This window comes from Paenibacillus sp. YIM B09110, from assembly GCF_037167145.1.
Classification (GTDB): Bacteria; Bacillota; Bacilli; order Paenibacillales; family Paenibacillaceae; genus Pristimantibacillus.
The window spans coordinates 1-57,671 of record NZ_JBANSP010000007.1 but is presented as its reverse complement, the minus strand read 5'-3'; the positions used below and the strand labels follow the sequence as shown (position 1 = coordinate 57,671).

Below are 57,671 nucleotides of genomic sequence, written 5' to 3'. Positions count from 1 at the left end.
TTACGATCAGCAAGACGTACCATACGATCATGAACCGCAATCGCAAGCTTATCGAGATCAGCACGAAGGATGAGTCCAGATTGCCCGGATTCAAGGAACGGACGCAGCAGCACCCGCTACAGCTGCTTGAGTTTCTAACGACTTATTTTGTCACGATGGGCGAGCGAGGCAAGATGATTCGAACCAATCCGAGAATGCAGGCCTTTACGTTCATGATGTCTCAATATGGCGCCTTCATGAATGATCTAAATGCCGGCAAGAATTATCCGAACATCGAGCTAGAGCCTTTCATGCTTGAAAGTGTGAGCCTATTTGCTAGGGGTTTGACCCCCTAGCTATTTTTGCAAGATAGATGTCAGTAAGCACTGACAGACAATTTCCTAATTTAACTAGAAAAACGGCGAAAAGACGCATGGAATTGATTCTTAGAAGAGGGATGAGTGAGATGAAGAAGTTGGAACTAACAAAAAAACGTTCACAGGAGGTGCTGAGTCATGAGTAACGGCGCTTCGTCCAAAAGCTCCAAAGGAGTAAAGCTTGCCTATATGCTGGCCGTTATCAACGCCATTGTTATCGGGGCATCGTTCCTGTTCGTCAAACTGTCGCTCAACTACGCCAGCCCGTTCGATACGCTTACCTTCCGCTTTGCCGCGGCGTTCATTATTTTGTCCATTCCGACAGCGTTCGGCCTGCTTAAGCTGAATTACCGAGGCAAGCCCATATATAAGCTGCTTCTGCTCGCAACGATGTACCCGATTGGATTTTTCACCTTGCAGACGTTTGGGCTGCAGCATGCCACTTCCGTAGAAGGCGGAATCATCAGTGCGTTTTCGCCGGTAGTTACGTTGGTACTCGCCAGCGCTTTTTTGAAAGAAGCAACGTCCTTGCTGCAAAAGCTGTCTACGCTGCTATCGGTTTTCGGCATTGTATTTATTTTCATGATGAAGGGGAGCAGCTTCGATTTTTCCAACCTGAAAGGCATCGTCCTATTGCTTCTGTCATGTACGGTTTTTGCCGGATACAGCGTGTTGGCACGTTCCGTCACCAAACATTTTACCCCCGTGGAAATTAGCTATTTCATGGTAAGCGTCGGATTTGCCGCTGCGCTCGTGATTTCATTCACCGTGCATGGTACAAACGGGACGCTTGGCAGCCTGTTCGCACCGCTAACAAGCCTAACTTTTATCGGGCTGATTCTCTTTCTAGGCTCAGTCCAGCTAGCCACCGCGCTGATGGGAAGCTATATTTTATCCCGCATCGAAGCCTCGAAGATGGGCGTTTTCCTCAATCTGTCCACCATTGTGTCTATCGCTGCCGGCGCCCTGGTTCTCGGGGAAACGATCGCTTGGTATCACCTTGTCGGTTCGTTGCTTATTATCGTCGGTGTAATTGGTACAAATCTCCCGGCTCGGCAGCGCGGCACCACAAAGATAAAGACTACGGCTGCATAACAGTAATCTAAAATGTGCTGTCTAAGTAGTCTATATGAAGTTTTCTAAACTCTACTTATAATCACATCCTTTCGAGAAAAAGACCTCAACTTTCGCTTTGCAGCGGAATTCGAGGTCTTCGATCATTATCTCTATTTTGAGTGTAAATCGTCCAACCTAATAACCTTTGTTGCGTAATCAAGTAACTTTGGATGGAAAACATACAATCCATCAATCCCGCTCAAACCAAATATTCTGCCATAATGAGCTCGATATCGTATGGTGTAACCCCTTTTTCCAACGAAAATACCGTATCCGCCTGTTCTGCCACATCTACGGACTCCCCTCTTGCAACTGCATGGAGCTTAAATAAATCGTATAGATCAGGCTTCCGTAAAGCTGTCATCGCTTTGCCCATCAAAACCATTCCGCCTTGGTTTCCTTCTACATTGTTGTAATAGTCAGGGGACCTCGTCAGAGATAGATCGGTCCATATAATCGTCCGCTCCACCAGATCGAGGATAACGGGAATAGCAATCTGTGTATCGGCGGTGACATCGATTTTGTTGGCGACAGTCGAAGGCTCGAATATTTCGCCAGAGCCGGGTTTCTTACGCATCATCCAGCCCACGAAGCATTCCGGCAAATTGCAATATGGCTGGCTCGTGAAGGAATGGAGAGTCGCCACGATATAACGTCCGCCATAACCAACGATGGAAGGAAGATGCAGATCAATAAACTCGCATGCTCCGTTAGGAGCCGATACGATATCTCCGCTGTGGACGGCTTGATATTTGGCCGATCGCAGGTTCGTATAGGAAATATGCTCGAGGTACTCCCAGTTATGATCGTACATGACAGCCGACAAGTCGATATCAACGCGTCCCGTAGGCACGCTATCCACGACCCCTTCTTTCCACCAGTTAAAGAAACGGATGGTGTCGCCTTCCGTCATCGGCACACGGCTTCCCCGTACAATCGTATGCAGCGCTTTGCTTGCAGACCGCTGGGAGAACGGCACATGATAGCTTTTCAACCGCTCATCCACAAAGACCTTTCCAAGAGGAGGAAGAGCGGAAAATCGCCCGATAAGCGCCTGCTCGCATACTTGCACAATGTCTTGGCATACCGATGCATCGATCCTCGGGAGTGTATCGGGAGCAGCAAACGCCTTGGCTACATTTCCTTTCGGGAAGAAAACACGCAGCTCCTGAGACACATGACGACGGGAAAAGTGATTTTTCACTTGCAGCAGAACAGGCGTGGATACTTGATTCACAACCTCGCCAAATGCCAGTACGACATACTCTGCATGTTCGGTTGACCGCAGCAAATGATCCAACCTTCTGGCAAACTCGCCGGGGCGCTGCACTAATAGATCGATTAATGTCCACACATTCCGATATTGGAACGCCAGTTCAACGCTCCCATTGAAAGTCATAAACGGTTTGTTATTGCGCAATATATCAAAAGCTTCCTCACAACGCGCAAAACGATGCTTATATTCCGACGGATGCAAAATTTCGCCTAAACGAATCCAACGCTCCTTATACCTCAGCATATCCTCGGTAATAGGATGGCACTGTTCCAGCAATCCAAGAAGCAGCCGTCTCTCAGACCGCTTGAATTTGCGAAAACGCGTTGCTCCAGCCAAGCTAGTATCGCCATCCGACCACGCCACGGCCAGACGAAGGACATCGGTTGCGGTTTTAAAGTAACGGCTAATCAGCTTCACATTGGCTTTGTCATGCTTCAATAATGAAGAAACCACGAACCCTACATTCTCCTTGAAAGGAATCTCCGATGGAAGAATCGTATCGAGATCATCTGGATCCGCGAGTTCAATAGCTGCGTCTATATCCTCTTGATCCGTTTTGGAGATCGATACTTTGGCTAGAATCAGCTGGCGGATTAAGGCGTAGAATTCCTCTTGGCTTCCCCGTTCAATAGCCTTCAGGTTGACCTGATCGAGCAGCGGAGGTCTTTCCTCGGGGTCATACTGCGGCAAATCCAAAGTCAAATAATGATAAATCGCGTTCAAATAAAGCTCGGCATCCGTCTCCTCCATCACCTGCAACGGGAATGCGGGATACATCGGATCGTATTGTACATGTGCGCCTATCAGCATTCTCAAATCGGCGACTAACCGCTCATAAAATGCTGCGAATTGCTCAATAGATAACGAACGTAAGGCAAGAATCAGTTGGTGGGAGAACGTGAATCCTAACTGCTCCACATTTTTCATGGCGGTTGCCAAAAAAGCCTGTGAAAGCTTACTCGTTCCATTCCCATGATCGATAATTACTTTGTTCGCTCTTCGTAAATAAATGGCATTCATCATCATAAAAAAGTGTCCAGGAAAGCCGCATCCCTAATTTTCTTACAAAAGAACATTCAGTAGAAGGAAGGAATGCGATAGCCTGGACGCCTCCTCTCGTGTTAAGACTGCTTCAGGAGAGCTGCGACCCTAGATCGGTTAAAGGGACTAGAAGGAAGGATCGCAATAGCCTGAAGATCAAAGGCCCAAGGTCCGTGACGTCGAACCTTTGATGTCCTCATCTTCCCACACATGACGACGTGCAAACAGGGCGAAAGTATTACGACATTGGGAATAATGAACAAAAAAGACCATCCGATAGCGGATGGTCTTTACTACGAGCTATATGGATACTTCGCCAATTATTGAGCGGTATAACCGCCGTCAACGATTAAGCTATTGCCCGTCATGAACGAGGAATCGTCACAAGCCATAAATAATACGGCTTTCGCCATTTCATCCGCTTGTCCGAGACGTTTCATCGGAGTCATAGCAGACAAAGCCTGCTTGCTTTCTTCCGGAATAATCGGAGTGTCAATGAATCCTGGACACAATGCGTTAACGCGAATATTGCGTTCCGCATATTCAAGCCCCAGTGAACGAGTCAAGTTTACTACGCCGCCTTTGGCTGCATTGTATGCCGCTGAACCGGGTGAGCCTACCCATCCGTACATGGATGCGGTATTTACGATTGCGCCTCCGCCTGTTTTCAGCATTTCGCGGATCGACTCTCGCGCCACCAAGAAGACGCCATCCAAGTCGACATTAACCGTGTTGCGCCACTCGGAGAATTCCAGCTCATGCGAAGGATGAACGCGGCCGATTCCCGCATTGTTGAATACAACATCGACTTTGCCGAAAGCTTCAACGGTTTGTTTGAAGATGCCCGCAACCTCTTCTTCGCTCGTAATATTCGCTTTAACGAATAGCGCTTCGGCATTCAGTGCTCTAAGCTCGCTCTCGACAGCCTTGCCCTTTTCTTCATTTAAATCGACAAGAACCACTTTGGCTCCTTCCGATACGAATAAACGCGCAGTAGCTGCGCCGATCCCCGATGCTCCACCAGTAATAACAGCTACTTTGTTTTGCAGTTTGCCCATCGTTGATTCCTCCAGTACAATATTTTTAATAGCGCTAATGGATACGTTCACTTAGCGATATTTTGTTTACAACTTAATTGTACTATTCTGTTCACAATTAACAATCAGCAACAAATGATGAAATGTCCACCTAGTGGACACTTCATGCGAGAATGTCTTTTTTTGCGAAGGAGGGCTATACATGAATAACGAACAAACGGTGACAACACAGCGGCGGATTAGAACCCAAGAGCATTTCAAATCGGCTCTCATTAAACTGATCAAGGAAAAAGGCTACCATTCTATATCCGTAAAGGACATCGTAGATGCCGCCTCTTATAATCGCAGCACCTTCTATGTTCATTACCAAGATAAAGTTGAACTCGCTGAGCAATTGCTCACTTCCATGCTTCAAGGATTGGAAGAGGCCGTTGGCAAACCCTACGTTCACGGCCAGAAGGTATATACATCCAAGCTAAACCTACCGTCTTTTAATATCGTTACTTATATTTTCGAGCATCGGGATTTTTTCGAGCTTGTCCAAATGGTCGATACGTTGCCAAGACTGCATACGGCTTTCCCGCAAACGATACTCAAGATTTACAAGGAGCAGTTTGTATTCGAGACGATCAACAATATGCCCGTTAACATGGACTATTTCAAACATTACACGGCTTACGGCTTCTATGGACTTATTCTGAATTGGATCAATTCCGATTTCAGATCCTCCCAAGAGGAGTTTATCCATGAAGTGATTGAATTAACCAAAACCCATATGCACTCGATTAAATATGTCGGGCAATAGGTTGCTCATATACTATTTGATTGGATGAAATCCACTCAAATCTTCTCAAGCACAAACCGCATCTGTTCATTCTCAGAAGCCGGACGGTACGTATAAATGATTTCCAGCCGCTCCCCGGCAGCGGCGACAATAGGCGGCGGAGCCTCGGCTGCGACGTGGAAAGTCAGTCCCGGAAGCCGCCAACGGCCCTCCGTAATCTCCGCTGCGATTGGTGCCGTTCCGCTAATTTCAAACACCATTTCAATCGGTTTATCTGTTGCAAATTCGACTTGAATGGACAATTTGTCCTTCTCCGCCTCCGCATTCGTTACAATCCCCCGCATATGCTTGCTCCAGTGGCCCCCATGCTCCCTGCGGACCATACGCAAGGAATACCGCTCACCGTCTTCCGATTGCCAATGCATCGTGGCAGGATGAAGCTGTCCGCTCGTATTCCGGCTTCCCGACATCGCTCCGATCATGAGATGCTCCCCAAGCCAAGCGGTTGCGGTGCATAAATGACTGTTCGCTTGCGGATTATCCCGTTCGCACAGCTCGCGGTATTGCTTGCGCACCAGCCTCTCTCCGCTAAAGCTCCGCAGAGCCGGCACAATATGTGAAGGAACGTTAACGCCGGCCAGCGCAATTAACGGATCATGGCTTGTCTCGCAATTCACCCCGGTTAAGTGCTTGCAGCTCTCTCCTAAAGCCAGATAGAGAAATACGCCGAGCGAGCTATGTGCCGTCATCTCCATTTCGTAGCCCCTTGAGAAAGGTCCGCAAAGGTTCTCAAGCCCGGCATGGTAGAACAATCCGATATTATCCCATAATCCGCTCTCCGCTTCGCTGCCCATTCGGCGCACTTCGCTGGATCGGCCATAATTGCGTAGTAAACCAAGCACGGTAAGGTCGACCCCGTAATACGTACTGGAGTTAAATTCGGCGAACGTGCCGAACTCGGAGAAGGACTGGCGGAATTGCTCAGCGAAGTTATCCGCATGGGCGATCCACTCTGCACGGTTAAGACGGTGTCCGAAATAATCGCATATAAACAGATGCATCAGCTCAATATTCGTATTCATCGGAATAGCATCGGACAGCCGTCTCTCAACCGAGCCAATTACCGCACGCTCCATAGCCCGGTCCATTCGGGACACGAGATCTTCCGGAAGCTGACTCTCGAAATGTTCTAAAATGATGGCGAAGGCGCAAGCAATAAACTCTCTCCAGTTCGGATCGTAGCTTGCCCACACAGGTGGTAGGACGCTGTCCATTGCCGACTCGAAAGCCGATTGCACCTGATCCCGTCCCGCAACCGCAGCCAGTTCGCCTGATAACTTGTCGGCGATACGCTCCAGGGTGTTGGTCAAATAATACGAGAAACCTGGACCAAACGATTTCCATGGAAAATGCCCTTTGGGCGGCACGATCGCCTCTGGCGATGTACGGAATGTACCGTAATAAATCTCTTCCGGATCGTCGAATTGCATATCCATGACTCTATGCAGAACCGCGCAAGCCCGCTCCCTATAGCCGAGACCGCCTCGCATCAGCAACCCGACAGCATAATGGGCGCTTGCACGGGTGGAGTGGCTTTCGCTATCGCCATCCTCCTCGTTCCAAAGCATTGCAGCCTGATCATCATAGATGGCATCCATCATCGACATAGACTGCGCCAACAAAAACCGTTGCTCCTCCGACATCGGCTTCATTAGGCTAGCCCTTTCTTCAGCCGCATCATCTCCACACCTGCAAGCATCATAATGCCGATGCCATGATTATCATTCAATACCGTTCGCAAATCCTCCATGTAATATATAGGCGAGAAGGCGTAACGCGAGCCGCTGCATACGCCGTGTACATTGCCCTTGCGATCGATCGCATGCTCCGTCAGTCCCTGCCATCCCTTCAGAGCCGCCTCGGCATAAGGACCATTCGCGTCAAGCCAACCGAACCGAAGACCGCGGGCGAAGGCGTAAACGAACATCGCCGTGCATGACGCCTCCTCATATGCATCGGGCTGATTAAGAACCTGACGCCATAATCCTGATACAGCTTGCAGCTTAGCTACGCCAGCGCAATGCTCGCGGAACATGGCAAGCAGCGCTTCCCGATCCGGATGATCGCCCGGCAGCCGCTCCAGCAGCTCGGTTAGAGAGAACAATACCCAGCCGTTGCCCCGGCCCCACGGCACGCGGGTAGGCTTGCCGTATTTAAAATCGAATACATGCGACATGACGCCTGCATCCTCCATAAACAAGTATCGTTTATATAGCAAAAACTGTTTGGCCGATTCGTTCAGCGCCGTAGCATCGCCCGAGGCCAAAGCATACCTCGTCAGAAACGGTCCGCTCATATAGAGATCGTCTGCCCACATCGTATCGGCGGAGTATTCGCCCTCGCACAGCCGATAGAAGGCGCCGTCCTCGCGGCGTTCCAGCTTCGCCAACATGAAATCTGCAATCCGATCGGCGATTTTGCGAACGGGAGCGCGGCCTTGGTACAGATCAGCCTCCAGCATAGCAGAGCCGAACGAGCCGCAATTGTCTAACATTTTCATAAGCACAAGCTGATGGTTGATTGCCGGAAAACCGTACTCTGCAAAATCCCACATGGAATAGTCATACATTTCGGTGCAAGCTTCAATATGACGAATGGCATACGACGATATATCGGCGCGCTGCAATTCGCTGGCGGTCTGAAGCAGACCGTACATCGTCACGCCAAGCGGATAATCCCATCTTCCGAAGTTAGTCGCCGTGCCGGTTGTCCATTTGTTGCTGAGCATCGCATTCTCATAATAAGGTCGAACGCGCGCATCCGGAGCGTCAATCGACCAGTACACTTGTCCATCGATGCCCTCCAACGTTGTTGCTAACGACCGCACCTGCGCCGGTTCTAGGTTGGGCTCAGCTGGCACCGGTCCTGCAAGCAGCCAAGGTCCTGGATTTCCGTGGACTTGAACGGGCTGCTGGAGCGTAAGACTTGTACCGTTAGCCGATGCATGCAGTTCGAAACTCCATCCTGCACTGGAATTAACGGTCTTAACGACGATTTGCTTCGTGCCGGGCGTGACCGATACATGGAATTGATAGGAGCCTGCATCATCGAGCACGCCGGCAACCACGTCATCCACCCAAATTTGCGTCGGACCAGAGGCTCTGCCAGACAGCTCAAGCAGACGTGCGGATAACGGTACGGATACAGAACTCCATCCATAACCCGCCGCTTGCCGCTTCGGCTTCCCGAACAGCCTCTCCAGCGGCGAAAGCCGAAGCTCTTCTTCATTCCACTGTGTCCGCGGAAACCACTCCAGTCCGCTCGCCGTCTCATCCTTCCGCCATTCTGGAAATTGACCTGTGCGATCGCCGAATAGAGGCGTAGACGCAGGCTCTGAATATACCCATCCCGCACTGCCTTCCCGGCTTGTAAACGGTGTCAAAACTTGCAAAATGCGGACCTTCGCTTCGTCTGCGCCGAAACGGCAGCCAAAGCCTGAAGCGGTCTTCCTTGCCTCGATCAACAAGCTGTTCCAGCCTTTCTCGAAGCTAAGCGGAATGATAGCGCGCGAATTAGGGTTCAACTCGTCCACGACGGTCGAGCGATATTGCAGCGTTTCATTCACATATAACTTCACCGGGCCAAGCGCCTGCATCACACTGTCAATGGAACGCTCATCATCACTCCATACCAGAGCATAGGCATAAGCATAATCGCCTTCCTCGGCACTCGTTAATCTATTGGAAAAATCAAGCTCATATAATCCTTCGGCATTTTGCAATATACCTGCTTTGGAGAATGCACGCCATGCAAATGGCAACGGCGGGTTCGCCCCTATATATCGTCCTGCAAGCAATTCCAATATACGATGATCGTCATTGCCGAACCAATAACGCGAGCTATCGCGTTGCTCTACATAGATACCCATTCTGACTCCCCCTAATAAGTTAAGCGCTTTACCCATATTCTATTCGATTGCTGACATGTTTTCAATATCCGTATTGACGGTTCACAAAAATAGGGATTGATTTTAATCCTCGATGTAGGTAATATCGGATTAAGCGCTTTACCTTTTTAAACACATTTTTATTTTATATAGCTAATACCAATTGAAAGTAGCTGAAGGAAAAGCGCTTAACTTTCACGCGAGGGGGATAACGATTAACGATGGGTACAATTCGTTTAACGATGGCTCAAGCCTTACTGAAGTTTCTTGATCAGCAGTATGTCTCTTTTGATGGCGAGGAAACGAAGTTCGTTACCGGCGTGATGGGGATATTCGGACATGGGAACGTAACCGGCATTGGCGAGGCGCTGGAGAGAAGCGCAGGAAGCCTTTCCTTCATCCAAGGAAAGAACGAGCAAGGCATGGCTCATGCTGCAACCGCTTACGCCAAGCAAAATAATCGCCGCCAAATCTATGCCTGCACGACCTCAATCGGCCCCGGTGCTCTGAACATGGTAACGGCCGCCGGGACGGCAACCGTCAATCGTATCCCGCTTCTGCTGCTGCCGGGCGACAACTTCGCTTCCCGTCAGCCGGATCCGGTTCTTCAGCAACTGGAAGCCGAACATGATTACACCATATCGGCAACCGATTGCTTCAAGCCGGTCAGCAAGTTCTGGGACCGCATCGTAAGGCCTGAGCAGCTCATGAGTTCAGTCACAAATGCGATGCGCGTGCTGACTGACCCTGCGGAGACAGGGACTGTCACGCTGGCGCTGCCGCAGGATGTGCAAGCGGAAGCTTACGACTATCCGGCCGCTTTCTTCGAGAAGCAAGTCCATTACATCGAACGGAAGCAGCCTTCCGTATCCGCTCTTCAGCGGGCTATAGACTTAATCGCCTCCAAACGGCGACCGCTTATTATCGCCGGGGGAGGCGTCAAATATGCAGAAGCTACGGCTATTCTGACCAACTTTGCCGAGAAATTCGGCATTCCGGTAGCCGAGACGCAAGCCGGCAAAGGCTCGCTCCATTGGCAGCATCCGCTTTATGTCGGCGCCATAGGGGTTACCGGAGCATTAGCCGCGAACAGACTGGCCAAAGAAGCCGATCTCATTATCGGTATCGGCACACGCTACTCCGACTTTACGACCTCGTCCAAATGGGCCTTCCATCCGGATGCAGCCTTTTTGAACCTGAATGTGAACCGCATGGACAGCTCCAAGCTCGGAGGCGCAGCCCTTGACGGTGATGCGAGAGCTACACTCGAGCTGCTGTCCAGCGGCTTAGCGAATCTAGAGTACGCAGCCTCATATGGAGCTTCCGAGATTACGGACCTCACTAGAGAATGGAATGCGGAAGTCGATCGCTTATACAGCCTTGAGCGCGAAGACGGCTTCGCGCAGACGAGAGCGTTAGGCATTATTAATGAATCCCTCCCTGCAGAAGCGGTCATCGTATGTGCCGCAGGAAGCCTGCCGGGCGATCTTCATCGCCTTTGGAGGACGGAACAGCCGCATGGCTATCACATGGAATACGGCTTCTCCTGTATGGGATATGAGGTAAGCGGAGCTTTCGGAGTCGCTTTAGCAGAACCTGACCGTCCCGTCTACGCCGTAACGGGCGACGGCAGCTATCTCATGCTCCATTCGGAGCTGATTACCAGCCTCCAAGAAGGTCGCAAAATAACCGTTCTGTTGTTCGATAACCATGGATACCAATGTATTCATAACTTACAGCGCAGCAACGGCAGCGACGGGTTCGGCAACGAATTCCGCTATCGGGACGCCGCGACCGGCCATTATTCCGGCGATACGCTGCCGATCGATTTCGCCGCGCATGCTCGAAGCCTCGGGGCTGCTTCCTATAGAGCTTCTAACAGTGAAGAGCTGCGGCTAGCCCTGAAGGCAGCCGCGAACGAAACACGCACAACGGTCGTCGTCATAGATGTTCTCGCGGGAACGAACACGGACGGCTACGATTCCTGGTGGAACGTAGGCGTGCCGGAAGTATCGGCGAGCGCGAAAGTAACCTCCGCGCATCAAGCGATGAGCAAGAAACTGACGGAAGCAAGACCTTACTGATTTCTATGTTAGGAGGAGGAGCAATCGGATGAAACAATTTCCGTTTCGACTAGGCGTCCACCCGATCAACTGGGTCGGCGAAGATGTGAAGGAGCATGGGGAGCATACGACCTATGAGCAAATTTTGGACGACATCCAATCACTAGGGCTGCACGGCACGGAGATGGGCAGAAAATTCCCGACCGACACCCTGCAGTTAAAAGAAGAATTAAGCAAGCGTGATATTCAGCTCGTCTCGCAATGGAAGTCCGTGTTGTTCTCGGATCCGGCCTACCGCGAGCAAGAGCTGGAAGCATTCCGAAACCATGCCGCTTTCTTGCAGCAGATGGGCAGCAAGGTCATCAGCACATGCGAGGTCGGCGGCTCGCTGCACTTCGATCCGCGTCGAACTCCCCATGAACGCGAAGTCATTCCTCTTGATGAGGAAGGCTGGGCCAGCTTGGCAGAGGGGCTTAACGCGGCAGGGCGCATAGCGCTCGAATATGGGCTGAAGCTGACGTACCACCATCATGGCGGAACGGCCATCGAAAGTCCCGAGGAAATTGATCGACTGATGGCGATTACCGATCCGGACGCCGTGTTCCTTCTGTTCGACTCCGGCCATGCGCTGTACGGGGGAGCCAATCCGCTCTCGCTGCTGCAGAAGCACTATGACCGTGTCGCTTATGTGCATCTGAAGGATGTCCGTCCCGATCGTCTGGATCAAGCAAGAGCCAGCGGATCCGACTTCGTAACCTGTATCCGGGGCGGCGTATTTACCGTCCCTGGGGATGGCTGCATCGACTTTGCTCCCATTATCGGCGAGCTGATTGATAGAAACTATGAGGGCTGGGCGCTTCTTGAAGGCGAGCAAGACCCGGCGGCGCATCCCGCCCGTGAATATGCGGAGAAGGCTCTCCGCTATTTATACCGTATCGCAGAGGCGAAGGAGGAAGCTTAGCATGGCGAATATTACTTTTCCATCCGGCAGAAGGTTTGACTTCACCGCTATCGGCCGGCTCTGTATCGACTTGAATGCGAATGAAATTAACCGGCCGATGGAGCAAACGATGACTTTTACGAAATACGTCGGCGGCTCTCCAGCCAACATTGCGATCGGCATGAACCGCCTAGGCAGCAAAACAGCCTTTATCGGCAAAGTAGCCGACGATCAAATGGGCCGATTCATCCGCGGTTATCTGGAGAAGGAAGGCATCCATACCGAAAACGTCATAACGGACGTTACGGGAGCGGTGACCGGACTTGCTTTTACGGAAATCAAAAGCCCAAGCGAATGCAGCATTCTTATGTATCGCGACAACGCAGCCGATCTGCTTCTATCCCCGCTCGAGGTAGACGAGTCGCTGATCGCAGACAGCAAAGCGCTGCTTGTATCGGGAACGGCGCTTTCCTCAAGCCCTTCCCGCGAGGCCGTCATGCTCGCCATCGATTATGCACGGAAGCACGGCACTACCGTAATCTTCGATATCGACTTCCGTCCTTATACATGGAAATCCGAGGAGGAAACGGCCGTCTATTACAATATGGCAGCCGAGAAATGCGACATCATCATCGGAACGCGCGAGGAATTCGACAGCATGGAACGGTTCGAGGCCAATCCCGAACATAATGATCGTTATACCGCCTCGAAATGGTTTGGCTATCAAGCCAAAATCGTTATTATCAAGCACGGCAAAGACGGCTCGATCGCCTACACGGCGGACGGAGCGGAGCATCGCGCGGAATCGTTCCCGGCGAAGGTCATTAAGACGTTCGGGGCGGGAGATTCTTACGCCGCCGGCTTCATCAGCAGCCTAATGGCCGGACAAACGGTCAAACAAAGCATGACATTCGGCAGTGCCGCGGCCTGCATCGTCATCTCCAGCCATAGCTGCTCGGATGCGATGCCGACGAAGGAGCAGGTCGAAGACTATATCGAACGTTGCAATCGCGGGGAAATCGTAGCAGGTTAGTCTGCAATCCATGAGAAAAACTGTTATCGGAGTACTTCAATGATGAGCGACCGCGTTTAAGCGGAAGTTTTTATCGCCAATCTGAATGATCTCCTTTAAGCTATATCGCTATAAAGCACTTAAACATTCTAATGTGGTAAGAAAAGAGGGAGCTATATGACAACGCAATTAAAAAACTGGATCGGCGGGCAATGGGTGCAAGCAAGCTCGGACCGCTACGACAATGTATACAATCCGGCAACCGAAGAGGTGCTGGCCGAGGTTCCGCTATCCACCGCTGATGATATCGAATCCGCTGTCCAAGCTGCCGGTACTGCCTTCGAAAGCTGGAGCAAAACGCCTGTTCCGCGTCGTGCCCGGATTTTGTTCAAATACCAGCAGCTGCTGGTCGACCACTGGGAGGAGCTTGCCCGCCTCATTACGAAGGAGAACGGCAAAAGCTTCGCCGAAGCGCATGGCGAGGTGCTGCGCGGCATCGAATGCGTAGAGTTCGCCGCTGGAGCGCCATCGCTCATGATGGGCAAGCAGCTGCCGGATATCGCATCGAACCTGGAATCGGGTATGTATCGTTACCCAATCGGAATCATTGGCGGAATTACGCCGTTCAACTTCCCAATGATGGTGCCGTGCTGGATGTTCCCGCTTGCCATCGCTTGCGGCAATACGTTCGTGCTCAAACCGTCAGAGCGGACGCCGCTGCTTGCGAACCGCTTAGCTGAGCTCTTCCACGAAGCCGGGCTGCCTGCAGGCGTCCTTAATCTCGTTCATGGCGCACATGACGTCGTTAATGGACTGCTTGAGCATCCGCGCATTAAAGCGATATCCTTCGTGGGCTCCCAGCCTGTGGCGGAGTATGTGTACACCAAAGGAACAAGCCATGGCAAACGCGTGCAAGCGCTGGCCGGCGCCAAAAACCATTCCATCGTCATGCCTGACGCCGATCTTGACTTAACGGTCAAAGAGATCGTCAATGCGGCCTTCGGCTCAGCCGGCGAGAGATGTATGGCTTGCGCGGTCGTCGTAGCGGTCGGCAGCGTTGGCGACGAGCTTGTCGCTAGACTTGCTGACGCCGCTGACCGGATTACGATCGGCAACGGATTGAATGAAGGCATCTTCCTCGGGCCGGTCATTCGAGGAGCTCATAAAGACAGAACGCTCGGCTACATTGAATCGGGCGAAACCGAAGGCGGCTTGCTGATCCGCGACGGCAGGAAGGATGAGGCCGTGAGCGGCTCTGGCTATTTCGTCGGACCAACCATCTTCGATCAGGTGAGCAGCGAGATGAAAATATGGAAAGATGAAATATTCGCTCCTGTCCTATCGGTTATGAGAGCTGATACGCTCGATGAAGCGATTGCGATTGCCAATCGTTCCGAATTCGCGAACGGCGCCTGCCTATTCACCAGCAACGGCTCGAGCGTGCGGCAATTCCGCGAAACCATCGACGCCGGCATGCTCGGCATTAACCTTGGCGTGCCCGCTCCAATGGCCTTCTTCCCGTTCTCGGGCTGGAAAAAATCGTTTTATGGCGATCTTCATGCCAACGGCGGAGACGGCGTAGAGTTCTACACGCGCAAAAAAATGGTCACCGCACGTTGGTAGCTCCGTTTTTAGCATAAACAGAGGAGGTCGGACAATTAAATGAAGCAGCTTAACATAGGAATTATCGGTGCCGGACGGATTGGCAAAATCCATGCGGAGAACCTGATCCGGCACCCGCAGGCACGAGTCGTCGCAATCAGCGACCTATTCGCGGGTCCAGAGCTGAACGAATGGGCAGCCAAACGCGGGATTCCGGCTGTCACGAACGACAGCTTGGACATCCTCGACAATCCGGACATTGATGCCGTATTTATATGCTCCTCGACGGATACGCATGTTCCGCTCATTAAGAGTGCCGCAGAGCGCGGCAAACATATTTTTTGCGAGAAGCCGGTCAGCATGGATTTGCAGCAAACCGAGGAAGCGATCGAGGCCGTTCGCCGGGCAGGCGTTCAACTGCAAGTGGGCTTCAACCGTCGATTCGACCATAACTTCAAGCGGGTGCGCGAGCATGTCCGTTCAGGCGCGATCGGCGATACGCACTTGATCAAGATTACTTCCCGCGATCCAGAGCCTCCGCCCGAGGCTTACATCAAAGTGTCAGGCGGCATCTTCATGGATATGATGATCCACGATTTCGATATGGCTCGCTTCCTGTCGGGCAGCGAGGTCGAAGAGGTGTACGCGCAAGGCAGCGTCCTTATTGATCCGGTATTCGCGGCTTACGAGGATGTCGACACGGCTATCGTCACGCTGCGGTTCGTCAGCGGAGCGCTCGGCGTTATCGATTGCAGCCGCAAGGCGGCCTACGGTTACGACCAACGCGTCGAAGCCTTCGGTTCGCTCGGCTCATCGAAGGCCGAAAATGATTATCCGAATACGGCTGTCCTCACTACGGCTGGCGGCGTGCAATCCGACAAGCCGCTTCATTTCTTCTTAGAGCGCTACAGCGCCGCTTATATAGAAGAAACCGAGCAGTTTATTAACTGCCTGCTGCACGGAGAGAAAGTGCCGGTCAATGGACAGGATGGCTGGCAAGCCGAGCGAATTGCCCGCGCAGCCAAGCTGTCGCTGCGCGAAGGCCGGCCGATCAAGCTGTCCGAGCTCGAGACTTCAATAGAGGGGCTGTGAGAATAGAGCATGAGCGAATTAATCGTCAAACCGCATTACAGCGGACAATCAAGCGATATTCCCTTGTTGTCGATCACGCCGCAATCCGCCGGTTGGCATCATGTCGGTTTTGAAGTGTACCGCCTAAATGCAGGAGATTCATTCAGCAGACCGACCGGGAATGACGAAGTATGTCTAGTCCTGCTTAGCGGCAAGGCAGATGTATCAACCGCAAACGAATCATGGACCGCTATTGGACAACGGATGAGCGTCTTCGAACACATTCCGCCTTATTCCGTCTACGTGCCGAACGATGACCGCTTTGTGGTTACAGCTCTTACGGAGCTCGAATTGGCGGTTTGCAAGGCTCCCGGCCACGGCAATCACCGCGCTAGACTGATTGCGCCTAACGACGTCGGCGTAGAGCTTCGCGGACAAGGAACGACGCTGCGGCATATTCATAACATATTGCCACAGCAGCAGCCGGCTGACAGCCTGCTTGTTGTAGAGGTTCTTACGCCGCAAGGACATTGGTCCAGCTATCCGCCCCACAAGCACGACGAGGATTCGCTGCCGAATGAGTCTCTTCTCGAGGAAACCTATTATTATCATGTGCAGCCGGAACAAGGCTTTGCGATTCAGCGCGTCTATACAGACGACCGTTCCCTGGACGAAACGTTGGCTGTCAAGGACGGCGAGGCCGTGCTCGTGCCAAAGGGCTATCATCCCGTCTCGGCTCCTCCGGGCTATGAGGTATATTACCTGAACGTTATGGCAGGGCCCTCGAGAGTATGGAAGTTCCGCAACGATCCTGATCATGATTGGATTGTGAATCCGCGTTAATGTTGCAATATGATCCGAATACACGGATAATTACTGAATAAGGCAAGCGTAAACGGCTGACGCCGTCCTCTGGCGGTAAAAGCAAACGTTTCGCGGTGAAATATAGGCGTGAGTATAAGAGTGAATCTTATACTTTCCTATATTTGAAACTCAAGTTTCTCCCTAATTCGATAGTAATGAGGTTGGCCATGAAAGCGACCACCATATATGATGTCGCGAAGGAGGCAGGCGTCTCCATCGCGACCATTTCCAATGCGATTAACGGCAAAGGAAAAGTGAGCAAGAAGAAACAAGAAGAAATCTTTAAGGTGATGGAGCGGCTTAACTATAAGCCAAGCATCATTGCTTCTGCTCTAATGGGCAAAAAAACGTATACGATCGGACTGCTTATACCGGATGTCTCTAACCCGTTCTTCTCCGATATTGCAAGATCGGTTGAAGACTTGGCGCATAGCGAAGGCTACAGCGTTATCGTCTGCAGCACGGACAATCGGGACGAACGCGTAGAGAAGTATATACGGTTGCTGGAGCAAAAAAACGCAGACGGCATCTTAATTGGTACGGGCGCGGAGAACAGTGAAATATTAGAGCATCTATCCGAGAAATCATTCCCGATCGTCATGATCGCGAGGGAAGCGGCTGCTATGACGGCTCATAGCGTCGTGACCGACGATTTCAAGGGCGGCGTGCTCGCTGCCGAGCATTTAACCAGCCTCGGCCACAGCCTCATGGCGGTGCTGGCGGAGAACTTCAAAGTAACGAGCAGCCTGGAGAGGGTGCGGGGCTTTCGGTTCGGATTATTCGAAGCCGGCCTTTCGGTTAGCGACGACGACATCGTCATGTGCGAGTCCAGCATCAAGGACGGCAAACGTGCAGCAGCCGCGTTGCTCAGCGGCGAGAAGCGCCCAACCGCGCTGTTCTGCTGCAATGATCTTCTCGCGATCGGCGCACTGCAAGCGGCCAAGGACGCCGGCATTCGCGTGCCCGAGCAGCTGTCGATCGTCGGCTTCGACGATACGATCCTGTCCACGGTAACGAATCCAACGCTGACGACGATAGCTCAGCCGGTTGAACAGATGGTCAAGCTGGCATTCGGTTTGCTCATCGGCGGCACCGAGGACGAGAGCAGCATTAAACAGCGTATTGTCATGCAGCCGGAACTGATTATTCGGGAATCTACCGGAACCCTCGCCTCCATATAATCATTCAGAGAGCGGAGATGGGATGAATGGAGAACAAAAAGTTAATCGTATTTCTAGATAGCGGAGATACCATTGTTGACGAATCGACGGAAGTCAGAGATGCGGAAGGCATTGTCCAGCATGCGGAGCTGATCCCTGGCGCAGCCGAAATGGTTCGAACGCTCCATGAGAAAGGCTACACGCTGGCGCTCGTCGCAGACGGCGAAGCCCAATCGTTCAAAAATATGTTCATTCAGCATGGCCTATACGACTGCTTCACCACGATGATTATTTCCGAAAATATTAAAGATCGCAAACCTAGCCCGAAGATGTTCAAAGCGGCGATCGGCGCGCTTGATCTGTCAGAGAAGGACTTCTCCCGCACGGTTATGATCGGCAATAACTTAAGCCGTGATGTAAAGGGAGCGAATGCGCTCGGCATTACAAGCATTTTCATAAGCTGGACGCCCCGTTACCCGCATACGCCGGCAGACGAATCGGAGCAGCCTGATTACACAGTCAGCGAGCCGCTTCAGCTCATTCCACTGATCGATAAGCTGAATTCCGAGCTCCAATAACTAGGCATAGGCATCATCATCATCCTATATATACTCAATAAAAAGACAACCTCCACCCTTATGGGCGGAGGTTGTTTTGTGCTTAGACCTGATTATTACTGGTTCGCTAGGAACGCATCGATTTGAGCTTGCAGCTCGGCTTGGATCTTATCAACACCTGCAGCATCCAGCTGTTTGTTCAGGTCTGCAAGAGCTTTGTCGATGTCTTTAATCACACCGTATTCGAGCGGAATGGCATAACGAAGCATAACGTTGCCAACGTTGGCGATTTCCGTTTTCACTTTGCTGTTGTCGAATACGAACGTTTCAAGCGCGTAGTGGTACACGTTTGCTTCCCAGCTATTAACGAGATCGGAAGCTTCTTGCGGGAATGCTTCGTTGTCGCGGTTAAGCGGCGAGTTGAAGTTCCAGTTGGAGAAACCAGTGTAGTTAGCGTTTTTGTCAGTTGCTTTGTATTTATTATCGCCAACCGGCTCATAGTGTACGCCGTTAACGCCGTACATCATCAGGTCATGGAACTCTTTATCATTTTGCATCAGATCGATAAACATCAGGGAGCGTTCTACATTTTTGGAAGTCGCATGAATCGACGTACCGTTCTGTGTAGAAATCGCGATCGATTTCTTCTTGCCTTGGTTGATGTCGGCAAGAGCTACTTCATAAGGGGAGTTCTCTTGGCGCATCAAAGCCATAAGCGCTCCAAGCGTTCCGTTGTTGTGCGTGATCGATGCCGTTTTGCCAGCTTTAAAATCAGCTTGGTGATCGTTTTTGCTGTTTAGAACGTTTTTCGACCATGCGTTGTTATCAGCAAGATCCTTGTAGTACAGGAGCAGATCTTTGAACTCTTGTGTTTCATACACGTTGAATACTTGGCCTTTGTCATCCGACAATTTGTAAGCGAACGGAAGGTCAAGGTCGAACATGTTCCATTCTTGTTGCTGCTTCAGCAATACGCGGTCCAAGTTATGATATTTCCAGTCGCCCGTTTCCGGAGTGAACGGAGTAACGCCCGGCTCGTTTTGTGCGATCGCTTTCAAGTAAGTTGCATACGTTTCAGGGCTGTTGATTTCAGGAAGATTATATTTTTTGCGCAAATCTTCACGATACAGAATCAGCTTTTCTACAGATTCGCCTCTGTTTTGCGGAACCATGTATACTTTTCCGTTAACTTTCGTTTGATCCCAGCTTACTTTCGGCATATTCGCCCAAGTTTGCGGCATATATTTTGTAAGCATTTCTTCAGTCAGTTCCAAGAATCCGCCTTTAAGCGCCTGATCATTGTAGCCTGCCCAGTTAGCGGAATAGATCAAGTCAAAATCTTCGTTCGCCGCCAGCTTCAGCGGATATTTCTGAGCCCAGTCAGACCAGTCCAGGAACTCGCCTTCGATCGTTGCATTGATTTTTTCTTTCAGCTTTTTGTTGATTTCAGCAAAAACGATGTCATAGTCTACAGGTTTTGGTCCAACAAAAATCATTTTCAGCTTCACTTCTTTGGAAGTGTCAATGGCACCCTCAGCAGGCGCATCAGTCGCCGCATTTCCTGCATCTGGAGCTTTTGTAGCCTCAGCAGGCGTATTCGTATTATTGTTGTTGCCGCCACCGCATGCACTCAAAATCATTACGAAGGTTAAAAAGAGCGCCACAATCATGAATTTATTTTTCTTCAACATTTCTAGCCTTCCCCCTATGTTCATAATTATATTGATAAACCGGGTTTCCCCGGACTCATCCTTTCACAGCGCCAATCGTCAAGCCTTGAACAAAGTATCTCTGAACGAACGGATAAGCTAGCAAGATCGGGCCAGTTGCCACGACCGTCATCGCCATCTTCAAGCTCTCGGTCGGAATGGCTGTCGTTACGACTGCCCCTGCGCCCATCATCGCTTTCCGCATGCCATCCATATTGCCTAACATTTTGTATAGATAATATTGGAGCGGCATCAAGTCCTGATTAGATACGAACAGCAGGGCATTGTACCAGTCGTTCCAATAGGCAAGCGCGAGGAACAATCCGATCGTAGCGAGCGCCGGCTTGGAGAGCGGCAGGATGAGACGAGCATAGATCACGAAGTCGTTTGCTCCATCAATTTTGGCCGATTCAACAATGGCTTCCGGAATGCCGCTCATAAACGACTTCATAACAATGATGTAGAAGACGTTGAGCATCATCGGAACGATTAAAGCCATGAACGTATCTTTCATATTGAGGTAATTAACAATAAGCAGATACCACGGAACGAGTCCGCCGTTAAACAAAGTTGTAAAGAAGAAGAAAAATGAAAATTTATTGCGCCACTTAAAATCTCGTCTGGAAAGCGCATAAGCAGTCATCGAAGTGAGAAATAAGCCAAGCAGCGTGCCTGTTACGGTAACACCTATAGTCACCAGGTAGGCGTTTATCATTTCCTGGGGATACTTAAACAAAATGCTGTACGCTTCGGTAGAGAATACAGTCGGTATAAACTGATAACCATCTGTAATAATTTTCTGTTCATCCGTAAGCGATGACGATACGACAAGGATAAAGGGAAGAATACATAAGATTGCGAGAAAAGTCAGGGATACATATCCTATTGTTGAAAATATTTTACGATCGAGCTGCTTCATATTGTTACCTCCTTCATGCCGTTAGAATAGGGCTCGGTCTTTGTCATATCTACGGACAGCATAGTTCACAATCATGATCGTCGCGAATCCTAGAACGGATTGGAAGACGCCTGCTGCAGCCGACATGCTTATATCATTCGATGTAATCAGCGCTCTAAATACGAAGGTATCGATAACGTCTGTCGAAGAGAACAACAAACCGTTATTGCCGACCATGTTGTAGAACATTCCGAAATCGCCGCGGAAAATGTTGCCGACCGCCAGAAGCACCAGAATGATAACTGTCGGATAGAGATTTGGAATCGTCACTTTCATGATCCGCTGGAATATGTTGGCGCCGTCGATTTCAGCTGCTTCGTACATCTCGGTATCAATGCTCGTAATCGCAGCCAAGTACATAACCGTTCCATATCCAAGACCTTTCCATGCGGAAACGAGAACCAATATATAAGGCCAGTAAGCAGGAGTATTGTAAATATCGACAGGCTCCATTCCCATGCCTCTAAGCATTGCATTCAAAGTGCCGATATCATAGTTCAACAAGTTATAGGCAACCGCGCCGACAACGACCCATGAAATAAAGTAAGGCAAGAACAGCGCCGATTGCGTAAGCTTCCGGAACCACTTTCCGCCGACTTCAAACAACATAATCGCTGCAAAAATTTGCAGGGCGTTGTTTACGACGATAAACGCTATGTTGTATAACGCTGTATTGCGCGTTACCCGCCAAGCATCTCCCGATTCAAAGAAAAAGCGGAAGTTGTCAAACCCGTTCCAAGCGCTTCCGAATATGCCCCCGGCGTAATCATAATGCTTGAAAGCAATAATGATACCCGCCATCGGGATATAAGCAAACAGAAGGAAGAACGCGGCGGCTGGCGCCAACATCAATAACAGTATTTTATATTTTTTCAAATCGCTCCAAAATGTATGCTTATTCATAGTTGCTCTCCTCTCTTCTCTATATGGCTCATTATAAAACGAGGGGGCGAGCGAAATAATTCAGCCAAACAACTAAACATAATACTAATTCAACGATTCGCACAAAAAAAATAAACTCATGTTCCATATAGGAACATGAGCCTCCTAAACAAACCGTGCTACGTTTCGTTGTCTTCCCGAATTTCCGCGTTATCAACCGGCAGAATGATTTGAACGGTCGTGCCCGCTCCAAAATGGCTGCCGATATGAATGCCGAAATCATTGCCGTACCGCAGCTTAATTCTCTCTTCTACGTTTTTCAGACCGTAGCTGTCTGAATGCAAGGAGCTTGACCGCATATTTCTTAATGTATCGGCCCGCATGCCGATCCCGTTATCAATGACCTTTAGTTCAATGCGGTCTCCTAGCCGCTTCCCCGTAATACGGATCGCAATCGTACTGCCGAACCAGGCATGCTTGAATATATTTTCCACGAACGGCTGCAAAATCAGCTTAATGATGGGGATATGGAGAATTTCAGGATCTACGTCTATATAAACCTTAAAGGCATCCGCGTACTTCACTCTCTGAATTTCAAGATACTGCTTCACCTGCTCCAACTCATTTTCAAGAGAGATATACACATTCCCTTGGTTTAACGTTAGCCGATAAAATTTGGAGAGGCCTTGCACCATATTCGTAACCTTCTCGACTTCCCCCAAGTTTGCCAAACTGCCGATGGTCGACAGCGTATTGTATAGAAAATGAGGATTAATCTGCGCTTGAAGCACATCGAGCTCCGCTTGTTTTTTCTGAATACCCTGCTCGTAGACGTTGCGGATCAGTTCCTGCAGACTGGCCGCCATCTTATTAAAAGCATTGGCAATATAAACGAACTCATCATTCCCCGCAAATCCGATCCTTTTGTAAAAATTGCCTTCCTGAAACGATCGTACCAAAGAAATGATACGCTTGATTTTCTTGCCGGATATACGGGCCACCAGGAGGCCGATGAACGCCATAACCAGGAAGCTGATGATACAAACGGTGCCGATGACCTGCTGCATTCGGCTCGCGTCTTTATTTAAATAACTGTTAGGCACCCGTGCCTTGATGACATAACCCGTTAACGAGATGTCTTCGCTAATATTCAAATAAGTACCTTGCTTGGCCTGTTCATTCATTACGCCCTGTTCATAGATGGGCAATCCCGTTGACCGCTCAATCAAGCGAAGGTCCATGCCCTGGTCAATCGGAAAGGAACTGAAATCGCCGAACAACTCGTCGATTCTCGCCGTGACGCGAATATACCCGATAACAGCGGTAGCCGCGTTCGACGAAACGAGCTTTCGAAAATAGGAAATGTTGCCCAGCGCGCTGTCGGTGCCCACTTGCAGCCACACGCTGTCTTGATTGTTCGCGACGATCGAACTGAACCATTCCGTATTCTCGATAGCATGATGGGAAAGCACGTAATAATCGCTTCTGCCGATGGCCGTCGACATGTCGTCGCCGTCAATTTCAAGCATCGTCTCGTTGACGGTATAGAGCACCAGCCTTAGCTTATTGCCATACAATTGAAGAGGGGCTTTCATGTATGGAACGATATTATCACGCATTTCGAGCATGTTCTCCAACGGCTCGCCCCTGAACTGAAGAGCGTTCTGAAAGGTCGAACTGTTATACAGCGAGTTGGCCATTCGCACGATTTCGTCCGTTTGGTATTCGAGGTTGTTCCTTGTCTGCTTCAATGAGGTCCGGACATTCGTTTCCGCCATCTCCGTCCTGGAATCAACGAGCATCGTATAAGCGATGTAGCCGATGACCAAATCGGTCAGCAAAACAAGAATGAGATACGGAATCATCATCTTATACGTGAATGGAATATATTTTTTACCAGACAACAGCCTCTCCATGATCATGCTCCCTTTATATCCGCGTAAATGATTTTCAATCCATTCTACATGGAAAAGAAAAGGGCTACTAGCCTTACATTCATTATTTCCATTCTCCCAACTCTAATGAACACACTATCCGATCGCCAATCGCCCGATTACCCCTCGGCGACCATCGTATTCGTTATCGATCCCAGCTTCTCGATCTCAATCGACACGACGTCTCCCGGCTGCAGATAGACCCGTTCCTCGGCAGGCTTGCCGAGCACAACTCCCTCCGGCGTGCCCGTCAAAATAATATCGCCCGGCACAAGCGTCATATACTGCGAAATGTAGCTGACGATCTCTTCGCAGTTAAAGATCATATCGGAAGTGTTGGAACCCTGGCGCACTTCGCCGTTCACGATGCACTTGATGCTGAGTTCGTTCGGATTGCCAACCTCGTCGGCCGTCACCAGGTACGGACCGAGCGGGGAAAACTTGTCGCAGGACTTACCGGTCAACCATTGCGGCGTGCGAAGCTGCAGGTCGCGAGCGGACAAATCATTGGCGTTGCAGTAGCCAAATACATGGGACAAGGCGTCCTCCTTCGCCACATACTTCGCCTGCTTGCCGATCACAATGACCAGCTCCGCTTCGTAATCGACCTCGCTCGACACCTTCGGCAACGGGATATCCTCGCCGTGGCCGGCAAGCGTATTATTAAACTTGTTGAACAGAATCGGGTAGAGCGGAATGGCGGCATTCGTCTCCTCCGCATGCTTGCGGTAGTTAAGGCCCACGCAAATAATTTTGTTCGGATGCGTTACGCAGGGGCCGAGCGTCAGTGCCGATTCCGGGCGAATAAACGCATGATGGCCATCCGAAGACAATACCGCCTCGACGAATGCACGCAGCTTGTCCAGCGCGGCCAAGCCTCCTTCGATGACCTCCTGCACCGTAAGCGGCACGCCTTCCGCCCCTTCGAACGCGGCTGCGGCAGCCGCGATATCCAGAATGCCCTCCCCGTCTTCCGTATGCACGCCAAGGTTGTATTTCTTGTTCTCGATAAACGTTAGCAGCTTCATGTTTTAGTCTCCTTCGTTTGTTTCCTATTTATTGTTGCTATGCATTTTTGCCGAAGACGACGCCCCCGTCGATGTAGAGCGGCGAGCCCATCATGAACTTCGACTCATCCGAAGCGAGGAACAGCGCCGCCTGCGCGACATCCTCCGGCCGGCCAAGCTCGCCGCTCAGTTGCCGCTTCTTGATCGACTCCACGGCCGCTTCAGGATCTTCGTAAGATTGCTTCAAATAATTTTCCACGAACGGTGTTAGAATCGTGCCCGGAAGCAGCGCGTTTACTCGGATGCCATACGGCGCATAATCGACCTGCATCGATTTCGTCAGCGCCAGCACCGCTCCCTTCGTCGCCGAATAGGATGCTCGCTTGGCCAGACCAATCTCTGCCACGCAGGACGACATATTGATAATAACGCCCGACTTGCGCTCCATCATGGAAGGCAGTACATATTTGCTTGGCAAATAAACGCCTCTAATATTCACCCTCATGACTCTATCCCAAACGTCAGGCTCCACCTCGTGCAATGCGCCAACGCCGCTGATGCCAGCGTTATTGAACAGCACATCGATACGGCCATGCCGTTCCAGCGCTTGCCTGGCCATTGCTTCAACCGAAGCCGGGTCCGTTACATCGGCCTGTATGAAGGATGCCACTCCACCAGCCGCGCGGATTTCCTCGGCGGTTTCCTTGCCCTTTCCGGCATCCAGATCATTCACGATGACCGTCGCGCCTTGCAGCGCAAAGGTAAGCGCCGAGCATTTGCCGATGCCGGAGCCCGCTCCCGTAATCAAGGCTGTCTTGTTGTGTAATCGTTGGCCAGTTGCGCTCATGCTTGTCACCCTCTTTGTTTATTATAATAAACTTAGTTTTGTATAAAGAAATATTAGCATGGGTTTTGGCTTAACACAATAACCAAAAAGGCACAGACTCGGTGTGCGAACAACAACACTATTAACGGGAGAAATTCCAGCTATTCGATAAATGTATTCGTGATTAGCTGGATTAGAGTGAGAAAACGGAGTTATTTTTTCTAGCCGTCGTTTGTTTATCAGCTCGGTAGCCAGGCAACATAAAAAAAGCCGTTCTCGAAAGAACGACTTTACTTTGTTTGCCCGTCTTGCTATTGCACCGACAACCGATCCGATAATTGCCGCAGCTCGCTCAGCACAAGCGCATGTTTCGATTCCCAGCGATGCTTCAGCATCGAGCAGCTTACCGCTGATACAACTTGTCCGCCTCTTCGCACCGGTACTGCAATGCAGCAGAAGCCTTGCACCGCCTCTTCCAAATCTTCGGCGAATCCAAGCTCGCGGATCGGCTCCAGCGACCTCTCCAGCGATGCCCGATCGGCAATCGTGTGCGGCGTCAGCTGTTGCATAGGCGTAGCAGCAGCATACAAATCGGATAGCCGTTCCTCGGGAAGAGCGGCTATCAGCACTTTGCCAAGCGCCGTCGAGTGCGCCGGCAGCCGCATGCCCGGTTCGGTCGTGAGCTTAGCCGGTCCGGGGTATTCCTCCTTAGCTAAATACAGCACTTCGGTGCCGATTAGTTCCGCCAGTTGAATCGTTTCCTCGATCGCTGCCTTCGTAATTGCTGCTTCCTGATGGAAGGAGGCTACGAGATCGTTATATTGAAAATAACCGCTGGCCAGCGAACCGAGCGCCGGGCCAAGGCGGAATGTATCATCTTTGTCCTTACGTATCCAATTCAGCTTCTCCAATGTGTTGAGCAAAGAGAACATCGAGCTTTTGTTAATATCCGTCCGCTTGGACAGCTCCATCATCCGCAGCTCGCCGGGATGATCTGCCACGAGCCGCAGTACGCTGTCCGCTTTCTCAATTGCCGGTACCCAATATTTATTGTCCATCGTTACCGCTCGCCCCGCTTCCTTGTACATCTAAAGCATGTCCGCTCGTTGCCGCTTTGCGACCCATTATAACAAGCGTTCAAGTGCGATACAATAGTGAGCTTTCCCGAGCCAACGCAAAGAGACACCGCGTATTGTACGCGATGCCTCGTAGCATTGCCATGATTTTTTTAGTCTTTCAGCGTAATCTCGATGACCGTATTGCGCTCGTCCGGCAGCGGATAGGTGAAATGCTCCGGCTGGGCAAAATTGAAAAACGCGTCATTTTGGTACAGCTGCGCGTTCCAGGGACGCGTGACGAACAGCTCCGAGCCGTCCGAGAGCAATCTCGCGCTCTTCACCCGGTCTCCCAAACCGGCGAGGTTGACTGGTCCAACGCTCTCTTCGAGCAAATGCGCATACAGCTTGTTGCCTTTGCGCGTGTACCGACCCCATTCCGGCTTCGGAAGGCCGGACTCGCCGCAGCCGTAGATGCTGTCGCCGTTCTTGCGCATCCATTCCCCAACCTCCGCCAGCACGTCCAGCGACCGCTGCGGGATTTCGCCCTTCGCGTCCGGACCGACGTTCAGCAGCAGGTTGCCGTTCTTGCTGACGCATTCCGTCAGCTTGCGGATCACCGTCTTGGCGCTCTTGTAAACGTGGTCGGTTGCGCCGTAGCCCCAGTTGTTGTTCAGCGTGATGCATGCTTCCCAAGGGATGGGGTTGCCTTCTTCATCCGTAATGCCTTGCGGCGGAATAATCTGCTCCGGCGAAGCGAAATCCCCCGAGTAAAAGGTCGGATTGCTCGTGTAGATCGAACCGCCCTCCTCGCCGCTCGCATCCAGACGGTTGTCGATAATGATATGCGGCTGGATAGAGCGGATCGTTTCCATTAGCTCGGTCGACCGCCATTTCTCGCCCTTCATGTCGTCATAGGAGAAGTCGAACCACATGATATCAAGCTTGCCGTAATCGGTCAGCAGCTCGCGTACTTGCCCATGCATATAATCGAGGTAGACGCCAAACCGCGCAGGATCGCGTTTGTAGGCTTCATTGTCTCGCATCGGGTGAATGCGATCGCCGTAAGCCGGGTAATCGGGATGATGCCAGTCCAGCAGCGAATAGTACAACCCGACCTTCAGCCCTTCCTCGCGGAAAGCATCAAGGAACTCCCTCACTAGGTCACGGCCGCAGGTCGTATTGGTCGACTTGTAATCGGTGAGCTTGCTGTCGAACAGGCAGAAGCCGTCATGATGCTTAGCCGTCAGAACCGCATATTTCATGCCCGCCGCCTTCGCTGCTTTGGCCCAAGCCTTCGGATCGTAACGTTCGGGATTGAATTCGTCAAAATATTTTTGGTAGTCTTCATTAGTGATACGCTCGGCGTTGCGAACCCACTCCCCGCGAGCGGGAATGGCGTATAATCCCCAGTGGATGAACATGCCAAAGCGGTCCTTAAGGAACCATTCGGTACGCTCAGTTCGTTGCTGAATGAAAGATTGGCTCATAGCGGTTAGCGCCTCCATACATCGAATATATGCTTAGTCTATCAACGATTTGTGATAAGCTATAGACAATAGATTAGCTTGTATGGGGATTAAATTAACTACTTCGAGGTGTCGGAATGCCGCAGCAATCCAATTTCGCGCTGCTCAGCGAGATGCTCCAGCAGCTGCAAGTCAGTCTGGTCGAGGCGTATTATACGGAGTGCACACCGCAATGGCGCGAGCTGGACTATGTGCCGTCCTACAACAAGTTTTATTTCATCTGTGACGGAGAAGGCCGGATCGAGATCGATGGTCAAGCGTATAGCCCGGTTGCCGGCCAATTATGTCATATGCCTGCGCATGTCCGGCAGTCTTATTCCGCGGTGAGCGATCGGCCGTACAAAAAATATTGGTGCCATTTCACGGCCACAATGGGCGGACTCGATCTGTTCCAATGGGTGGACGTGCCTCATTTATTGACGGTGCCTCCGGACCGGAGGGACGAGCTGTCTGCCTTGTTCGGGGAACTGGCAGCGCTCCATGGCGATAGCGAATGGCTGGCGCGCGTTCGCGAGAAGGCGGTGCTGCTTGAGATTATCGCCTTCTTCTTGTTGGAGTCCAATCCGCAGCTCCGCATCGTGCCGGGACGCCGCGATGATATAGAGCGGCTCCGGCAGATCGAGGCGTTCATCGAGGCTAACCTATCCGAAGCGTTGACGCTGGACCAAATCTCGAAGCATGTCCATTTGCATCCGAATTATCTTGTACGTTATTTCAATAAACATTTTGCCGTATCACCGCTGAAATATTTGAACCGCAAGCGGATGCAGCACGCCAGAACACTGCTCGGCACAACCCGCTTAAGCATCAAGGAGGTGGCCGAGCAGGTAGGCTTTCCGGATACGAATCATTTCGCCAAAGCGTTCCGCAAGGAAATGAGCTGCTCGCCAACCGAGTATCGCATGCGGTCGAACGATCCGAGCCGCAAAAATACCTAAGAACAGCTATCCGCAATTGTCTTCACGGGCAACAAATCATACACTTTATTTATTAATCGACTGTACGGAGGATGTCAATGAATAAGGGACCTAAAGACTTCTCGGCCATCGGAGCTCAACGCGCATTATCCAGCGATGGGCTGGACTGGCCCCGAATCAAGCTCTTTCAGTGGGATGGCCTCTCCCCTGATCAAGCCTATGATTCATCATTAAAATCCAATCACATCATTACTATCCATGGATCTGAAGAACCCGTGAAACTGCATGCCTTTCATCCATTCGATCAGCAGATAGGAATGACGCGAACAGGAGACATTCAGGTGCTCCCGGCTGGGGAGAAAATGTCCTGTCAGTGGGCCCGGACCCTCTCTTTCCTGAAAATCGAAATCCCGCCGAATATCTTGGATCAAGTTGCTGAAGAATCGGGATTTTCTTGGTCGGGTAGCCTAACCCTGGAGCGCAAATTTCTCATTCAAGACAATAAATTGCTGCAGCTCGGCGAATGGATGCTGGAAGAAATGCGGAACGGAGGAAGGGGCGGCAAGCTCTACCGTGATTCTTTGACGAACTTGACAATGATCCATCTGCTTCAGCACTATACAACAAGCTCGGAAAAATGCGTAAAACCGGGCAAGAGAGCTAATAAACATATCTCTGAGGTCATTGCTTACATGCAGCAAAATTTGGAGCGAGATATCCCGCTTGTTGAATTAGCGGCGGTCGCGAATATGAGCCAATCTCACCTTATTCGAAGCTTTAAGCAGGATACGGGACTTACCCCTCATCAGTATTTCATTTATCTTCGAATCGAGCATGCCAAGGTCCTCATCAAGTGCGGGAAACTCCGGATGCAGGACATCGCTGTGCAGGCTGGATTTGCCGATCAAGGACATTTTACGAAACTATTCAAGCGATCGACGGGATTTACCCCCCTCCAATATGCTGCTCGTTAGTTAAATCATACAACGCTGGCCGAAGTGATTGTTCACTTTCGCTGGCGTTTTTGTTTGTCTCCCAAGGAATTAATATTGAATCATTTTAAACAAATATCAAGTTGTTTTGTTCAATACTCCACATGTGGATAGAACTAAACTAGGTATAGAGCTGCTAAACAATGCTTACAAACGAGTAGAAAAGAGGAACTACGCATGGATGGAAAACAAATCATTACATCTTTATTACAGGCGGAGGCTAATCAGGATATTGAGCTGATGGCAGATCGGTTAGCGGATAATGTTGTATACGAGACGCCTTTTGTTCTTCCGGGGGTGGCTAATCGCATTGAAGGAAAAGAACAGCTGCTTCGGCTGTTGACCCAATTTATTGGCAAAGAACGGGGGATATACGCAACATGGAGCATTTTCAATATTAACGTATATGCTGCCGAAGAACCGGATCTCTTCTTCGCCGAGATGCAATCGAAAGGAACGGTAGCCAAAAGCGGCTATGTCTATGAACAGTCTTATGTCAGCCTGTTTCGCGTTCAGGCTGATCGCGTGATTGAATGGCGAGAATATTTCAATCCTCTACCGCTCCAGGAAGCAATGGCTTCCATTCAAGCTTGATTCACAAGAAAGGAGGAATTGGGAGATGAAAATAGACATTTTCTTCGATACGATCTGCCCATGGTGTCGGATTGGCAAACAATTCATGATGCAAGCGTTGGAATCATGGCAAGGCGAGGAAGTCGAGGTTCGATATCGCGCATTTATGCTGGATGCCAATGTCCCTCTCGAAGGAAGGGATTATAGCATTGTCATAGAACAATTCGGAGGCAAAGCCCGAACGGATCAGATGTTTGCGCAGGTGTGTAAAATCGGGGAAAGCTGCGGACTTCATTTCGATTTCAATCGAATAGGTTATATGCCGAATACGCTGCTGTCGCATCAGCTAATCAAACTCGCGCCCAATGAACAGAAATCAGAGATTAGCGATTTAATTGCTAAGGCCTATTTCGAGGATGGGCTTGACCTAGGCGATCTAGAAGTCGTGGTCGGAATTGCAAACACGGCGGGACTAGATGCTCCCAGCATACGCACTCAACTCTTGAACAAAGCAACCGTTGCCGATATTGAAAAAGACATTTCCTTCGCGGCAAAGGCCGGTATCCGTTCCGTTCCTTATTTTATTATTAACGATCGCTACTCCATTCAAAATCCACAATCGGCAGATACATTTCTGCAGGCCTTTAAGCAAATTCAATTGGAGCAAGGCGCTTCGAAATAAGTACGCTTGCAATACACTTGACAAAAAAAGGAACAGGCACCCTTTCGGGCACCTATTCCTTTTTCCTAATTATACGCCTCACGCAGATCAGAAGCGACGATCTCAGGCTCCTCCCATTCGAGGAAATGACCGCCGTTGTCGAGCTGGTTCCATCTTACAACGTTGATCGTCCGTTCTGCCCATTCGCGCGGCATGAGGAACATATCTTGGCCGGCCATCAGCATGCTCGTCGGAATCTTAACATCCACGCTGAATGTGTTGCTGCGGGCGCACTCGGCATAGAGCCGCATGGATGATGCGATTGTCCCTGTCGCCCAATAGATAGTCAGATTCGTCAACAGTCGGTCGCGACCGTAACGGGCTACGAAGTCATCGGGACGGTCGGTCCAACCGTGAAACTTCTCCAATATCCATGAAGCGAGTCCAGCTGGCGAATCATTAAGAGACACCGCTACCGTCTGCGGTTTTGTGGTTTGCAACAAGGCATAAGCCCATTCCGATTGCATCCAGGCGGCACAGTTTGCGAAGAATTCCTTCTCAGCTTCGCTGCTGTCATCCGGAACTTCAGGAACCATCAGGTTCGTTCCCGAGAAGTGCAGGCCGATCAGTTCTTCGGGATGCTGCTCGGCTATGTGCATCAAGACGCCTTGCCCCATATCGCTTCCTCTTCCGATATAACGCTCATAACCGAGCACCTTTGTCATCAGCGTCGAGAGAATGGTCGCCATGCGCGCGATATCCATGCCTGCTTCCTTCGGGCGCCCCGAGAAACCATAGCCGGGCAAACAAGGAATGACCACATCAAAAGCTTGGTCCGCCCTTCCCCCGTGAGCTGCCGGATCGGCAAGTAACGGTGCTATCTCCGTCATTTGCACGAATGAGCTTGGCCATCCGTGAAGCATGAGAAGCGGCTTTGCCGCAGGTCCTTGTCCACGCAGATGGATAAAGTGTACATCGATACCCTCGATCGTCGTCATGAATTGAGGCAGCTCATTCAGGGCACTCTCCTGTGCCCGCCAATCGAAGCCATCATTCCAATAGGCAACCAGCTCTTGCAGAACGGCGTCATCTGTTCCATAGCTCCATCCTGTTCCTTCAATGCGATCAGGCCAGCGTGTTCCCTGAAGGCGCTCGGACAGATCATCCAATACGCTCTGTTCAATAGATATCTTATAAGGTTGCGGAGCGGTAAATGTCACGTCAGGTGTTTTTGTAGTAAGTGTTTCCGATTTTTTTTCATTTGCGAATTTCATTATTTTCTCCCTGCAATTATATATTTGTGTGCGCACGCACATAAATATACCAAGCATTTGTTGTGAAGTCAAATGCCGCAAAAAGATTAAAGAAAAGAAAACTGGATTTTCGATTGCTTTTCATGGAAGACTTCTTCGATAATCTGCGTGATCTCCGGCAATGTCGACTGGTAATCCCGTCTTCCTTGTTCCGATAGCTTGACTACCGTGCTCCTGCGGTCTGCATCGCCTGATCTTCGTACAACGGTATCGCACGTCTCCAATCGAGCAACCAGTCGAGATACGGCGCTATGGCTCAAATTAACAGACTTGCTCAACTGATCTATCGTAAGTCCGGCGCCGTCATTCTTATCGAGCACAGAGATAGCCGCAAACTCGCTTATCGTTAAAGCATAACGAGTCTTAAGCACTTTTTCTATCCGCTGATTCAATTTCCCATGCAACTGGTCTAACGCCAGCCACGCTTGTATTGCGTTTTCCATATCTATACTCCACCTAACATCCGTTATCATTTTACAATATCATCTATTCCACGAACACGGCAAGCTGGCCCTCAAGCTAAAGAATCGCGAAGACGCTTGATGTCACTCAATGGAGGCATACCGAACATTCGAACGTATTCGCGGCTGAACTGGGAAGGACTTTCGTAGCCCACTTGGAATCCCGCATTGGCCGCTTCCGGTATATCCGAAAGCAATAGACGACGCGCTTCCTGCAATCTTACCTGCTTTTGATATTGCATAGGGCTCATAGCCGTAACCTCTTTGAAATGAAAATGCAAGGAAGAGGGGCTCATGCTTGCGACAACCGCCAACTCGTCAATACGCAAAGGCTTCGCGAAATCTCGATTGATGCAACTAATCACCTTTGCAATTCGCCCCGCATGGCTGCCTTTCACGGCGAACTGCCGGACCGATGCTCCCTGCTCATCCTGCAAAATCCGATAAAGGATTTCGCGAATGGTTAAAGGCGCAAGAACCGGTATATCCAACGGCGTATCCAGAAGTCGGACTAACCTTAGTACCGCGTCCAACAGCGGCCGGCTTGTCTTGCTAACCAACAGGCCGCGTCTTGAGCCCTCCTTATGCCCCGATTCCCAATTGGGCTCCTTAATAATATCCATAATCTGATCCGTACTGAAATTCAGTTGAAGGCTCAGGTAAGGACGTTGCGGCGTAGCTTGAATAATTTGTCCGGCAATCGGCAGGTTGACCGAGGCAACCAAGTAGGTCGCTGGATTATAGTGATAGCTCTCTTTACCTAACATTACTAATTTCGATCCTTGTGCGACCATGCACAGCGAAGGGTCGTAGACCGAATAGATCGGCTCCGATTCACCACAAGAACGAATGAGCTTTAAAGAGGAAATGGCTGTAACATGCGTACCGGCGCTAGGTGTATATCGGTCAATAAGATGTGCCAACTCTTGCTGCTGTGTCATGATTTCATCATCCCATAACATCGTGATCGTCACGGCCTCCCTTCCCTAACCGGGATGTTCTTTATCTCACTTTAATATTTTTCGGAGGATTGTGCAATAACTCCATACGAATCGTCTACCGTATCCATCCCGATATACGACATACTGAGTTCAAGAAGAGGGCACCTTATTCTACCGCAAACAAAAAGGAGAACTGGAAGATGAAAAAGGAAAACAGTCTTGAGCAAACCAAATTTGTCGGCATGTGGGTAACCAAAGATGGATATATCCGACATGAGCTACTGCCTAACGGGCGTTATGATGAGGCGCGAGGTAACCGGAAAAGCGCCTATCAAGGTCGTTATATGGTTATCGAAGATCATATCGACTACGTAGACGATACGGGGTTTACGGCTGATGGGGATTTTCGAGAGGGTGTCCTCTACCATGCAGGCATGATTCTATATCGGGAACAATAAACGAATGGGGAAGGAATGGAACAGACATGTCTAGCACGTTAAAAATCTATACCTTAGCGGTTCTTAGTTTTCTAGTCGGAACATCGGAGTATATTATAGCAGGCATACTGGATAAGATTGCAGAATCAACGGGAGTCTCGTTGGTGACGGCCGGTCAGTTAATTACTATTTTTTCACTCTCTTATGCATTTGGCACACCGGTCGTAATGGCTTTGACAGCGCGTATGGAACGACGGAAGCTGTTGCTTTGCGCTTTAAGCTTATTCGTAATCAGCAATCTACTCGCCTCTGTATTACCGGGATATGAACTCCTTATTGCCTCTCGGATCCTTATGGGAATAAGCGCAGGCGTTACGATCGTTGCCTCCCTCTCGATAGCGACCAAGGTCGCTCTTCCAGGGAAGCAAGGAAGCGCCATTGCGGCCGTCCTTATGGGCTTCACCGCTTCCCTGATTCTCGGGGTTCCAATCGGGAGAGTGATTTCCTCGGCTTATGAATGGAAGATTATTTTTGGGGGAATCGGTTTAATCGGCCTATTGGCCATACTCATTATTGCGCTCACGATCCCGCGAATGGACGGGGAGCAGTCCGTGCCTTTGCGTAATCAACTCGCTATACTAAAGCAACCGAAAATGCTCGTCGGTTTATCCGTGACTTTCTTTTGGATTGTTGGGTATTCTATTTTTTACTCTTACATTTCGCCTCTTCTTCTTACGGTATCCGGAATGAGCGATGAAGCTTTAAGTATTACATTATTCGCGATTGGAATCGCCAGTTTGATCGGCTCTAGATCAGGGGGCTTTAGCACCGACAAATGGGGAATTCACCGCACTCTTATCGGAGGATTATCGCTTAACGTTCTAGCCCTGATTCTCATCGCGCTCTTTATCCACTCTCCGGCAATGCTGATTCCGATGTTGTTGCTGTGGTCTTTTGCGACGTGGTCTCCCGGTCCGCCACAACAATTACACCTTATTACGCTCGCCCCTGGATCCTCGGGAATCATGCTAAGCTTGAACAACTCCACCCTTCAGCTTGCTATGGCCGCCGGTTCCGGAATTGGTGGCGTTGCCGTCGAGCAAATCTCACTATCCTCTGTTAGTTGGTTTGCGGCCTTAGGGATTGCGATCGCCGTGGGGGCAGTCGTCTTATCTCTTAGATATGTCAACAGATCGTCTTCCAACCAAGCTTCAGGCGGCCGATCCATAATAAAAGCATAGGACTTCTAAATCGAGCGATAATTTGCTACAGCACAATAACAAGGAGCTAATCTACGTGGCCACTAAAATGGCAGGTAGATAGCTCCTTCTGTTAGCACTCTATTTAGGTGTGGAGTAGCAGTGAATGCCGTAGCTTGCGGTACAATACTGCCACCCCCTAAGTAAGGTTAACCTTCGGACAAAATTGCCTTGATATACCCCGTTAACGCTAAGGCCGCATGTTGATGGGCTAATTGGCCTGGGTGGTTTCTTGCACCTACGGTTTCATCCGTCATAATCGGAAGCTGGAATACAGACACCTTGCGATCTCCCGTCTTCTTGGCGTAGGAATCTACAGCGCGGCAGATTGCCGGCATCATTGGTATACCTAACATCCCGTATGCCCAAACGATATGTGCATGATTATTATATTTTCTAAGTTTAATCAGGAACTGCTCCGCGGCACTTTCAAAAGCCCCAATATCCTCTTCCTTGTAGCTGCCGTCTTCGTTTAGCCGCTGTTTGAACGTTTTCCCCGTAGAATCGTCTCGCCACTCCGGCGAATGAAAAGCCCCGCCATCATTCGTCCCAAGATTGACGACCACGACGTCCGGCTGCCAAGCGGCAAAATTATTTTTTTCGAATGCCCCCAGAGCCTCGTTTTTGGCACCGGTAAGAAGTCCGCAAACCTGTTCATAATAATCAGGGATGTTCGCTCGCGGATTGTTATCCCAGCTTGACAGCACGCCCCATCCGCTTTGGGAAACAATTCGATATTCCGCATTCAAAGCTTCAGCGGTTATCGTACTGTAATTGTTGATTGCGCTGAACCACATCGGAATCCAGTCGCTTTCGGCTTTCGCCCCAATAGCCCCTTCTCCCGAAGTAATGCTGTCTCCAATAAACTCAAGCTTATAGGGTCTGTTCGGGGCAGGCATAAATTCACCGTTGCTCTTCACGGCATGAATCTGCATCGAGCAGTCCGGATCTGCGCCCATCGCCTGCACGTCTTTAACGACACGCACATTTTTTGAAGCGCTTTCATTCATGCCCCTGAACAAGCACACCCAATACCTGCCTGCCGTTAACATTTGTCTGCTTACGGGAACACCGTTAATTAAGATGCTTATCCAAGGCTCGTAATGATTATAGTCAACCTCAACTTCAATCCATAGTTCAGAGCCTGTTGCATTTAGCTCAATCCCGCTTCCAGTCCAAAACAGCGTTAAAGGAGAAAGAGTTCCCGTTGTTCTTCCATGAACCTTTAAATGATCGATATCCGATAGAGCGTGTACCTTTAATTGTGTATGTTCCATCATTGATTTCCCTTCTATTTGTTCTCTCAGCTTAGTTTAACAGGATTTACCACGCAGTAAATAGTGCCGATGTAAAAGAAAAGACACCCGATTGGGTGTCTTTATCTTTTTAGAGGTTTGTCAGCCAGGCAGCCAACTCTTCCGTCTGACTCAGAATAGCAATCGGATCCCAGTAGTTGGAACGATCGCTTGTCCATAAAAAAACATGACCGTTTTTGACTGCAGGAAGCGTGCCCCAGATTGGATCCGCCTTGAATTGATCCAACGTTTTCGAATCCGAAGTCAGAATAATATAATCTCCCGCATACTTCGGCAATACTTCCGCAGAGATGGAAGCCCAGCCCGGATCGGCCATTTCGGCGGCGATATCCGCGGGAGGCTTGAAGCCGAATCCATTGTATATCGGCTGACCGCCCTTGCCGAAGTCCGTTCCAACGGCCATGATGTCTTTATCGCTTGTTTCAATAACCGAAAACGTGCTTTCTGCTGGAATAACCTTTAATACGTTCTCCTTGGCAGTAGCGATACGGCTGTCGTAATCGGCAAGCCAGGCTTGCGCCTTGTCTTCTTGGCCAAGCAGCTCGCCGAAATAAGCGACCTCCTCGTGTACCGTTTTTAGAGAAGCGTACGGAATGACGACAGTAGGGGCAATTTTCGCCATCTGCTCATTCAGCTCCGGGTAGAAATCATCCATAATAATCAGATCCGGTTCAAGCGACAAGATTTTCTCTACGTTGCCATTGCCTTCCCCTATATTCTCAACGTCTTTCAAATATTGATTGAAATAAGGATTTTTAATATGATGATCGGATGTTCCGATAGGCGTAATGCCAAGCGCAATCAAGCTGCCCAGATATTCTCCTGCCACAATTCGTTTAGGCTCAGTGGGCACTTCTACATCACCGTTAACCGTTTTAACGATTTTGGTCTGCGGCTGCTCCGAAGCGGCCGGCGTATCGCTTGGACTAGGCGGTTGTGATGCTGCTGTCTCCGAATTGCCATTCGTGCCGCATGCGCTTAGCAATAGAATGATACTTAACAATGCCGATGCCAGCGCAGCCCTTGAATGTTTAAACATGAATAAATCTTCCTCTCCGTTACCATTATACTGATAATCATTATCAATAATATCAGTATAGTTAACTGATTCCGGGAGGACAATGGAGGATTCCATGGTTATGGAAGGACAATCTTCTAGTTTCTTATTCTCGGCATACACGTCTCTATAGCGGATGGGGGACACGCCTTTGTGCTTTTTGAACAGTCTGCTCAAATAGCTCGGGTCTTGATAACCGACGCCAACTGCTATCTCCTTCAGCGTAGCATCCGTTTCAAGCAGCAGTGAAGCAGCTTTATCGATGCGCACCTTGATCAAATAGTCAATCGGACTAAGCCCTGTACGAACTTTGAAGTAGGAAGATAAATGGGCAACGCTATAATTTAGGCTCTCCGATAGTGAATCCAGCGTTATGGGATCCGCATATTGTTTATGGATGATAGCGGCAACCTGGGCGGCCAGATCGCGCTTAGCCGAGCCCACGCCTTGAGCCTTCATTTGATGAAGCAGCTCATGCACAAACTGATAGAGTAGAGTCCTAACACGCAAACGAACAAGCGGCTGCTGTTTGTCCCATTCCTTTAGCATTTCGCTCATTGTACGGTGCAGTGCAATTGGATTGTCCGGCATCATACTGTACGAATGATCAAATAGGCGTCCCTGCTCGAATAGCGCGGTGAGCTCCATTGGTACTGGGGGGTGAATACTGCCTTTATAATAAATGCTATAGTAATCCAAGCCCTCGCTGCCCGCGACCACGTCGAGAACAGCGCCTTTACTTGCATGAAGCACTGTAAAGCGCTGCATGCGATGAAATTCCGGTCCTAGATGAACGGTGGCATTCCCTCGAATCGACATAAGAAACAGGCTTGAGGGTACATGATAGGAGCGTATGGATTCGCCAGCTTTGATCGTAGTACGACGAATGTCTATGACTTTGCAGTTCACGTGATTCCATAGAGCAATCAGATCATCGATGTTCATGCCACGCCCCCGCTCTGCCCTCAGCATTATGCCTCACTTACGGTAAGGCTCTATGTATCACTATAACAGTTAAAGGCCTGGCTATCCATTTAGCAAGACCTATTCGTCAGACCGTTATACGCCCAATCCCTTACCGCCCACGGGACGGAGTCGAACCGGCTCGACGCCTGCGATTAAAGGCCGAGCGCGCTGAATGACGGCAAGCACTTCTTCGTTCTTGAGTGAGTCGGCATGAGCCTCAGCGTCGCGCCACAGCTCAGTGACCCAGATCGCATCGGGATCATCTACGGATTCATTGATAATATAGAGCTCGCAGCCCTCCATAGGATCAAGGCTGTTCGAAGCCTCCAACAATAATGCTACGAGTTCCTCCCGTTTCCCAGGGTGAGCCGTTAATTTACCGAGCAAAGTAAACTTGTTCATCTCATTTCTTCATCCTTTCTTATCCTCTATTTTTATTTGCATCGCTTCGTAGTGCTTAAACATCTCGAGGCTGACCTCCGCCATCCTATTGATTAACATTTGCGGCTCAAGTATTTTCAGAGACCTCCCGTACGGAAGAAGAAAGTACGGCACGTATGTTTTCAGCGACAGCTCCCCTAGCTTAAAGAGGGCTTCTCCGGGCTGCTTTCGTTCGATTAGCGCATGTCCGAATAACCAATGCTTGCATAGCTCGTTAAGTGCGTGTTCGTGTCCATGGAGCCTTACCATAACGAGCGTCTCGGCGTCGAGCGATTCCGGGAGCAAAGAGCGCAAGAGGAAATCCCTCGCGGAAAAGACGGCCGGACGTTCAAAGCGGGTATCCGTCGCTTCCAGACGAACGATCCGATCCACGCGGAAGTTGCGGATCTCTTGCCGCAGACGGCAAAATCCAACCATGTACCATATCCCTTTCCAGTGCACGATGCCGTAGGGATCGATGACTCGATTGCCGGGACTTAGCTCAGGTCCTTTGGCGTAGTCCATATGAAGCGACTCTCCCCGGGCTGCGGCCTCCTCTAACCGTTGAAGCAACTCAAGCTCTCTAGAGTCCGTGGGTGTCTGGATGACGGCAAGTCCGCTGCTATGCCTGTTAATCCATTCGAGCTGCTCTTCATTGGTGTATCGCTTCAGCTTATCGACCGCTCGGGTTAGCGCGTCCGTGAACGGATAACCCGCCTCCCGGGCGAATATGGACGCGTGCACGAGCGCCTTCTGCTCTTCGTTATCGAAGAGCAGCGGGGAATCGACGAATTCGCCCAGCAGCCGGTAACCTCCGTTCGGGCCGGAGTCGGCAATAATTGGAGCTCCGCTCGCGCATAGTGAATCAATGCATCGGTATACGGTGCGAACATGAATCTCCAAATTATCCGCCAGCTGTTGCGCCGTCACTCGCTTTCCTGAGCGAAGCAGCCATAGAATGGACAGCATATTATCCGCTTTGGACATGCCGTTCTTCACTCCCTAAGACGTTTTTTAATAAAACGATATAGCCTGTCACTTCCAATAGTTTTATTGTAATGAATTTAGATTAAGGGAGCTATCCCTTTCTCGATCCAAGAATCGTAAGTCGGGCCGTAGACATCAGGCAATTGAAGACCGGCCTGACGCATGAGAACGGTCATTTGTCCGCGATGATGCGCTTGGTGCATGATCGTATAACGAAGGGAGCTTCCGTTGGGCCATGTTTCTTCGTAAATCATAACCGATTCGCGCAAAGTTTCGTCATTCCACTGCGTTCGAACTGCATACAACAGATCGCTGCTAATCCTCCTATACTCCGAGGCTATATGCACAGCAGAAGCCGGGGCCTCTTCGCCTCCGGACGGAGCATCGAACTTCAGCCCCAACGTTGTCATGAAGTGCAGCGAACGAACCAGATGCCAGGCGATTTGTCCTAGCGTCCGTCGACCTTCAATAACCTCCTGTCCAAGACAATCATCTGTAAGTACATCCAGCATACTAGCTGTTAATTCCGCCTCGCCAGTCCACTCCGCCGCAAAATCTTCAATTCTTATAAACATTTCCTATTCCTCCATTCCATTATTGGCTCGAGCACTACAAGCATACAAAAAAACCACTGACAGTTACGGTCAGTGGTTTTTCCTTGGCAAAGCAAATATTGCGCGTTGCTTGCTTCATTCCGACGGATCTTTAATCAACGCCTTATAGGTTTTCAATTTAGTTTGAGCGCGTCGATACATCATATAGTCAAATAGGTTTGCTATACATATAATGCCAAGAACGGTCAACAATACGGGCATGAATTGCGCCTTGCTCTCTACTTCATCACTTGTCATCATCATTAAGGATCCCATAATGAATGTCGCAACGATTAATGCAATCAAGTTGTTGATAAAGAAGTAGGTTCGTACTTTCGCCATACCGATAGGGAGTATAGAGGTTACCCACTCTGTGATAAAACCAATAATAAAACCTATGCTTCCGCTAGCCAATACCGATAAAACTCTATACGAGAGTAGCATATCTGAATGGTCATAAAACTGCAGTATACCGCCGATAAAGAGACCAAGAAAAAAGGACTTTATAATATTTTCTAAATTTATTTTATCCATCTTGGTTCTCCTATATTTTGAGTGTGTTTCTAAGCTTTTTCGAGAACATCTTCGATACTTCCAGCTCTGCGTTATTATCCATCCGAAGAACGTATCTGGAGTTGAACCAAGGGATAATTTCTTTGACGTGCAGCAAATTAATGAGCTGTGATTTGTTGATTCGTATAAATCCTTTCACTGCCCACATGTTCTCATAATACTGCAACGTTTCCTTGATGCTGTAACGATTAGACCTTGTATAGGCCATGAGACCATCAGCACCCGCTTCTACATATAAAACATCCCTTGGTTCTATAACTGCATATTTATTTTCACTAAAGCCTGTAAGAGTATTCGTCAAATGGATATCTTCTCGTACGCCGGAAACCAGAAGTTTAACGACTTCCATGTAATCGATGGCATCGAAAACAACGCTAAGTTTTCCGCTCGGTATATCATATCCTTGTTCAACAAGCACCAAATCACTGTCCTGCATAATGTCGATTTGGTATTTGGATAATTCCTGCTTCAACTTTTCATATACTTTATTCGAACACAATAGTTGAACCATCCTGTGTCTCCTAATGACAGCTTTAGAATTGTTTACTCAACTATCATCCTATCATAAATCATTCTTATTTTTACTAATTCTTCTATAGCTTTTTCCGCAAAATCAAGCGAGCCAAAATTAGCGATAAAAAAGGTGTCCTTTTCTTTGTCGTATAATACATACGTTCCCGTAGCTCCGACACCGCCATACACATCTGTCATGGTGCCTAGCAGAAATGACAACTCGCTAAAGTCGAAATACATCATGCCCATACCGTAATAAATACCCTTTTCATAGCGATGATTGAAGTCAGTCATCTGTCCGTACACTTTATCAGACAGTAAAGAGCCATTTTCTAAAGCCTTCATGAATATTAACAGATCATCCATAGTGGTTACGACACCGCCGCCTGCCCAGTCAACCGACAATGCATTCTTCTCGCTTAAGTCAATATCATCCAAATAAATCCCAAGTATATCAGCCGGTTCGTCCTGATAGAACATTAAATAGCTATCATTCATGCCCAAAGGCTCAAATATGGTTTCTTCTAAAATTGCCCAATAAGGTTTACCCTCGATTGCCTCCAAAATAAGTCCAAGCAGAATATAGCCCGTATCCGAATAATAAAATTGTTGTCCCGGCTGTCCGACAGGCTCCTGGTTTTCTCTAGTGAACGCAATCAAATCTATTGGAGCAAATGAAAGATCAGGATTAGATTTTATCATTTCCAACATAGGTTTCCCGCTTCTGACCGGACCTTCGAAATAATCGCCTACGCCTGATGTATGACTCAGCAAGTGTCTCAATGTTACCTGATTGCTGTAATCTATGCCGTCTATCACAAACAATCCTTTAAGGATGTCATCACCCAGCCAAGTACTGATTTTATCGTCATAGTTGATTTTCCCGTCGTCGACCAGTGTGCCATAGACGGCAGCTAACATCGTTTTGCCGACGCTCGCTGAATGATAGGGACTATCGGCTCGAACAGGCTGATTTGAGCTGTGAGTTTTCGTACCTACGGCAAATTGTTGAAAGTAACCTGTTTGGTTAGAGTGAATGGTCAATAACACGCTGGATATCGAATCGTTTTTCTTCAGTACTTTTGTTAAGTGCTTCTCGATTTTTTCATTAACGGCCTCTTTGGGTATCGGCCTATTCATAATGGCTAATACACCAAATCCAATGGCGATTAAGAGAATTACGCCAACCAATACTCTAATGGCTATCTTCATATGGACCACCTTTCGCTTCATGTACGTTTCATACATTAATCTAATCGGTGGAGTTATATTTAGAAACGCTTTTGCCCTAAGCGGTCATTATTCAAGGTCAAGACGACTTTTTAGAGTGCTTTGCATCATCTCTTACATTTCGTACAACCAAATCCCCGCTATCGTCATGACCGCCGGCAGCGCTTCTTCATCCACCGCCACCTGGTCATACCAGCCGCCCACGGCAAGATTGAGCAACACATAAAACGGCTCGTCGAAAGGCATAACGCCCGGCTCCTGTCGCCGCTCCGCGTAGCAATGTCCGTCGACCAGCCACCGGATCGACTCGGCGTCCCATTCCAGCGCGTAATCGCGGAATTCGTTGATTGTTCCATTTTCGAGCTGGTACGAGAACTCCTCGACGACTTTATGGTCCCAATCCTTCCCGTAATGCAGCGTTCCGGATACTTGGCCGGGCAGACGGCCTTTGGCCTCCATGATATCGATCTCCCCGGAGGCAGGCCATGGGCCGTAAGCCTGGTGCTGCGGAAGCAGCCAAATAGCTGGCCATAGCCCTTGACCGACAGGCTGCTTCGCCCGCACGACCAGCTTGCCGTAACAATAGGAAAGATGATCCTTCGTGTCCAACCGTGCCGAGGTATACGCAAATGACCGCCCGTCCGATTCAATGTCTTCTCGGCGCGCGCATAGGTTTAAGCCGTATTCATCGATATATAGGTTACTGGCGTGATTCGTATAAAACTGCTGTTCCCCGTTCCCCCACCCTGGCATGATGGGATTGCCTTCATTATCGAGCAAATCGTTACCAAGACGAATATTCCATGCGCTTAAATCGGTATTGCCGCTTGCAAAATCTTGGTGCCATATCAACTTGTTCATCCTTTGCACACTCCTCCCATTTAACCACAGCATACTGATTTTTAGCGCCCGGTCAAACAAACCTAAAATAATGGGATAGGGTCAAAAATGATGGCCTTTTTTTCCTATGCCCAATTTCTTACGATGAAAAGGAAAGGAGGCTAAAGAGAAATGAAAACGTTTTTTCGGCAGTGGCAATTGCAAAGCATGGTCATTCCAGGCATTGTCTGGATGGTAATCTTTTGTTATATCCCGATGTTTTGGCTCATTATTGCATTTATGGATTTCAGCATCGCGAAGCCTATGCTCCAATCCCCCTTTGTCGGGCTAAAGCATTTTGAGGATTTTATGACGGATGACCGCTTTTGGCGCTCGATTCGCAATACGCTCGGGATGAGCGCCATCAAGCTGTTGCTCGGCTTTCCCATCCCGATTCTATTTGCCCTGATGCTTAATGAGATACGGAATATTCGCTTTAAGCGCACGGTACAAACCATTTCGTACCTGCCGCACTTTATTGCATGGACGATATTTGGCGGCATCATGCTCAATTGGCTGGGCGAGGGCGGCGTGATCAATCAGCTCATGCTGGCGCTGGGGTTGCAGGATCGCGAAATTTTGTTCAATAGCGACCCGAAGTACTTCTGGTGGATTACCTATTTCTCCGACACGCTGAAAGAAACCGGCTGGAGCGCCATTATCTACATTGCTGCCATAGCCGGCATTGACCCGGGACTGTATGAAGCGGCGGAGCTGGACGGTGCAAACCGCTGGCAGAGGATGTGGCATATTACCATTCAGAGCATACGCCCAACCATCGCCATATTGTTCATCCTTGCCGTCAGCGGCATACTCGGCAGCAACTTCGAGCAAATCTTTATGCTTAAGAACAACATGAACATGAAGATGGCAGAGAGCCTGGACTTGTACATTTATAACATGGGTTTGGTATCCGGACGTCATTCCTTCTCGACAGCCGTCCTGTTTGTTCGCTCTATCGTTGCGCTGGGGCTATTGTTGCTTGCCAATTACTCATCCAAAAAACTAACCGGCGACAGCATTTTCTAAGGGGAGGGGAACAAATACATGGATAGACGAAGAAGGTTGCGACAAATCGGAGTGTTCGAGGTCATCAATACTTTGCTGATGCTGGCGATTTGCTTTACGACGCTGTATCCGATGTGGTTCGTATTCATCAACTCGCTTAATGCACCAGCGCAGGCCACGCTCGGCACGGTCAATTGGTTCCCTAAGGAAATGTCGCTGGCCAGTTATAGTGTCGTGTTTAATGATAAAAGCATGATGAACGGTTTCTACATTACGACGCTGCGCACAGTCATTGGAACAGCGGTTCATGTGTTGTTTACCGCTATAGTGGCTTATGGATTGAGCAAGTCCAATCTAATCGGCCGCAAGGTGTATATGAAGATTGCATTGATTACGATGCTCTTCTCCGGCGGTCTGATTCCGACGTTTCTTCTCATGACGAAGCTGGGCCTATATGATAGCTTTTGGGTATTCATCATTCCTGCTATGTATTCTTTTTTCAACATGGTTATATTTATGAGCTTTTTCCGCACCATTCCCGACAGCTTGGAGGAATCCGCGAAGGTGGACGGCGCTTCGGATTACGGCGTTCTGTTCCGAATCGTATTGCCTAACAGCATGGCTGTTATTGCCACCATAGCGCTTTTCTCAGCCGTTTATCATTGGAACGATTATTACCAAGGGGTCATTTATATCCGCTCGCAGGACCAGCTGCCGTTGCAAACGCTTCTGTACAAGATCGTTGCGGAGAACTCCATGTCGTTCATGCAGCAGCAAGCGATGGCTCAATTCGGCGCAAGGCTGCCCGGCAACTCCATCAAGTTCGCATCCATGATGGTGGCGACGCTCCCTATTCTCGTGTTCTACCCCTTTATTCAGCGCTATCTCGTCAAAGGCGTAATGATCGGCGCTATTAAAGGATGAAAATACAGCAATTAAAAAGAAAGGGTTGATTATGTATGAAAAAAGGGATGGTCGTAACACTGGCAATCATTTTGGCTTTGATCATGGCCGCATGTACGAATTCCGGGGGGAATAACGAAAACACGCCGACCTCGAAACCTGCTGACAGCACGAGCACGAATCAACCGGCGACCGAAGAAGCCGCGCTGGATCCCGATGTGCCCGCATGGCAGCTGGATACCAGCCCTGTCGATTTGACTTGGTTCGTAGGCGCCAACTGGTATGGCCACACATGGGGAGAAAGCTTGACCTCCAAGTATGTAACGGAGAAAACAGGCGTTAACGTCAAAATCGAAGTGCCTTCCGGCGAAGCGAACGAGCAGATTACGTTGATGATGACCTCCGGTCAGCTGCCGGATCTAATCTCGATGGGCTCATGGGAAAGCGCTGTCAAGAAGCTATGGGAAGGCGATCACGTATATGCCTTGAATGAATTAGCCGAGCAGTATGACCCTTATTTCTTCAAGGTAGCCGGCGACGGTACTCTGAAGTGGTATCGTCAACCGAATGGCAATACGTATGGTGTGCCGAACGATTCTTATAGTCCTAACCTGATGCACGAAACCGGCATGACGGCTGCTAACCAAACCTTTTTGGTACGGAAAGATCTGTACGACGAAATGGGGAAGCCAGACTTGAGCACACCGGAGGGCTTCCTGAACGCGCTGCAACTGGTGAAAGATAAGTATCCCGAGTATAAAGGCCAGCCGATCAGCCCCTTCTTTGCACAAGGAAATGTCCCTTACGGTATGACCGAGTATTTGCAAAACCTGCTCGCCGTTCCGCATGAGAAAGACGGCAAAGTAAACGACCGCCTTACCGATCCCGATTATGTTGCCTGGTTGAAAACATTCCGTACCGCTTACGAGCGCGGACTCATTAATGTTGATTTCCTGGTTGATTCCGATACGCAGGTAGAGGAAAAAACGAACAACGCCCGTTATTTCATGATGGTTCGCGAATGGACCGGCATGACGGCCGTCAACCCGATGCTGGCGGCAAGCGCAAACCCGGATTCTTATTACATCGCAGTGGATGGACCGCAGAACGCCAATGGCGACAGCGCCAAGCTGTTCCCGGGCAACATGGACGGCTGGATGGTTACGATGATCAGCAAATCGACGAAAAACCCTGAACGCGCCATCCGTTTCTTATCTTACTTGGCGAGCGAGGAAGGCCAGAAAGATCTATTCCTCGGTAAAGAAGGCGAGACTTGGGACTCGGCAAGCGGCAATCCGAAGTTGAAGCCGGAAATGGTGCAATTGCTTGAAACCGACATTGCGAAGATGGAGAAGGATTACGGTATTCTCGATACGTACTGGATGTTGCGCAATCCGGTCATCGTCAACCAATGGAGACCGGAGAAAGCTCCCGTTATCAAACAAATGGAGGACTTCGCCAACGCGCAGGCCGATATCGACAGCGGCATCTACAAGGGCTTGGATCCGCTCGGCGACTCCGATGTCGCGGTAGCGTGGGCGCGCATCTCTCAGAACTGGGAGGAAACGCTGCCTGAGCTCATTACCGCCAAAGACGAAGCAGCCTTCGACAAAATCTTCAACAGCTTCCTTGAGCGCCGCACAAGCTACGGTTTTGACCAAGTAGTGGAACACCGTCAGATCGAGCTGGATGCTCGCAAAGCCAAAATGGCTGAATAAAAATACTTTTGCCAGCCACCGTCATGGTGGCTGGTATTCCTAGTTTTCTACCAGCCGCTTTGTAATATATGGTATATTACAGTGGTGGGAGGGCATTTTAGATGAAGGATCTGCTGAACAAGTTGAGAAAGCTTTACCGCAATTCCCGCATCTCTCAAAAGCTGTTTCTAGCCTTTAGCGTAATGTTTGCAATCCCTGCCATTCTGGTATCTTTTTTATTTATACGAACACAGGAAATTCAGCTGTACAAAGACGCAATGACCGCCGGAAGCAGCCATGTTTCACGGTTAAACGATCAGCTGCGCAGCAGAATGGATATGCTTGAAAACGCTTCCTCGACTGCGCTGACGCAAAAAGCATTCGTCGATTTTATTCATTCCAATATGCGCGGGGATGGCCTTCGTCTTGTGAAGTTCAGGCAAAATGAATACGAACAGATGCATAACATTATCCAAAGCTATGAGATGATCAGCGAGCTCAGCTTTTATGTCGATAATCCGAACGTGCATGAAATATGGCCCGAAATTTATCATTATGACAAGTTTTGGCCGCAGGACTACTGGGTGACCCTCCGGGAAGAAGGCGGAGCGGCATACCGCTTATTTGCTTATAAGGATGGCGATCATACGCTGTCCTACTATCGGCTGGTGCGCCTTCAAGGTCAACAGCAGCAATTTCCGACCATTATGGAAGTCCGCGCTCAGCATAACGAGGTTTTTGGCGATTTGCTGGAGGAGAGCGGAGGCGACTTCTTTTCCGTCGTGGTGGACGGAACGAACCCTTCCAGGTACGTATACAATCCCGAGCATGAATTTGCTCTTAACGCCGGCGAGGACCTAGGCGAAATCATTGACCATATCCATCGGCAGCTTGATGTACTGCAGCAGGAAAGTCCCGTTAAAGTTACTATTGGGGACCATACCTACTACGCGCTGTACCGATACATTGCGCCGCTCAACGCTTATGTGGTGGATATCGCCTCCCATGAGGAGCTGATGAAAGGCCCGCGCAGCTGGTATGCGCTTGTTGTTGCGATTACCTTGTGCGTGCTGCTGCTCATTATGCTGCTTGTATCGCACACGACTCGGCGCATGTTACGCCGTTTGGACAGCGTAATCGCCTCTATGCGCCAAGTGCGCAAGGGTCAGCTGGATGCGAAGATTCATACCGGACTGGATGACAATGAGTCGGGCGATGAGATCGACGAAGTAGCCGTCAGCTATAACAACATGCTGGATGAGATCAAGACGCTCATGACGCAGGTCGTAGATAAGCAGTTAATTGCCAAAAACGCGCAGCTGCACTCGCTGCATTCGCAAATTAATTCGCATTTCTTGTACAACGCGCTGGAATCCATCCGTATGCATGCGGAGGTTCAGCGGCAGCCCGCCATCGCCGACGCACTCGTATCGTTAGGGTCGCAATTGCGCTACAGCATGCAGTGGCGCAGCGATACCGTCGCTCTTAGCGAGGAGCTTGCCAACATCCAAAGCTATATTCGTTTCATTAATTTCATGGAAGGCGGCAGCATTGTTTTGACGGCGGATCTGCCTCCTGAGGTGCTTCGTTACGCCATTCCGAAAATGTGCATGCAGCCGATCGTCGAAAATGCCGTTCGTCACGCCGCGCCTCCGGGAAGCGCTTTTAACATCCAAATTACCGTTTCGGTGGAGGACGACAGCTTGCTGCTGATTGAAATCCGAGATGACGGCGCAGGTGTCGAACCAGACATTCTATCCAGCCTGCAAGCTGCGCTGCAAGACGGGTCGGATACGCCGATCGTTGCCAGCAAGAACGGGCTTGGCTTGGAAAACGTGCATAAGCGGTTGCAGCTTCATTATGGCAAGGGCTGCGGTCTTTCGATTGACAGCGTACAGGGTGTCTATACCTGCGTAACGATACGTTTGCCTTGGGAAAATGTGAATCTTGGAGGGTGGTAGGGCATGATTAATATTTTGATTGTGGATGATCAAAAGCATATACGAGACGGCCTGCAAGCCATGCTAAGCCAATTCCCTCTGCAGCTTGACAACCTGTACTGTGCAGCGAACGGAATCGAGGCGCTGGAACTATTGCGTCAACACAGCATTCAGCTCATCATAACTGATATTATGATGCCGGATATGGATGGACTGGCGCTCATGGCGCAGACCAAACAAGAACATATTAAGGCGGATTTCCTGATTATTAGCGGCTACAGCGATTTTGCCTATGCCCAGAAAGCTATTGGACTTGGAGCCAAGGGTTATCTGCTTAAGCCTGTGAAACGGGAGGATCTGCAAGCCTCAGTCGAGCATGTATGGCAGGAGATACAGACACGGCAGACGCTCTCGCTGAATATGGAGCATATCTCCCGCCGCGCTCAGGAGACGGACCGCAAAGAGCTCGTCATGTTCATGCAAGGCGCCGCCAGCGATGAAGCATGGGTGCTTCAAACCGAACAGCAAAATCGAGAGCTTTGGAACAACTACCGTCTATGCTTGCTTCGGGAGGAGAAGTGGATTAACCAACCGGGGGCCAGCAGCGCCCACAGCATGGAATCCATTGCCTATCGCGTGTACGGCGGCTTAGGATGTATATGCCTGCAGCATCGCCCGTACCTCATCCTCGCGGTTGATGCAGCCGTAGATACGGGAGCTTTGTCCGCCGCGCTTAAGGCAGGACAGATTGATGCCGTCGTAGCCATGACCGTCCCACAGCATGGATTGAAGGAGCTTCCCGGCAGCTATACCCAAGTGCTGGAGCTATATCGCCACAGTTACCTATTTCCCGATAAACGCTGCATTCAGAAAGTGCATATTGAACGGTTGGAGCAGCAGTGGCAGCTACCCCATGAAGAACTTTATACGTTGTTTCAATTAATCGGCGACAAAAACAGCGGCATGATCACCCAAGGTGTTTCCATGCTCTTTCACAAAGACGTGCTGCAGCGCTATCACATCCGCTACACGCAGCAGCTATGTCGCGCCGTCGTTCAGATGCTGGAGGAATACGAGCGGGTTATCCGCCCCTACATCGGAGAGGAGGCGCTGGATATGGAATGCCTGCGCAATCTGTTCGACTATCCGGGCATTCGCGATTATATTCAGGCGCTGCAGCAGCAATTGCTTCGGTTGAACCAGTTTTATTACGAATATAAGTGCAGCTACCGCAACTCGCAGGACCTAAACGAAGCTATCCGCTATATACACGAAAGTTATCATAAGCCGCTGGACCTCGCGATGGTATCCAACCACGTATCGCTGAATTACGCGTATTTCTCGAACCTGTTCAAAAAAAATATCGGTAAAGGCTTTGCCGAATATCTGCGCGATGTGCGCCTGGATAAAGCGCGACGGCTCCTCGCCGAAACCGAGCATAAAATCGTCGAGGTAGCTACTATGGTCGGGTATGAGAACTACAAAAGCTTTACGCGCGCATTTCGCGAAGTGATGAACATGCAGCCAACGGAGTACCGACAGCTGATGCGCCAGAAGGCGGAAAGAGAAAGAAGCTATCAGGACTGGGCGCGTTAAATCGTTTAATCCGACAAAAAGAATAGTCCCCGGCCTTTTGAATGGTCGGGGACTATTTCTACTATACTGCGTTACATTTAATACGGATTCGTCGCGATAAAGCTTGCCGTTTTCACGTAAATACGCGGATTGAGCTTCAACTGATTAATGATGAATTCTGCAATATCTTCCGGCTGCATAAATTTCGAATCGTTATTTTCTTTAATCAGGTTCAAGTCCAGTGCCAGATCTGTCGCAACCGTACTTGGATTTAGAGCGGATACGCGAATATTGTTGCGACGAACCTCTTGCGCGAGCGATTCCGTAAAACCAATCACCGCGAACTTCGATGCGCTGTAGGCGCTTGAAGTGGCTGCTCCGCTTAATCCGCTAGTTGAGGAAATATTGATAATATCTCCGCCATTTTTTTCGATTAATTGCGGCAGTACCGCACGCGTTACATAGTAGGTGCCGAGCAAATTCGTATCAATTATACGTTTCCACTCTTCCGAATCCATCTCCAATACCGTGCCAAATGTGGCAATACCCGCATTGTTAATCAAAATGTCTGCGTAACCTAAATTATTTTTTATGACATCAACCGCTGCTTCTACTTGTTCTTTCGATGAAACATCAGCAGTTGCATAGGCTGCTTTAACGCCTAGCCCTTCCAATTCAGCGGCAACTTGCTGTAGAGCCGTTTCATTTCTTGCGATTAGACCAACGTTTACTCCTTCTTGTGCCAATGCAATTGCCGTTGCTTTGCCGATACCTCTTGCCGCACCGGTTACAATGGCTACTTTACCTTTTAATAATTGCGTCATGCAGGCAGCTCCTCTCCAATCTGTATATCTCCTTATTGATTATACTACGGTGCCATACTTTTAACAGAAATCAAACTGCTCAGTTCTTTATTGTTACTTTACCGGATGCTGGCTATACCAGTCATTGGCTTCCTGCAGCACTCGAGCTCCACCGGCTGCCATAAACTCCTTAACGAACTCGTCCAAATACTCGGGTGGCTTGTCTCCTGTAATGATGGATATATAGGCTTTGTTTTTTTGCTTTATTAACTCAGTCCCGTATTTGATAAGGGAGGGGGTCGCTACCTCTAACGCATTGTAGATTCCGTCCTGATCTAAGCCTAAGGTTGCAGCCCATTTCTCTCTTCTTTCCGTAGGCATAAGGGGCACGGTCATGCCTAACCCGGTGCCGATCGTATTCTGATAGCTGAACGTCTTGTCGTAAGGCGGAAGCAGAATCACATCTTCCTTGGAGTCGCTTGCCCATTGCCAATGCGTTCCCTGGATCCCATACTTCATCGAAGCAGCTTCATCCAAGTCAGGATTAGCGCTGACATAGTCAAGGATTTGAAGGATCGTCTCCATCTTCCCCGGCTTATCGGCGGCTCCGGCTCCAATCGCCGCGAAGCTCATGAGCATGTCATAGGCTTTGGAGCCCCGCTTCCCTTCCGGTCCGCTAAAGGGCTGACCGAAAATAATTTGGGCGTGCGGATTTATCGAGGTTAATTCCTTTACATTGAATTTCGCTTCTACGGGAGCCTCCATGCCATTCGAATTCCATGTTAGATAATCGCCTCCTTTAATCCAATGATAATAATTGCCCATGGATGTCATACCGATTGTTCCATTAATAAAAGAATGAGAGAGATGCTTGTAGCCTCCCTTGTTCTCCCCGGTAATAAACTCCGGATCGATGACGCCATCCCGATACCATTTGCTAAGGTATTGCAGCGCCTCCTTCATCTCTGGCTGCAAGGCGCCTATGACCAGCTTCTCGTCCTTTACTCCAAAATAGAGCTGATCGGCGAAGACGATCTGCCCGAAGGCGCCGAAGACGACGTTCATCCCTTCACTGGAAAGACCGTAAGTATCCTTTAAACCATTGCCATCCGGATCCTCATTCGTGAATGCATAGATGACCTTCTCAAAGTCCGACAGCGTCTGCGGCACCGGCAGGCCGAGCTTATCCAACCAGTCTTTGCGATAGACGATAGGGATCCTATAAATGTTCGTAGGATTGATGACCGGAATGCCGTAATATTTTCCGTCGATTTGACCATACTCCTGATAGCCGGGCGTGTTTTCCCGAATCGCCTTCATAATGTTCGGAGCGTACTTATTCAGCATCTCCTCCGGAATCTCGGCCAGCACGCCTTGCTGTTGATATTTGAGAAGATCCTGAGGCTGCCTGATCCTGAACAAATCGGGAATCGAACCCTGAGCCAGCTTCATGTCCAGCAGCGCTTCATATTTATTGTTCTCCAGATTCCAGAAGACCAGATTGGCATTAAATTTGTCCTCCACGTACCGAACCATCTCCGCATCTTCGGTGACGGGAAGGTTCTGATGCATCGTCCAGGAGATATCGTACCGCGTGGCGCTTGAAGCTGCAGGAGCCTGTAAGGTTTCTACGGCAGAGGGGGACACCCGGATTCCTGTACAGCCGCTAACGATGCCTACCACTATCAATACTGCAACCATGAGAAAACCTCTATCGAAGCCTCTCGAAGATGAGCGACCTCGTTTAAAGGTTGGTTTTATCGCCAAATAGAATTTGTTACTCCGATTGCTTCGGAAGCTTATAAATTCTATTGTGGTAATAAATGTGAACATGCCGCGCCGTAATTCCTTTTTTTCCATTCGACAAACCTCTCTCTCATACCATCAGGCCACTGCTTCCGCCTTGGCCGAAGGGGCTACGCTTGCTTGGCGATGTTGCTCAAGTAATTCCCCGGCGTGCAACCATGCATTTCTTTGAACTTCTTAATAAAATAAGCCGCCGTTGCGTAGCCGACCGTATTTGCGATTTGCTCGATCGTCATGTTGTTTTTCTCGAGTAAGACTTTTGCTCTCTCCATTCGCTGGCTGGCAATATAGTCGGTATAAGTGACGCCAATCTCTTCTTTAAATAGCTTGCTTAAATATTTGGGACTGAGAAACACCTTCGCGGAGACTGCCTCAAGGGAAAGATCCTCCGACAGATGTCCATGGATGTATTGCTTGGCCGCTTCAATACTGGAGACCGCTCGCTCGCTATTTCGCTTCTCCATATGAGCGATGATGGCGGTTGCCGAATCCACCAGCCAATTTTGAAAAGAACGGGTATTGTGGAGCCCGGCGTACTGGTTGTAGAGATCTACATTCTCCTGCTCGGGGTGCTTGTATCGAACACTCTTCAAAAAATCCGAATAGACGAACACTGTATTTACCAGAATAAAGCGGCAATGATCGGCCGAATACATGCCTTCCCGCATAGCCGCGACCAACTGCTCTACAGCTGTTGCGAACTCTTGCGGCTGCCGGGCGTGCAATTTATCTTTGAACTTCGCAAGAATGGCTTGCGGGATTTCATGCAGGCTATTCTCTCGATCCAGCAGCTTGCGATCCTTCAGAATAGAGGTTTCCGGCAGGAAATAAGCGTATTTCAATAAGGTTTGGGCCTCATTGTAGCTTTTATGAACATCGATCATTTCCTGCACCCAACAGCCCCACGAGATTTGGACATCCAAGCCGAACTGCTCTTGGCTCTTCGATATAACAAATTGAGATATTTGTTCCGGAAGATCGTCGCTCTCTTGATTAGCGCAAATAATGACGACAACCTTCTTGTCCGGTAACGCTTCTGCAATGATGCGGATCTCTAGCAGGGGCGCAGCTTCCAATTGGTTAATGATCCGGTACACCGCATATTGCATATTCCTAGAGCTTAACCGGGCAAAAGCTTCACTCGAATCCAGAATCAAGCAGCAGTAGTGAGTGTACTCGTTCGACATGCCGAGAAACGGACGTTCTTCTTCCCATTCCTCACGCGTATAGCAGTTGCTGAGCAGGCTTAGAATGACATTATGCCTAATCACCGAACTATTGGCCTCCAGCGTCTCTTCTAAACTGTTGACTTTATCATTCAGCTTGACGAAGGCTGTGTCGATCAGCCTGTACTCATTGGCGACATTCTCGGGAGCCTGGTCTAATAAGCCTCTTATTTTGGCTGTCAAACGTTTAATTGGGCTGTAATTCGCCCTGGCCAAAATGCCAGACAACACGATTCCTATTAGAATGACCAGCAAACAGATGCCCAGGATTAGCTTTTGTATAATAATCGATTTTTCATAGAATGAGCTGTAAGGCACAACGCTATAGATTTTCCACCCGGTCGATGGAAGCGTTTGATAGGAAACGACGTGGGAGGCTTGGTCAATTGTACCGTTATAACTGCCGGCCTCCTCCTTGATGATGCTGGCGTCATAATCATGCTGCAGACCTAATTTTCCTTTATCCGCATCGGATATGGTGTTGCCTTCAAGATTCAGAATAAAAGTCCCTTCATATTGCGAAGGCATCATATTGCGAACAACCTCGCTTATGGCGCTTTCCTTCACGTCAATCGCAATGATGACGTCGCTTTTCTCGCCTGAAGCTTGGAATGGATAACTATGCGCGTAAGTCATTAAAGCAATGCTTCCATTATCGGGCAGGCCAGAGTAAATATCTTGCGGAACCAAGCGGGTCGGCGTCCACAGACTGCTCTGCTTATTGCTTCGCATCCCATTCAACCAGTCAGCCAAGTAGATCATGCTGGTATGTTGGTCGGCATTGAATTTCAACCCGTAGAGTGACGACAGCATAACATTCTGACTCGGGTAGTACAGGTGCACCGCTTGCACGACGTCCGAATTGCTGATGACCTCGGATTTAAGAATCTCTTGCAGGTCAATCACCTTGCTATGATTGTTCTTAAAGGAAGAATCGGCAAACAATCGTACATTTATGTTTTTGTTGAGGGAAATATCCAAGTAGATCTGCTGGGCTCTCTGGAGCACTGTCGTTTCAATTGTTTGGGCCGTGTTCTCCAGAATCATCTGATTTTTGTTTCGCAGCTCTTCCTTATAGTTCTCCGAGAAATAAATATAGAAGATAGAGCAGAGCAACAGCGCAATAACGAGCACAATGGATATATAAGAAATGGCCATGTTAGCAAATACGGAATTCCACTTCTTCATGATGTTCCCCTCCCCCTATAAGCTTATACCCTTATCTTGTTCTCAATTATCCCGCATCTTCATTAAACGAAAGTAAACTAGTGTCCCACTTTTATTAAGTGTGTGTTAAATAGTACCGACATTCCTCCCAAACTGATACAAAGGGGAAATTGTTATATTGATACAGGGCGCGCCTTGATGCTAAATTGAGACCGATTCCGCTCCCTTACAGCAAGGAGATGCGTAAACGGCATAGTTCGTTCGCTCCTTTGCAGGGATTGGTTCGAGATCAAATTAGGATAGGAGTAGATTCGATTTGAAAGCCAAATCCAAAAACAAGCTGTTATCTGCTACGATGGGCGCGTTGCTGCTTTTCAATCCCGTTGCCGGCAATATCGCCACGGCGGCGCAGGCCGAATCTTCAGTCGGGCTGCCTGAGGCTCCGGCATGGGGACATTTTGTCGACAGCTACAAGAACAACATCTCCGTTAATATGTCTGTCTATTCCAACCCGACGATCGGAGTGCTGTCCGGGTTCCTGGATCTTTGGACACCTGGAACTTCCTGGGACAACGGCACCAAGTTGAACAGTGAAGTGCTGGACTACAATATCCAGTATGTGGGGGATCTTGCCGAATCCCGTTCAGATGAAGAGGAGATCGCGGCTTATTACGACGACCGGCGCAACCAAACCTACGGTGCCATTGACGGTCTTGGATCGCTGGCGAATGTG

The 57,671-nt window shown here is 49.6% G+C and carries 49 protein-coding genes and 1 pseudogene (1 of these 50 running past the window's edge); 23 read left to right on the top strand and 27 right to left on the bottom strand.

All coding sequences use genetic code 11. The features are described from left to right. On the top strand, window positions 1-335 hold the 3' portion of the coding sequence (locus tag V8F51_RS12590) for a TetR/AcrR family transcriptional regulator (RefSeq protein WP_337100598.1). Its footprint begins 253 nt before the window's first position; the window shows 335 of its 588 coding nt (coding positions 254-588); its start codon lies beyond the left edge, outside the window; its stop codon occupies window positions 333-335. A gap of 159 nt (window positions 336-494) precedes the next feature. Continuing rightward, window positions 495-1,451 (top strand): DMT family transporter, encoded by a 957-nt coding sequence (locus tag V8F51_RS12585; RefSeq protein ID WP_337100596.1) that lies wholly within the window; start codon window positions 495-497, stop codon window positions 1,449-1,451. 220 nt (window positions 1,452-1,671) lie between these two features. On the opposite strand, the gene V8F51_RS12580 is transcribed toward V8F51_RS12585, so the two are convergent. Both V8F51_RS12580 and V8F51_RS12575 read right to left on the bottom strand, forming a co-directional pair. Further along, a complete protein-coding gene (locus tag V8F51_RS12580) occupies window positions 1,672-3,774 on the bottom strand; it encodes a TerD family protein (RefSeq protein WP_337100595.1) in 2,103 nt (700 codons plus the stop codon). Window positions 3,775-4,109: 335 nt separating this feature from the next. After that, window positions 4,110-4,847: an SDR family NAD(P)-dependent oxidoreductase gene (locus V8F51_RS12575; RefSeq protein WP_337100593.1), complete on the bottom strand. Its 738-nt coding sequence runs from the start codon at window positions 4,845-4,847 to the stop codon at window positions 4,110-4,112. A gap of 181 nt (window positions 4,848-5,028) precedes the next feature. On the opposite strand from V8F51_RS12575, the gene V8F51_RS12570 reads away from it, so the two are divergent. Further along, window positions 5,029-5,631 carry a TetR/AcrR family transcriptional regulator gene (locus V8F51_RS12570; protein ID WP_337100592.1) on the top strand — a complete coding sequence of 201 codons (603 nt, stop codon included), beginning with the start codon at window positions 5,029-5,031 and terminating at the stop codon, window positions 5,629-5,631. 35 nt (window positions 5,632-5,666) lie between these two features. Here V8F51_RS12570 and V8F51_RS12565 read toward each other — a convergent pair whose 3' ends face one another. Further along, a complete protein-coding gene (locus tag V8F51_RS12565) occupies window positions 5,667-7,322 on the bottom strand; it encodes a hypothetical protein (RefSeq protein WP_337100591.1) in 1,656 nt (551 codons plus the stop codon). After that, entirely contained in the window at window positions 7,322-9,538 is a 2,217-nt protein-coding gene (locus V8F51_RS12560; protein ID WP_337100589.1) for a glycoside hydrolase family 88/105 protein, read from the bottom strand. Before V8F51_RS12560 ends, V8F51_RS12565 begins: the two co-directional genes overlap by 1 nt. A gap of 239 nt (window positions 9,539-9,777) precedes the next feature. On the opposite strand from V8F51_RS12560, the gene iolD reads away from it, so the two are divergent. The 8 genes from iolD (at window position 9,778) to V8F51_RS12520 (ending at window position 18,846) form a co-directional block, all read left to right on the top strand. Continuing rightward, the gene (iolD, locus tag V8F51_RS12555) at window positions 9,778-11,640 is read left to right on the top strand and encodes a 3D-(3,5/4)-trihydroxycyclohexane-1,2-dione acylhydrolase (decyclizing) (protein WP_337100588.1); all 1,863 of its coding nucleotides are present in this window, start codon (window positions 9,778-9,780) and stop codon (window positions 11,638-11,640) included. 28 nt (window positions 11,641-11,668) lie between these two features. Further along, window positions 11,669-12,580 carry a myo-inosose-2 dehydratase gene (iolE, locus tag V8F51_RS12550; protein WP_337100587.1) on the top strand — a complete coding sequence of 304 codons (912 nt, stop codon included), beginning with the start codon at window positions 11,669-11,671 and terminating at the stop codon, window positions 12,578-12,580. A 1-nt stretch (window position 12,581) separates the two neighbouring features. Then, window positions 12,582-13,592, top strand: a complete 1,011-nt coding sequence (gene iolC, locus V8F51_RS12545) for a 5-dehydro-2-deoxygluconokinase (RefSeq protein WP_337100586.1) — start codon at window positions 12,582-12,584, stop codon at window positions 13,590-13,592. Between the two features lie 156 nt (window positions 13,593-13,748). Further along, window positions 13,749-15,194 (top strand): CoA-acylating methylmalonate-semialdehyde dehydrogenase, encoded by a 1,446-nt coding sequence (locus tag V8F51_RS12540; protein ID WP_337100585.1) that lies wholly within the window; start codon window positions 13,749-13,751, stop codon window positions 15,192-15,194. Window positions 15,195-15,233: 39 nt separating this feature from the next. Next, complete coding sequence (gene iolG / locus V8F51_RS12535; protein WP_337100584.1) at window positions 15,234-16,265, top strand: inositol 2-dehydrogenase; 1,032 nt, start codon at window positions 15,234-15,236, stop codon at window positions 16,263-16,265. A 9-nt stretch (window positions 16,266-16,274) separates the two neighbouring features. Continuing rightward, window positions 16,275-17,087: a 5-deoxy-glucuronate isomerase gene (gene iolB, locus V8F51_RS12530; RefSeq protein WP_337100583.1), complete on the top strand. Its 813-nt coding sequence runs from the start codon at window positions 16,275-16,277 to the stop codon at window positions 17,085-17,087. A gap of 188 nt (window positions 17,088-17,275) precedes the next feature. Next, window positions 17,276-18,289, top strand: a complete 1,014-nt coding sequence (locus tag V8F51_RS12525; protein ID WP_337100582.1) for a LacI family DNA-binding transcriptional regulator — start codon at window positions 17,276-17,278, stop codon at window positions 18,287-18,289. A 26-nt stretch (window positions 18,290-18,315) separates the two neighbouring features. Continuing rightward, window positions 18,316-18,846, top strand: coding sequence for an HAD family hydrolase (locus V8F51_RS12520; RefSeq protein ID WP_337100581.1), 531 nt, complete (start codon window positions 18,316-18,318; stop codon window positions 18,844-18,846). A gap of 95 nt (window positions 18,847-18,941) precedes the next feature. On the opposite strand, the gene V8F51_RS12515 is transcribed toward V8F51_RS12520, so the two are convergent. From V8F51_RS12515 to V8F51_RS12480, 8 genes are all read right to left on the bottom strand, one after another. Beyond that, window positions 18,942-20,516 (bottom strand): ABC transporter substrate-binding protein, encoded by a 1,575-nt coding sequence (locus V8F51_RS12515; RefSeq protein WP_337100580.1) that lies wholly within the window; start codon window positions 20,514-20,516, stop codon window positions 18,942-18,944. Between the two features lie 55 nt (window positions 20,517-20,571). After that, window positions 20,572-21,453: a carbohydrate ABC transporter permease gene (locus V8F51_RS12510; RefSeq protein WP_337100579.1), complete on the bottom strand. Its 882-nt coding sequence runs from the start codon at window positions 21,451-21,453 to the stop codon at window positions 20,572-20,574. Window positions 21,454-21,474: 21 nt separating this feature from the next. Continuing rightward, window positions 21,475-22,395, bottom strand: a complete 921-nt coding sequence (locus V8F51_RS12505) for an ABC transporter permease (RefSeq protein WP_337100577.1) — start codon at window positions 22,393-22,395, stop codon at window positions 21,475-21,477. Between the two features lie 158 nt (window positions 22,396-22,553). After that, a complete protein-coding gene (locus V8F51_RS12500; RefSeq protein WP_337100576.1) occupies window positions 22,554-24,290 on the bottom strand; it encodes a sensor histidine kinase in 1,737 nt (578 codons plus the stop codon). Window positions 24,291-24,427: 137 nt separating this feature from the next. After that, window positions 24,428-25,336, bottom strand: a complete 909-nt coding sequence (locus V8F51_RS12495) for a fumarylacetoacetate hydrolase family protein (protein WP_337100575.1) — start codon at window positions 25,334-25,336, stop codon at window positions 24,428-24,430. 37 nt (window positions 25,337-25,373) lie between these two features. Beyond that, a complete protein-coding gene (locus V8F51_RS12490; RefSeq protein ID WP_337100574.1) occupies window positions 25,374-26,162 on the bottom strand; it encodes an SDR family NAD(P)-dependent oxidoreductase in 789 nt (262 codons plus the stop codon). A gap of 290 nt (window positions 26,163-26,452) precedes the next feature. After that, a complete protein-coding gene (locus V8F51_RS12485) occupies window positions 26,453-27,229 on the bottom strand; it encodes an IclR family transcriptional regulator (protein ID WP_337100573.1) in 777 nt (258 codons plus the stop codon). Window positions 27,230-27,369: 140 nt separating this feature from the next. After that, window positions 27,370-28,686: an alpha-L-fucosidase gene (locus tag V8F51_RS12480; RefSeq protein WP_337100572.1), complete on the bottom strand. Its 1,317-nt coding sequence runs from the start codon at window positions 28,684-28,686 to the stop codon at window positions 27,370-27,372. Between the two features lie 116 nt (window positions 28,687-28,802). Between V8F51_RS12480 and V8F51_RS12475 the strand changes: the two genes are divergently transcribed. From V8F51_RS12475 to V8F51_RS12460, 4 genes are all read left to right on the top strand, one after another. Further along, on the top strand, window positions 28,803-29,663 hold the full coding sequence (locus tag V8F51_RS12475) for an AraC family transcriptional regulator (protein WP_337100571.1): 861 nt from the start codon (window positions 28,803-28,805) through the stop codon (window positions 29,661-29,663). A 77-nt stretch (window positions 29,664-29,740) separates the two neighbouring features. Then, the gene (locus tag V8F51_RS12470) at window positions 29,741-30,616 is read left to right on the top strand and encodes an AraC family transcriptional regulator (protein ID WP_337100570.1); all 876 of its coding nucleotides are present in this window, start codon (window positions 29,741-29,743) and stop codon (window positions 30,614-30,616) included. Window positions 30,617-30,811: 195 nt separating this feature from the next. Beyond that, window positions 30,812-31,228, top strand: a complete 417-nt coding sequence (locus V8F51_RS12465) for a nuclear transport factor 2 family protein (RefSeq protein ID WP_337100569.1) — start codon at window positions 30,812-30,814, stop codon at window positions 31,226-31,228. A 25-nt stretch (window positions 31,229-31,253) separates the two neighbouring features. Beyond that, complete coding sequence (locus tag V8F51_RS12460) at window positions 31,254-31,889, top strand: DsbA family oxidoreductase (protein ID WP_337100568.1); 636 nt, start codon at window positions 31,254-31,256, stop codon at window positions 31,887-31,889. Between the two features lie 65 nt (window positions 31,890-31,954). On the opposite strand, the gene V8F51_RS12455 is transcribed toward V8F51_RS12460, so the two are convergent. From V8F51_RS12455 to V8F51_RS12445, 3 genes are all read right to left on the bottom strand, one after another. Continuing rightward, on the bottom strand, window positions 31,955-33,142 hold the full coding sequence (locus tag V8F51_RS12455; RefSeq protein WP_337100567.1) for an epoxide hydrolase family protein: 1,188 nt from the start codon (window positions 33,140-33,142) through the stop codon (window positions 31,955-31,957). Between the two features lie 86 nt (window positions 33,143-33,228). Further along, complete coding sequence (locus V8F51_RS12450) at window positions 33,229-33,624, bottom strand: MarR family winged helix-turn-helix transcriptional regulator (RefSeq protein WP_337100566.1); 396 nt, start codon at window positions 33,622-33,624, stop codon at window positions 33,229-33,231. A 71-nt stretch (window positions 33,625-33,695) separates the two neighbouring features. Then, the gene (locus V8F51_RS12445; RefSeq protein WP_337100852.1) at window positions 33,696-34,604 is read right to left on the bottom strand and encodes an AraC family transcriptional regulator; all 909 of its coding nucleotides are present in this window, start codon (window positions 34,602-34,604) and stop codon (window positions 33,696-33,698) included. A gap of 179 nt (window positions 34,605-34,783) precedes the next feature. Here V8F51_RS12445 and V8F51_RS12440 point away from each other — a divergent pair, with 179 nt between their 5' ends. After that, on the top strand, window positions 34,784-35,041 hold the full coding sequence (locus V8F51_RS12440; protein ID WP_337100565.1) for an Atu4866 domain-containing protein: 258 nt from the start codon (window positions 34,784-34,786) through the stop codon (window positions 35,039-35,041). A gap of 26 nt (window positions 35,042-35,067) precedes the next feature. Continuing rightward, window positions 35,068-36,261: an MFS transporter gene (locus tag V8F51_RS12435; protein WP_337100564.1), complete on the top strand. Its 1,194-nt coding sequence runs from the start codon at window positions 35,068-35,070 to the stop codon at window positions 36,259-36,261. A gap of 167 nt (window positions 36,262-36,428) precedes the next feature. On the opposite strand, the gene V8F51_RS12430 is transcribed toward V8F51_RS12435, so the two are convergent. From V8F51_RS12430 to V8F51_RS12390, 9 genes are all read right to left on the bottom strand, one after another. Further along, window positions 36,429-37,559, bottom strand: a complete 1,131-nt coding sequence (locus tag V8F51_RS12430; protein ID WP_337100563.1) for an SGNH/GDSL hydrolase family protein — start codon at window positions 37,557-37,559, stop codon at window positions 36,429-36,431. 106 nt (window positions 37,560-37,665) lie between these two features. Continuing rightward, window positions 37,666-39,597 (bottom strand): AraC family transcriptional regulator, encoded by a 1,932-nt coding sequence (locus tag V8F51_RS12425; protein WP_337100562.1) that lies wholly within the window; start codon window positions 39,595-39,597, stop codon window positions 37,666-37,668. Between the two features lie 114 nt (window positions 39,598-39,711). Next, window positions 39,712-40,020 (bottom strand): putative quinol monooxygenase, encoded by a 309-nt coding sequence (locus V8F51_RS12420; protein WP_337100561.1) that lies wholly within the window; start codon window positions 40,018-40,020, stop codon window positions 39,712-39,714. 9 nt (window positions 40,021-40,029) lie between these two features. After that, window positions 40,030-41,025, bottom strand: a complete 996-nt coding sequence (locus tag V8F51_RS12415; RefSeq protein WP_337100560.1) for a helix-turn-helix transcriptional regulator — start codon at window positions 41,023-41,025, stop codon at window positions 40,030-40,032. A gap of 77 nt (window positions 41,026-41,102) precedes the next feature. Beyond that, window positions 41,103-41,600 carry a DinB family protein gene (locus V8F51_RS12410; RefSeq protein ID WP_337100559.1) on the bottom strand — a complete coding sequence of 166 codons (498 nt, stop codon included), beginning with the start codon at window positions 41,598-41,600 and terminating at the stop codon, window positions 41,103-41,105. 114 nt (window positions 41,601-41,714) lie between these two features. After that, window positions 41,715-42,152: a hypothetical protein gene (locus tag V8F51_RS12405; RefSeq protein ID WP_337100558.1), complete on the bottom strand. Its 438-nt coding sequence runs from the start codon at window positions 42,150-42,152 to the stop codon at window positions 41,715-41,717. 10 nt (window positions 42,153-42,162) lie between these two features. Beyond that, complete coding sequence (locus V8F51_RS12400) at window positions 42,163-42,702, bottom strand: LytTR family DNA-binding domain-containing protein (protein ID WP_337100557.1); 540 nt, start codon at window positions 42,700-42,702, stop codon at window positions 42,163-42,165. Between the two features lie 32 nt (window positions 42,703-42,734). Next, window positions 42,735-43,916: a serine hydrolase domain-containing protein gene (locus V8F51_RS12395; protein ID WP_337100556.1), complete on the bottom strand. Its 1,182-nt coding sequence runs from the start codon at window positions 43,914-43,916 to the stop codon at window positions 42,735-42,737. Between the two features lie 132 nt (window positions 43,917-44,048). Continuing rightward, on the bottom strand, window positions 44,049-44,795 hold the full coding sequence (locus tag V8F51_RS12390) for a glycoside hydrolase family 16 protein (protein WP_337100555.1): 747 nt from the start codon (window positions 44,793-44,795) through the stop codon (window positions 44,049-44,051). Window positions 44,796-44,945: 150 nt separating this feature from the next. On the opposite strand from V8F51_RS12390, the gene V8F51_RS12385 reads away from it, so the two are divergent. From V8F51_RS12385 to V8F51_RS12365, 5 genes are all read left to right on the top strand, one after another. Next, window positions 44,946-45,842, top strand: a complete 897-nt coding sequence (locus V8F51_RS12385; protein ID WP_337100553.1) for an ABC transporter permease — start codon at window positions 44,946-44,948, stop codon at window positions 45,840-45,842. A gap of 18 nt (window positions 45,843-45,860) precedes the next feature. Continuing rightward, entirely contained in the window at window positions 45,861-46,745 is an 885-nt protein-coding gene (locus tag V8F51_RS12380; protein WP_337100552.1) for a carbohydrate ABC transporter permease, read from the top strand. 35 nt (window positions 46,746-46,780) lie between these two features. Then, entirely contained in the window at window positions 46,781-48,442 is a 1,662-nt protein-coding gene (locus tag V8F51_RS12375) for an extracellular solute-binding protein (RefSeq protein WP_337100551.1), read from the top strand. Between the two features lie 101 nt (window positions 48,443-48,543). Beyond that, the gene (locus tag V8F51_RS12370) at window positions 48,544-50,382 is read left to right on the top strand and encodes a sensor histidine kinase (protein ID WP_337100550.1); all 1,839 of its coding nucleotides are present in this window, start codon (window positions 48,544-48,546) and stop codon (window positions 50,380-50,382) included. 3 nt (window positions 50,383-50,385) lie between these two features. After that, window positions 50,386-51,957, top strand: a complete 1,572-nt coding sequence (locus V8F51_RS12365) for a response regulator transcription factor (protein ID WP_337100549.1) — start codon at window positions 50,386-50,388, stop codon at window positions 51,955-51,957. A 77-nt stretch (window positions 51,958-52,034) separates the two neighbouring features. Here V8F51_RS12365 and V8F51_RS12360 read toward each other — a convergent pair whose 3' ends face one another. The 3 genes from V8F51_RS12360 to V8F51_RS12350 form a co-directional block, all read right to left on the bottom strand. Further along, the gene (locus tag V8F51_RS12360; protein ID WP_337100547.1) at window positions 52,035-52,760 is read right to left on the bottom strand and encodes a 3-ketoacyl-ACP reductase; all 726 of its coding nucleotides are present in this window, start codon (window positions 52,758-52,760) and stop codon (window positions 52,035-52,037) included. A gap of 93 nt (window positions 52,761-52,853) precedes the next feature. Further along, on the bottom strand, window positions 52,854-54,440 hold the full coding sequence (locus tag V8F51_RS12355; protein WP_337100546.1) for an extracellular solute-binding protein: 1,587 nt from the start codon (window positions 54,438-54,440) through the stop codon (window positions 52,854-52,856). Between the two features lie 215 nt (window positions 54,441-54,655). Continuing rightward, a complete protein-coding gene (locus V8F51_RS12350; RefSeq protein WP_337100545.1) occupies window positions 54,656-56,959 on the bottom strand; it encodes an AraC family transcriptional regulator in 2,304 nt (767 codons plus the stop codon). Between the two features lie 295 nt (window positions 56,960-57,254). Here V8F51_RS12350 and V8F51_RS12345 point away from each other — a divergent pair. Then, window positions 57,255-57,671 (top strand): annotated as a pseudogene (locus V8F51_RS12345) (S-layer homology domain-containing protein); the annotation flags it as partial.

What these genes read in the sequence shown, in the direction of transcription:
- V8F51_RS12585 (WP_337100596.1), top strand. Translation starts at nt 495, where the DNA reads ATGAGTAACGGCGCTTCGTCCAAAAGCTCCAAAGGAGTAAAGCTTGCC.
- V8F51_RS12580 (WP_337100595.1), bottom strand. Translation starts at nt 3,774, where the DNA reads ATGATGATGAATGCCATTTATTTACGAAGAGCGAACAAAGTAATTATC.
- V8F51_RS12575 (WP_337100593.1), bottom strand. Translation starts at nt 4,847, where the DNA reads ATGGGCAAACTGCAAAACAAAGTAGCTGTTATTACTGGTGGAGCATCG.
- V8F51_RS12570 (WP_337100592.1), top strand. Translation starts at nt 5,029, where the DNA reads ATGAATAACGAACAAACGGTGACAACACAGCGGCGGATTAGAACCCAA.
- V8F51_RS12565 (WP_337100591.1), bottom strand. Translation starts at nt 7,322, where the DNA reads ATGAAGCCGATGTCGGAGGAGCAACGGTTTTTGTTGGCGCAGTCTATG.
- V8F51_RS12560 (WP_337100589.1), bottom strand. Translation starts at nt 9,538, where the DNA reads ATGGGTATCTATGTAGAGCAACGCGATAGCTCGCGTTATTGGTTCGGC.
- iolD (WP_337100588.1), top strand. Translation starts at nt 9,778, where the DNA reads ATGGGTACAATTCGTTTAACGATGGCTCAAGCCTTACTGAAGTTTCTT.
- iolE (WP_337100587.1), top strand. Translation starts at nt 11,669, where the DNA reads ATGAAACAATTTCCGTTTCGACTAGGCGTCCACCCGATCAACTGGGTC.
- iolC (WP_337100586.1), top strand. Translation starts at nt 12,582, where the DNA reads ATGGCGAATATTACTTTTCCATCCGGCAGAAGGTTTGACTTCACCGCT.
- V8F51_RS12540 (WP_337100585.1), top strand. Translation starts at nt 13,749, where the DNA reads ATGACAACGCAATTAAAAAACTGGATCGGCGGGCAATGGGTGCAAGCA.
- iolG (WP_337100584.1), top strand. Translation starts at nt 15,234, where the DNA reads ATGAAGCAGCTTAACATAGGAATTATCGGTGCCGGACGGATTGGCAAA.
- iolB (WP_337100583.1), top strand. Translation starts at nt 16,275, where the DNA reads ATGAGCGAATTAATCGTCAAACCGCATTACAGCGGACAATCAAGCGAT.
- V8F51_RS12525 (WP_337100582.1), top strand. Translation starts at nt 17,276, where the DNA reads ATGAAAGCGACCACCATATATGATGTCGCGAAGGAGGCAGGCGTCTCC.
- V8F51_RS12520 (WP_337100581.1), top strand. Translation starts at nt 18,316, where the DNA reads ATGGAGAACAAAAAGTTAATCGTATTTCTAGATAGCGGAGATACCATT.
- V8F51_RS12515 (WP_337100580.1), bottom strand. Translation starts at nt 20,516, where the DNA reads ATGTTGAAGAAAAATAAATTCATGATTGTGGCGCTCTTTTTAACCTTC.
- V8F51_RS12510 (WP_337100579.1), bottom strand. Translation starts at nt 21,453, where the DNA reads ATGAAGCAGCTCGATCGTAAAATATTTTCAACAATAGGATATGTATCC.
- V8F51_RS12505 (WP_337100577.1), bottom strand. Translation starts at nt 22,395, where the DNA reads ATGAATAAGCATACATTTTGGAGCGATTTGAAAAAATATAAAATACTG.
- V8F51_RS12500 (WP_337100576.1), bottom strand. Translation starts at nt 24,290, where the DNA reads ATGGAGAGGCTGTTGTCTGGTAAAAAATATATTCCATTCACGTATAAG.
- V8F51_RS12495 (WP_337100575.1), bottom strand. Translation starts at nt 25,336, where the DNA reads ATGAAGCTGCTAACGTTTATCGAGAACAAGAAATACAACCTTGGCGTG.
- V8F51_RS12490 (WP_337100574.1), bottom strand. Translation starts at nt 26,162, where the DNA reads ATGAGCGCAACTGGCCAACGATTACACAACAAGACAGCCTTGATTACG.
- V8F51_RS12485 (WP_337100573.1), bottom strand. Translation starts at nt 27,229, where the DNA reads ATGTACAAGGAAGCGGGGCGAGCGGTAACGATGGACAATAAATATTGG.
- V8F51_RS12480 (WP_337100572.1), bottom strand. Translation starts at nt 28,686, where the DNA reads ATGAGCCAATCTTTCATTCAGCAACGAACTGAGCGTACCGAATGGTTC.
- V8F51_RS12475 (WP_337100571.1), top strand. Translation starts at nt 28,803, where the DNA reads ATGCCGCAGCAATCCAATTTCGCGCTGCTCAGCGAGATGCTCCAGCAG.
- V8F51_RS12470 (WP_337100570.1), top strand. Translation starts at nt 29,741, where the DNA reads ATGAATAAGGGACCTAAAGACTTCTCGGCCATCGGAGCTCAACGCGCA.
- V8F51_RS12465 (WP_337100569.1), top strand. Translation starts at nt 30,812, where the DNA reads ATGGATGGAAAACAAATCATTACATCTTTATTACAGGCGGAGGCTAAT.
- V8F51_RS12460 (WP_337100568.1), top strand. Translation starts at nt 31,254, where the DNA reads ATGAAAATAGACATTTTCTTCGATACGATCTGCCCATGGTGTCGGATT.
- V8F51_RS12455 (WP_337100567.1), bottom strand. Translation starts at nt 33,142, where the DNA reads ATGAAATTCGCAAATGAAAAAAAATCGGAAACACTTACTACAAAAACA.
- V8F51_RS12450 (WP_337100566.1), bottom strand. Translation starts at nt 33,624, where the DNA reads ATGGAAAACGCAATACAAGCGTGGCTGGCGTTAGACCAGTTGCATGGG.
- V8F51_RS12445 (WP_337100852.1), bottom strand. Translation starts at nt 34,604, where the DNA reads ATGTTATGGGATGATGAAATCATGACACAGCAGCAAGAGTTGGCACAT.
- V8F51_RS12440 (WP_337100565.1), top strand. Translation starts at nt 34,784, where the DNA reads ATGAAAAAGGAAAACAGTCTTGAGCAAACCAAATTTGTCGGCATGTGG.
- V8F51_RS12435 (WP_337100564.1), top strand. Translation starts at nt 35,068, where the DNA reads ATGTCTAGCACGTTAAAAATCTATACCTTAGCGGTTCTTAGTTTTCTA.
- V8F51_RS12430 (WP_337100563.1), bottom strand. Translation starts at nt 37,559, where the DNA reads ATGATGGAACATACACAATTAAAGGTACACGCTCTATCGGATATCGAT.
- V8F51_RS12425 (WP_337100562.1), bottom strand. Translation starts at nt 39,597, where the DNA reads ATGAACATCGATGATCTGATTGCTCTATGGAATCACGTGAACTGCAAA.
- V8F51_RS12420 (WP_337100561.1), bottom strand. Translation starts at nt 40,020, where the DNA reads ATGAACAAGTTTACTTTGCTCGGTAAATTAACGGCTCACCCTGGGAAA.
- V8F51_RS12415 (WP_337100560.1), bottom strand. Translation starts at nt 41,025, where the DNA reads ATGTCCAAAGCGGATAATATGCTGTCCATTCTATGGCTGCTTCGCTCA.
- V8F51_RS12410 (WP_337100559.1), bottom strand. Translation starts at nt 41,600, where the DNA reads ATGTTTATAAGAATTGAAGATTTTGCGGCGGAGTGGACTGGCGAGGCG.
- V8F51_RS12405 (WP_337100558.1), bottom strand. Translation starts at nt 42,152, where the DNA reads ATGGATAAAATAAATTTAGAAAATATTATAAAGTCCTTTTTTCTTGGT.
- V8F51_RS12400 (WP_337100557.1), bottom strand. Translation starts at nt 42,702, where the DNA reads ATGGTTCAACTATTGTGTTCGAATAAAGTATATGAAAAGTTGAAGCAG.
- V8F51_RS12395 (WP_337100556.1), bottom strand. Translation starts at nt 43,916, where the DNA reads ATGAAGATAGCCATTAGAGTATTGGTTGGCGTAATTCTCTTAATCGCC.
- V8F51_RS12390 (WP_337100555.1), bottom strand. Translation starts at nt 44,795, where the DNA reads ATGAACAAGTTGATATGGCACCAAGATTTTGCAAGCGGCAATACCGAT.
- V8F51_RS12385 (WP_337100553.1), top strand. Translation starts at nt 44,946, where the DNA reads ATGAAAACGTTTTTTCGGCAGTGGCAATTGCAAAGCATGGTCATTCCA.
- V8F51_RS12380 (WP_337100552.1), top strand. Translation starts at nt 45,861, where the DNA reads ATGGATAGACGAAGAAGGTTGCGACAAATCGGAGTGTTCGAGGTCATC.
- V8F51_RS12375 (WP_337100551.1), top strand. Translation starts at nt 46,781, where the DNA reads ATGAAAAAAGGGATGGTCGTAACACTGGCAATCATTTTGGCTTTGATC.
- V8F51_RS12370 (WP_337100550.1), top strand. Translation starts at nt 48,544, where the DNA reads ATGAAGGATCTGCTGAACAAGTTGAGAAAGCTTTACCGCAATTCCCGC.
- V8F51_RS12365 (WP_337100549.1), top strand. Translation starts at nt 50,386, where the DNA reads ATGATTAATATTTTGATTGTGGATGATCAAAAGCATATACGAGACGGC.
- V8F51_RS12360 (WP_337100547.1), bottom strand. Translation starts at nt 52,760, where the DNA reads ATGACGCAATTATTAAAAGGTAAAGTAGCCATTGTAACCGGTGCGGCA.
- V8F51_RS12355 (WP_337100546.1), bottom strand. Translation starts at nt 54,440, where the DNA reads ATGGTTGCAGTATTGATAGTGGTAGGCATCGTTAGCGGCTGTACAGGA.
- V8F51_RS12350 (WP_337100545.1), bottom strand. Translation starts at nt 56,959, where the DNA reads ATGAAGAAGTGGAATTCCGTATTTGCTAACATGGCCATTTCTTATATA.